Annotated in this window: 47 protein-coding genes, 1 tRNA gene and 1 riboswitch (1 of these 49 cut by a window edge); of the genes, 17 read left to right on the forward strand and 31 right to left on the reverse strand. The window is 53.5% G+C overall.

The annotated features are described in order from the left end of the window. The 7 genes from WKJ03_RS00510 to WKJ03_RS00540 all read right to left on the reverse strand — a co-directional run. Positions 1 to 830: the 5' portion of a dihydrolipoyllysine-residue acetyltransferase gene (locus tag WKJ03_RS00510; RefSeq protein ID WP_337840193.1), read on the reverse strand. Its footprint begins 712 nt before the window's first position; only the first 830 of its 1,542 coding nucleotides appear in the window; its start codon is at positions 828 to 830; the stop codon falls past the left edge of the window. Between the two features lie 11 nt (positions 831 to 841). Next, complete coding sequence (locus WKJ03_RS00515; protein ID WP_337840194.1) at positions 842 to 1,819, reverse strand: transketolase C-terminal domain-containing protein; 978 nt, start codon at positions 1,817 to 1,819, stop codon at positions 842 to 844. Then, positions 1,819 to 3,003 (reverse strand): thiamine pyrophosphate-dependent dehydrogenase E1 component subunit alpha, encoded by a 1,185-nt coding sequence (locus tag WKJ03_RS00520; RefSeq protein WP_337840195.1) that lies wholly within the window; start codon positions 3,001 to 3,003, stop codon positions 1,819 to 1,821. The genes WKJ03_RS00515 and WKJ03_RS00520 overlap by 1 nt, the downstream gene beginning before the upstream one ends. A gap of 253 nt (positions 3,004 to 3,256) precedes the next feature. Continuing rightward, positions 3,257 to 4,333, reverse strand: a complete 1,077-nt coding sequence (gene astE / locus WKJ03_RS00525) for a succinylglutamate desuccinylase (RefSeq protein WP_337840196.1) — start codon at positions 4,331 to 4,333, stop codon at positions 3,257 to 3,259. Between the two features lie 149 nt (positions 4,334 to 4,482). After that, positions 4,483 to 5,355: an EamA family transporter gene (locus WKJ03_RS00530; RefSeq protein WP_337840197.1), complete on the reverse strand. Its 873-nt coding sequence runs from the start codon at positions 5,353 to 5,355 to the stop codon at positions 4,483 to 4,485. Between the two features lie 126 nt (positions 5,356 to 5,481). Further along, positions 5,482 to 6,744 carry an endonuclease gene (locus tag WKJ03_RS00535; protein WP_337840198.1) on the reverse strand — a complete coding sequence of 421 codons (1,263 nt, stop codon included), beginning with the start codon at positions 6,742 to 6,744 and terminating at the stop codon, positions 5,482 to 5,484. A 129-nt stretch (positions 6,745 to 6,873) separates the two neighbouring features. Beyond that, on the reverse strand, positions 6,874 to 7,833 hold the full coding sequence (locus WKJ03_RS00540) for a LysR family transcriptional regulator (RefSeq protein ID WP_337840199.1): 960 nt from the start codon (positions 7,831 to 7,833) through the stop codon (positions 6,874 to 6,876). Between the two features lie 96 nt (positions 7,834 to 7,929). Here WKJ03_RS00540 and WKJ03_RS00545 point away from each other — a divergent pair, with 96 nt between their 5' ends. The 4 genes from WKJ03_RS00545 (at position 7,930) to WKJ03_RS00560 (ending at position 12,636) form a co-directional block, all read left to right on the forward strand. Beyond that, positions 7,930 to 8,868: a sodium-dependent bicarbonate transport family permease gene (locus WKJ03_RS00545; RefSeq protein ID WP_337840200.1), complete on the forward strand. Its 939-nt coding sequence runs from the start codon at positions 7,930 to 7,932 to the stop codon at positions 8,866 to 8,868. 123 nt (positions 8,869 to 8,991) lie between these two features. After that, on the forward strand, positions 8,992 to 9,975 hold the full coding sequence (locus WKJ03_RS00550; RefSeq protein WP_337840201.1) for an LLM class flavin-dependent oxidoreductase: 984 nt from the start codon (positions 8,992 to 8,994) through the stop codon (positions 9,973 to 9,975). A 276-nt stretch (positions 9,976 to 10,251) separates the two neighbouring features. Beyond that, complete coding sequence (locus tag WKJ03_RS00555) at positions 10,252 to 10,971, forward strand: outer membrane protein OmpK (RefSeq protein WP_337840202.1); 720 nt, start codon at positions 10,252 to 10,254, stop codon at positions 10,969 to 10,971. A 12-nt stretch (positions 10,972 to 10,983) separates the two neighbouring features. Continuing rightward, the gene (locus WKJ03_RS00560; protein ID WP_337840203.1) at positions 10,984 to 12,636 is read left to right on the forward strand and encodes a methyl-accepting chemotaxis protein; all 1,653 of its coding nucleotides are present in this window, start codon (positions 10,984 to 10,986) and stop codon (positions 12,634 to 12,636) included. 282 nt (positions 12,637 to 12,918) lie between these two features. Here the strand turns inward: WKJ03_RS00560 and WKJ03_RS00565 are convergent, their stop codons facing one another. From WKJ03_RS00565 to WKJ03_RS00580, 4 genes are all read right to left on the reverse strand, one after another. Next, positions 12,919 to 13,512: a hypothetical protein gene (locus tag WKJ03_RS00565; protein WP_337840204.1), complete on the reverse strand. Its 594-nt coding sequence runs from the start codon at positions 13,510 to 13,512 to the stop codon at positions 12,919 to 12,921. Beyond that, positions 13,513 to 14,409, reverse strand: coding sequence for a DUF4747 family protein (locus WKJ03_RS00570; protein WP_337840205.1), 897 nt, complete (start codon positions 14,407 to 14,409; stop codon positions 13,513 to 13,515). It abuts the gene before it with no gap. A 421-nt stretch (positions 14,410 to 14,830) separates the two neighbouring features. Then, positions 14,831 to 14,907: transfer RNA gene (locus WKJ03_RS00575), tRNA-Pro, on the reverse strand. A 106-nt stretch (positions 14,908 to 15,013) separates the two neighbouring features. Continuing rightward, the gene (locus WKJ03_RS00580) at positions 15,014 to 15,643 is read right to left on the reverse strand and encodes a hypothetical protein (protein WP_337840206.1); all 630 of its coding nucleotides are present in this window, start codon (positions 15,641 to 15,643) and stop codon (positions 15,014 to 15,016) included. A 332-nt stretch (positions 15,644 to 15,975) separates the two neighbouring features. Between WKJ03_RS00580 and WKJ03_RS00585 the strand changes: the two genes are divergently transcribed. Next, entirely contained in the window at positions 15,976 to 17,817 is a 1,842-nt protein-coding gene (locus WKJ03_RS00585; RefSeq protein WP_337840207.1) for an ABC transporter ATP-binding protein, read from the forward strand. Between the two features lie 64 nt (positions 17,818 to 17,881). Here WKJ03_RS00585 and WKJ03_RS00590 read toward each other — a convergent pair whose 3' ends face one another. The 6 genes from WKJ03_RS00590 to apbC form a co-directional block, all read right to left on the reverse strand. After that, on the reverse strand, positions 17,882 to 18,457 hold the full coding sequence (locus WKJ03_RS00590; RefSeq protein WP_337840208.1) for a glutathione S-transferase family protein: 576 nt from the start codon (positions 18,455 to 18,457) through the stop codon (positions 17,882 to 17,884). A 95-nt stretch (positions 18,458 to 18,552) separates the two neighbouring features. After that, on the reverse strand, positions 18,553 to 19,500 hold the full coding sequence (bla, locus tag WKJ03_RS00595; protein ID WP_337840209.1) for a class A beta-lactamase: 948 nt from the start codon (positions 19,498 to 19,500) through the stop codon (positions 18,553 to 18,555). Between the two features lie 65 nt (positions 19,501 to 19,565). Further along, the gene (locus WKJ03_RS00600; RefSeq protein WP_337840210.1) at positions 19,566 to 21,089 is read right to left on the reverse strand and encodes a DUF3300 domain-containing protein; all 1,524 of its coding nucleotides are present in this window, start codon (positions 21,087 to 21,089) and stop codon (positions 19,566 to 19,568) included. Between the two features lie 152 nt (positions 21,090 to 21,241). After that, positions 21,242 to 22,129 carry a DMT family transporter gene (locus tag WKJ03_RS00605; protein WP_337840211.1) on the reverse strand — a complete coding sequence of 296 codons (888 nt, stop codon included), beginning with the start codon at positions 22,127 to 22,129 and terminating at the stop codon, positions 21,242 to 21,244. A 211-nt stretch (positions 22,130 to 22,340) separates the two neighbouring features. Then, entirely contained in the window at positions 22,341 to 22,931 is a 591-nt protein-coding gene (gene dcd / locus WKJ03_RS00610; RefSeq protein WP_337840212.1) for a dCTP deaminase, read from the reverse strand. A gap of 3 nt (positions 22,932 to 22,934) precedes the next feature. Further along, the gene (gene apbC / locus WKJ03_RS00615) at positions 22,935 to 24,002 is read right to left on the reverse strand and encodes an iron-sulfur cluster carrier protein ApbC (RefSeq protein ID WP_337840213.1); all 1,068 of its coding nucleotides are present in this window, start codon (positions 24,000 to 24,002) and stop codon (positions 22,935 to 22,937) included. 96 nt (positions 24,003 to 24,098) lie between these two features. Here apbC and metG point away from each other — a divergent pair, with 96 nt between their 5' ends. From metG to WKJ03_RS00630, 3 genes are all read left to right on the forward strand, one after another. Next, positions 24,099 to 26,156, forward strand: coding sequence for a methionine--tRNA ligase (gene metG, locus WKJ03_RS00620; RefSeq protein WP_337840214.1), 2,058 nt, complete (start codon positions 24,099 to 24,101; stop codon positions 26,154 to 26,156). A 63-nt stretch (positions 26,157 to 26,219) separates the two neighbouring features. Next, positions 26,220 to 27,665, forward strand: a complete 1,446-nt coding sequence (locus WKJ03_RS00625; RefSeq protein WP_337840215.1) for an MFS transporter — start codon at positions 26,220 to 26,222, stop codon at positions 27,663 to 27,665. Positions 27,666 to 27,718: 53 nt separating this feature from the next. Further along, positions 27,719 to 28,354 carry an NAD(P)H-dependent oxidoreductase gene (locus tag WKJ03_RS00630; RefSeq protein WP_337840216.1) on the forward strand — a complete coding sequence of 212 codons (636 nt, stop codon included), beginning with the start codon at positions 27,719 to 27,721 and terminating at the stop codon, positions 28,352 to 28,354. Positions 28,355 to 28,388: 34 nt separating this feature from the next. On the opposite strand, the gene tcdA is transcribed toward WKJ03_RS00630, so the two are convergent. From tcdA to WKJ03_RS00680, 10 genes are all read right to left on the reverse strand, one after another. After that, positions 28,389 to 29,189 carry a tRNA cyclic N6-threonylcarbamoyladenosine(37) synthase TcdA gene (tcdA, locus tag WKJ03_RS00635; RefSeq protein ID WP_337840890.1) on the reverse strand — a complete coding sequence of 267 codons (801 nt, stop codon included), beginning with the start codon at positions 29,187 to 29,189 and terminating at the stop codon, positions 28,389 to 28,391. Next, positions 29,186 to 29,899 (reverse strand): TIGR01621 family pseudouridine synthase, encoded by a 714-nt coding sequence (locus tag WKJ03_RS00640; protein ID WP_337840217.1) that lies wholly within the window; start codon positions 29,897 to 29,899, stop codon positions 29,186 to 29,188. The genes tcdA and WKJ03_RS00640 overlap by 4 nt, the downstream gene beginning before the upstream one ends. After that, positions 29,896 to 30,654, reverse strand: a complete 759-nt coding sequence (gene kdsB, locus WKJ03_RS00645) for a 3-deoxy-manno-octulosonate cytidylyltransferase (RefSeq protein ID WP_337840218.1) — start codon at positions 30,652 to 30,654, stop codon at positions 29,896 to 29,898. Before kdsB ends, WKJ03_RS00640 begins: the two co-directional genes overlap by 4 nt. Continuing rightward, complete coding sequence (locus WKJ03_RS00650) at positions 30,642 to 30,839, reverse strand: Trm112 family protein (protein WP_337840219.1); 198 nt, start codon at positions 30,837 to 30,839, stop codon at positions 30,642 to 30,644. Before WKJ03_RS00650 ends, kdsB begins: the two co-directional genes overlap by 13 nt. 1 nt (position 30,840) lies before the next feature. Next, positions 30,841 to 31,839, reverse strand: coding sequence for a tetraacyldisaccharide 4'-kinase (gene lpxK / locus WKJ03_RS00655; RefSeq protein WP_337840220.1), 999 nt, complete (start codon positions 31,837 to 31,839; stop codon positions 30,841 to 30,843). After that, positions 31,836 to 33,587, reverse strand: a complete 1,752-nt coding sequence (msbA, locus tag WKJ03_RS00660) for a lipid A export permease/ATP-binding protein MsbA (protein WP_337840221.1) — start codon at positions 33,585 to 33,587, stop codon at positions 31,836 to 31,838. The genes lpxK and msbA overlap by 4 nt, the downstream gene beginning before the upstream one ends. Before the next feature lie 42 nt (positions 33,588 to 33,629). Further along, positions 33,630 to 35,831, reverse strand: a complete 2,202-nt coding sequence (locus WKJ03_RS00665; protein WP_337840222.1) for a DNA internalization-related competence protein ComEC/Rec2 — start codon at positions 35,829 to 35,831, stop codon at positions 33,630 to 33,632. 140 nt (positions 35,832 to 35,971) lie between these two features. Beyond that, positions 35,972 to 37,210 carry a lipoprotein-releasing ABC transporter permease subunit gene (locus tag WKJ03_RS00670; RefSeq protein WP_337840223.1) on the reverse strand — a complete coding sequence of 413 codons (1,239 nt, stop codon included), beginning with the start codon at positions 37,208 to 37,210 and terminating at the stop codon, positions 35,972 to 35,974. After that, positions 37,203 to 37,886: a lipoprotein-releasing ABC transporter ATP-binding protein LolD gene (gene lolD / locus WKJ03_RS00675; RefSeq protein WP_337840224.1), complete on the reverse strand. Its 684-nt coding sequence runs from the start codon at positions 37,884 to 37,886 to the stop codon at positions 37,203 to 37,205. Before lolD ends, WKJ03_RS00670 begins: the two co-directional genes overlap by 8 nt. Then, the gene (locus tag WKJ03_RS00680; RefSeq protein WP_337840225.1) at positions 37,879 to 39,102 is read right to left on the reverse strand and encodes a lipoprotein-releasing ABC transporter permease subunit; all 1,224 of its coding nucleotides are present in this window, start codon (positions 39,100 to 39,102) and stop codon (positions 37,879 to 37,881) included. Before WKJ03_RS00680 ends, lolD begins: the two co-directional genes overlap by 8 nt. 103 nt (positions 39,103 to 39,205) lie before the next feature. On the opposite strand from WKJ03_RS00680, the gene WKJ03_RS00685 reads away from it, so the two are divergent. The 6 genes from WKJ03_RS00685 (at position 39,206) to WKJ03_RS00710 (ending at position 47,449) form a co-directional block, all read left to right on the forward strand. Next, the gene (locus WKJ03_RS00685) at positions 39,206 to 39,814 is read left to right on the forward strand and encodes a PilZ domain-containing protein (protein ID WP_337840226.1); all 609 of its coding nucleotides are present in this window, start codon (positions 39,206 to 39,208) and stop codon (positions 39,812 to 39,814) included. Positions 39,815 to 39,851: 37 nt separating this feature from the next. Then, positions 39,852 to 43,343, forward strand: coding sequence for a transcription-repair coupling factor (gene mfd / locus WKJ03_RS00690; protein ID WP_337840227.1), 3,492 nt, complete (start codon positions 39,852 to 39,854; stop codon positions 43,341 to 43,343). Beyond that, complete coding sequence (locus tag WKJ03_RS00695) at positions 43,340 to 44,404, forward strand: CsiV family protein (RefSeq protein ID WP_337840228.1); 1,065 nt, start codon at positions 43,340 to 43,342, stop codon at positions 44,402 to 44,404. Before mfd ends, WKJ03_RS00695 begins: the two co-directional genes overlap by 4 nt. A gap of 23 nt (positions 44,405 to 44,427) precedes the next feature. After that, positions 44,428 to 44,679, forward strand: a complete 252-nt coding sequence (locus WKJ03_RS00700) for a DUF3862 domain-containing protein (RefSeq protein ID WP_337840229.1) — start codon at positions 44,428 to 44,430, stop codon at positions 44,677 to 44,679. Between the two features lie 46 nt (positions 44,680 to 44,725). Continuing rightward, positions 44,726 to 46,483 (forward strand): DEAD/DEAH box helicase, encoded by a 1,758-nt coding sequence (locus WKJ03_RS00705; RefSeq protein ID WP_337840230.1) that lies wholly within the window; start codon positions 44,726 to 44,728, stop codon positions 46,481 to 46,483. A 126-nt stretch (positions 46,484 to 46,609) separates the two neighbouring features. Next, positions 46,610 to 47,449: an HDOD domain-containing protein gene (locus WKJ03_RS00710; RefSeq protein WP_337840231.1), complete on the forward strand. Its 840-nt coding sequence runs from the start codon at positions 46,610 to 46,612 to the stop codon at positions 47,447 to 47,449. Between the two features lie 45 nt (positions 47,450 to 47,494). On the opposite strand, the gene lysC is transcribed toward WKJ03_RS00710, so the two are convergent. Together lysC and nhaD are read right to left on the reverse strand one after the other, a co-directional pair. After that, positions 47,495 to 48,841 (reverse strand): lysine-sensitive aspartokinase 3, encoded by a 1,347-nt coding sequence (gene lysC / locus WKJ03_RS00715; RefSeq protein ID WP_337840232.1) that lies wholly within the window; start codon positions 48,839 to 48,841, stop codon positions 47,495 to 47,497. A gap of 104 nt (positions 48,842 to 48,945) precedes the next feature. After that, a riboswitch (Lysine riboswitch) is annotated at positions 48,946 to 49,118 on the reverse strand. A gap of 72 nt (positions 49,119 to 49,190) precedes the next feature. After that, a complete protein-coding gene (nhaD, locus tag WKJ03_RS00720) occupies positions 49,191 to 50,438 on the reverse strand; it encodes a sodium:proton antiporter NhaD (RefSeq protein WP_337840233.1) in 1,248 nt (415 codons plus the stop codon). A gap of 119 nt (positions 50,439 to 50,557) precedes the next feature. Here nhaD and WKJ03_RS00725 point away from each other — a divergent pair, with 119 nt between their 5' ends. Genes WKJ03_RS00725 through WKJ03_RS00735 form a run of 3 tightly spaced genes read left to right on the forward strand, consistent with a single transcriptional unit; the run spans position 50,558 to position 55,192 of the window. After that, positions 50,558 to 51,799, forward strand: coding sequence for a hypothetical protein (locus WKJ03_RS00725; protein ID WP_337840234.1), 1,242 nt, complete (start codon positions 50,558 to 50,560; stop codon positions 51,797 to 51,799). A 2-nt stretch (positions 51,800 to 51,801) separates the two neighbouring features. After that, the gene (locus tag WKJ03_RS00730; protein WP_337840235.1) at positions 51,802 to 52,353 is read left to right on the forward strand and encodes a hypothetical protein; all 552 of its coding nucleotides are present in this window, start codon (positions 51,802 to 51,804) and stop codon (positions 52,351 to 52,353) included. Further along, positions 52,346 to 55,192, forward strand: coding sequence for an ATPase (locus WKJ03_RS00735; protein ID WP_337840236.1), 2,847 nt, complete (start codon positions 52,346 to 52,348; stop codon positions 55,190 to 55,192). Before WKJ03_RS00730 ends, WKJ03_RS00735 begins: the two co-directional genes overlap by 8 nt. 57 nt (positions 55,193 to 55,249) lie before the next feature. Here WKJ03_RS00735 and WKJ03_RS00740 read toward each other — a convergent pair whose 3' ends face one another. Both WKJ03_RS00740 and WKJ03_RS00745 read right to left on the reverse strand, forming a co-directional pair. Beyond that, positions 55,250 to 56,941 (reverse strand): Zn-dependent hydrolase, encoded by a 1,692-nt coding sequence (locus WKJ03_RS00740; RefSeq protein ID WP_337840237.1) that lies wholly within the window; start codon positions 56,939 to 56,941, stop codon positions 55,250 to 55,252. A gap of 72 nt (positions 56,942 to 57,013) precedes the next feature. Next, positions 57,014 to 57,445, reverse strand: a complete 432-nt coding sequence (locus tag WKJ03_RS00745; RefSeq protein WP_337840238.1) for a hypothetical protein — start codon at positions 57,443 to 57,445, stop codon at positions 57,014 to 57,016. Positions 57,446 to 57,671: the final 226 nt, after the last annotated feature.

The raw sequence follows: 57,671 nt of genomic DNA on the forward strand, positions 1-57,671 counted from the left end.
GTTGCACTGGAGGCCGGTGTGGCAACTGCCACCGGCGCGGCTGCCTGGGCAGGAGCTGCGGCGCCTGAGGCAAAGGCCTGTACATCCTGCTTATAGACCCGGCCTTTGTCGCCCGAGCCTGGCACCTGGGTTAAATCGACACCCAGTTCCCGGGCTAAACGCCGCACGGCCGGGCTTGCCACGGCTTTGCCTGAGGAAACGAAGGCAACAGGCGCTGAAGACTGCTGTTTAGCAGCTAAAGGACAAGCTGCGGTCTGCGCAGCTACTTGCGCTGTAGCAGAGGCGCCAGTTCCGGCAATTTGCTGCTGAAACAAAGGGCTATGTACTTTGGCAATTTCGCCTTTGGCGTAATACAGTTTCACCACTTTGCCAGCATGTTTGGCCGGGATCTGCACCAGGGCTTTGTCCGTCATCACATCACAGACCGGCTGATCTTCCGCCAAAACATCGCCTTCTTTCACCAGCCAGTCAACGATTTCACATTCCACTATGCCCTCGCCGATATCCGGCAGGATAAAGTCTTCCAGCACTGTGCCAGAAACCGCCGCCTGAGCGTGCGGCGCCGCCACAGCGGCAACGGCAGGCGCAGTGCCGGCCAGCTGCATTTCAAACAGCGGTGCATGCACCTTGGCGATATCACCTTTCTGGTAATACAGCTTAGTAACCACACCGTCATACACAGCCGGGATTTGCACCAGCGCTTTGTCGGTCATCACATCACAGACCGGCTGGTCTTCTTTGATGGTATCGCCTTCTTTAATCAGCCATTCCACCACTTCGCATTCAACAATGCCTTCACCAATATCCGGCAGAATAAAATCTTTTTTCATCAGTTCTGCCCTCAGAAATGGTACGAGCGTTTAATGGCTTCGTAGGTTTTCAGGTGGTCGGCCACGTATTCTTTTTCCAGCGCCAGCGGATAAGGCGTATCCAGACCGCACACCCGTTCAATCGGGCTTTCCAGGTGCAGGAAGCAGCGCTTCTGAATGGTCGAGGCAATTTCTGCGGCAAAACCACCAGTCAGCGGCGCTTCATGGTTAATGACCAGACGGCCGGTTTTCAGCACTGAAGCAGCGACGGTGTCGGCGTCCCAGGGCTGAATGCTGCGAAGGTCAATCACTTCACAGCTGATGCCATCGGCTTCAGCCATCTCTACCGCTTTTTGGATAATTTCCATCTGCGCCCCCCAGGCGAGCACAGTGACGTCTTTGCCTTCCTTCACCACTTCGGCCTGGCCAATTGGCAGCTCGTAGTACTCTTCCGGTACTTCACCGACAGAAGCGCGGTAGAGTTTCTTAGGTTCAAAGAAAATCACCGGATCCGGGCAGTTAATAGCCGCCAGCAATAAACCTTTGGCCTGAGCCGGATCACGCGGCACCACAATTTTCAGGCCTGGCGTGTGGGCAAAATAAGCTTCTGGTGACTGGCTGTGGTAATGACCACCGGCAATACCACCGCCGTAGGGGCTACGAATGACCAGACCACCCACGTTAAACTCATTGCCTGAGCGGTAACGGAACTTGGCGGTTTCGTTCACCAGCTGGTCAAAAGCCGGGAAAATGTAATCGGCAAACTGAATTTCAGCGACCGGTTTCATGCCCTGCGCCGCCATGCCATTGGCAAAACCGGCAATGCCCTGTTCAGTCAAAGGCGTGTTAAAGCAGCGGGCTTTGCCGTATTTTTCCTGCAGTTTGCTGGTGGCTCGGAACACCCCACCAAAGTAACCCACGTCTTCACCAAAACAGACCACGGCGTCGTCTTTGGCCATCGCTAAATCCAGCGCGTTGTTAATCGCCTGCAGCATATTCATTTTGGCCATTAGTCTAATCTCCCCGCCGTCACCGGATAGGCATCCGGGTATTTTCTGATATGAGCTTTGAGTTCTTCGAGTTGTTCGTTCAGCAGTGGAATAGGCTCGGCATAAACGTCTGACATCAGGTGTTCAATACCTGGTTTGGCGACTTTTTCCGCCACTTTCAGTGCGTCGAGGATTTCCTGGCGCAATAAGTCCAGTTTGGCTTTGTCGGCTTCTTCATCCAGCCAGCCCTGTTTCACCAGCCACAGACGGAAACGCGAGACCGGATCGTTTTTACGCCACAGTTCTTCTTCTTCTTTCGAACGATAACCGCTTGGATCGTCTGATGAGGAGTGTGCGCCCAGCCGGTACGCCATAGATTCAATCAACACAGGTTCGTTGTGTGCCAGCGCATAATCACGGGCCATTTTGGTCGCCTGGTACACCGCCATAATGTCGGCGCCATCAACCCGAATGGATTTCATGCCATAGCCCACAGCACGGCAGGCAATACCATCGCCTTTAAATTGCTCATTGGCTGGGGTTGAAATGGCGTAACCATTGTTACGGCAGAAGAAAATCACCGGAGCATTGTGTACTGCGGCCATATTCAGACCGGCGTGGAAATCGCCTTCTGAGGCGGCCCCTTCGCCAAAATAACACAAGGTGATGTTGGGCAAACCACGCAGCTTCTGTGCGTAGGCATAACCGGCCGCCTGCGGGATTTGGGTGCCCAGCGGCGACGAAATGGTCATGTAATAAATGTCTTTACTGCCATAATGCACCGGCATCTGGCGCCCTTTGCCCAGGTCTTTTTCATTGGAGAACAGCTGGTTCATAAACTGTTCCAGACTAAAACCCCGGTAACGCAATGCCCCCTGCTCACGGTACTGTGCCATGATCATGTCCTGGTCATGCAAAGCGGCTGCGCTGCCGATGGTGGCCGCTTCTTCGCCCAGACACTGCATATAAAAGCTGATACGGCCCTGACGTTGTGCCGCCAGCATACGTTCGTCCAGCACACGGATAAACTGCATGGTGTCGTACATTTTCAGCGCCTGCTCTTTGCTTAGTTCAGGCAGGGTTGCGCCTTCATAGACAGTGCCATCATCTTTGAGCACTCGCAGGGTGGGAATTTCTAACGCATAGCCGCTGGTAAAGCCAGCACTGTGCACCGTGGATATGGTGGCATTATTCGGGTTCGTCATAGGTGTCTCTTTTGGTTGTTTCCGTCAGACGATGGTCACCCAGAGTACAACACAAAACGCGAACGCTTTGATTGCCCCCGGAGCCCTGACAATTTGAGGCCTGAACCGACCTTCTTTAGTTCTTTCTATTTCGAGTAAACGGCCGCAACTTTACCTTTACGTAAACTGCATTGCAACCAAGAGTGCACAGAAAAGCAGCCCTGAAGGCTGCTTGCTGTATGGCATTTTGTACTGATTGCGTTTTTTTTCGCCGTCAGCCAACTTTGCCGGCCACAGATACCGGCTTCACCAGCAACATGGCCCGCTGCCCCACAGCGACTTTCGGGTTAGGGAAAATCACCGCTTCGCCTTCGACTTCAACCTGGTATTGCACGCCTTCATCTTCAGCCAGCACAGTGCCAACCGGGAAACTGGTAAAATTTTCGATGCTGTCTGCAAAACACAACCTGAAAGCGTCGGTTTGTTTGTTGATGGCGCGGCGTACTTCGTAAAAGTTAAAGTCGGCTTCGGTAAACTCAGGAAACTGCAGCGGCTGACCACTGATAAGAGCCCGCAGCGCGCTATCGGCGGCACTGAAGCGGCTTAAATCGTTCTGCCCAAAAGGCCGCACTTTGCCAAGTTCCAGCGTAAAGCCATGGGCCTGACAGCTTTGCGCCGCAAAATAACTGAAGGTGCTGGCCGGGCTTTGCATCAGCAAGAAGGTGTCAATGCCACAGCTTTTGAGAAATTGCAGTTCAGTTTTGCTCCAGTTTTTGCCATGCAAAAACGGATAGACCGCAAACTTTTCAAAACGCGAGCCACGAATGGCGGTGTGTAAGTCATACAGCTTGCGAACCCGCTCGCCAGCGGGAGCCTGCTGGTAAAACTTCAGCACACTCTCTTCCAGCAGTTTCGCCCGTTCACGCTCTTTACTCTGGCCGCCTTCGCTGCTGGAGATGCCGTCTTGACTGTGGTGGCCGGAAAACAGCCGGTTTAAATTATCTTTAATTTCCCGAACTCCGGCGTTGATGGCCCAGGGGTTGCCGAATAAAAACAACACCCGCTCGGTCAGATGCAGTTTTTGTTGCAACACATCACGCAGTATCGCATTGCACAGTTCGATCGGGGCCGTCTCATTGCCGTGGATACCAGAGGACAATACGATGTCTTGCGCCCCAGGTTCTGCAGGCTCTGCCACTAACACTCCTGTATGCCAGACGGCAATGTGGGTGCCATTGGGCAGCTGAAATTCGAAAGCGGGCAACTGGTCTGGCTGCTCACGGGTCAGGGTAAGAAAATCGGCGGTCGCCTGAAGTTGGGTTGATGCTTGTCCGGCAGAAATTAACGACATGGTACTGAGGCTCCATTCTGGCTGCGCCTTTTTGTAATCTGCTGGGTTGTGCAATGCAGGCGCTTAAATCGGCCCTAGTGTAACGGCAAATACGCTGATCGCAACTGCGCTGACAGCAAAAGGGCTGAGCGTATGGACCTGGATCAGGCTCACATCACCAGCACAGCTGCTGCCACCACCAACAACAAACCGGCCAGATCGCCAGTTTTTAGCCGCTCTTTGAGCACCAGAGTGGAAATCACCAGGCTGAACAGCACTTCCACCTGCCCCAGCGTTTTGACATAAGCCACGCTTTGCAGGCTCATTGCGGTAAACCAGCCCAATGAGCCCAGTGCACTGGTGAGGCTGCTGAAAAAAGTCAGGCGCCGACAACGCCATAAGGTGATGAGGGTGGCGGGCTCTTTCAACAGCACCCAGCTGCCCAGCAACAGGCTTTGGGTCAGGATCACCGCCAGCAATACCCAGGCCGCAGCAGGCAAAAACACCAGGCCCGTCGACAGCGCCGCGTCTCGCACCCAAAGCCCGGCCAGTGCAAACGCAAGGCCAGAGCCTAAACCTAAACCAAGCACAGGCCAGCTGAACGCTTTGGTTTTGCTGGCCCCTGCCAGCAAAAATACCGCTACACTGCCAAGTACCACGCCGCACCAGCCAAGGGCACTCAGTTCAAGTTGCCAACAGGCCACACCAAGCAGTGCGGCCAACACAGCTTCACTTTTGGCCAGCCCCACCCCAATGGCATAGTTTTTCCAGGTGAAGAGTTTGACCATCAGTGCAGTCGCCAGAATTTGCATCACGGCCGCGCCCAGCACATAAGCGACAGTGGCAACCGAGATTTCTGGCCAGTCATAAGGTTGCCATTGATACAATCCCAGCAGGTAGAGCAGCGCCAGCGGGCTGGCAAACAGAAATCGCGCCAGCGTGGCGCCCAGTACCGAGGTTTGTGTCGATAAGGTCTTTTGCAGCGCATTGCGGATAGCCTGCATCAGCGCCGCCAACAAGGTAAAAGGGATCCATAAAGACATATAGAAGTCCAGATGCACAAAAAACCATAATGCCAGCAGAAAGACCCCGTCACAAGTAGCAACAGAATCAAAGCAGAAAAAAGCCCACTCAGTGGGCTTTTTGGGGTCCTCGGCTTTTCACTCTGGTTACAGACCGCAGGCGGCACCATAAATCGATTGAGCCCATTGCGGGTTATCGATAAAGGGGTTGCGGTTTTGCTGGCGTTCGTAAATGCGGTTGTTGCGGCGGATTTCGGTGGCATCCACCGGATCTTGCAGGTGCCACTGCAACAAGACACAGAGTTTGCCCATCTCTGGCGCACTGCTGCCTGTTGGCGCATAGTTGCGCAGCACCAGATCAGCCACCCCGCTGTCGTCGCCGCCTTCATAACGCACATCCATATAGAACATCATGCGGGCCACATCCCCTTTAACAGCATTGCGCGGTTCAAAACTGTCACTGTCAGTTTTATTGCCTGGCGCTTCGCCTATTTCGGTGCCGCCGAGGTCGAAGTCTTTATTGCCGCGGGTTGAATTCACCGATACGTCGGCTGGCCTTAAATGGTGAATATCGGTGTACGCGTATTGGCTTTCATTGGGAAAACCATGGCTTTTCGCCCAGACGTGTTCACGGTTCCAGGCGTCCTGAGACGTGCTGGCCCCCGCACGGAAGCTCTTGGCCTGAGAGCGGCCTGTGTACAGCAGAATCACATTGTTGCTGTTGCTCGGATCTTCGTCTGTGTATTCCAGTGCCGTCCAGACGTCCGCATAACTCAGCCGCAGGTGCCCCCGTAAAATGCCGTTTAACGCCGATTTCAGCTGGCTGCCGCTTTTGCCAGCTGCGGCAGCATAATACTCGGCTTCATTGACAGGGTCACCACCGGGTTCTCCGCCACCACCGCAGTCTGTGCTGAACACACCAGAGCCCGGGTTGCCTGTGCTTGCCGACACGGACCAATCGGCTGGCGAATTGCTGTCGGTGCTGCTGGTTCGGCTGATGGATTTATCGACGGCATTCAGGTTCCAGCCGGACAAACCGCCTTCCCAACCCACTGCATCCACTTCAGTGCTGCCATTTTTAAGCCGTACATAATCGCCACTGTTGCCAAAGGCCAACGTCATGCCGGATTGCTGTGGACTGACGCCAAACAGGGACTGAAATGCACTGGTGTTTTTGGCAACCAAAAAGTAACTGCGTGCTGGAACTGTACCGGATAACGCAAAGCTGCCGCCATTGTCCTGCAGACTGAACCCCTGCAAATTGATGCTGCTACAGCTGGTGTTGTACAGCTCGACAAATTCTTCGGTGTTGTCGTTGGTGGGTGCGTCGTACAGCACTTCGCTGATCAGCAGGTTGGCTGAGCTGGCTGCACTGAAGAGCGCCAGACCCAGTAAAGCAAATTTTTTCATCACTATTCCCATTTTTTGTTGTTATGCCTGTACCTCCCTGGTGATTTTGTTCTGCCTCCCTGGCTGCGGCTTTATACTAGACAACAAAGATGACAATTTACTTACCTTATAAACTTTATTTTTACATTTTCAGGTTAAAACAAAATGCTCAGGCAGCTGCTGTATATCACTGACGACCTGGTTAGGGTCGACACAAGACTGCAGCTGACTGGCGAGAAACTGAATAAACCGCTGGGCCGGCGCCCCAAGGCGTTTGTCTTTACGCGCCACCAGATACCAGTGGCTGTGCAACGGAAAGCCCACAGCGTCAATAAGCGTCAAACCTTGCATAGCGTGTTTTAAGGTGTAATCCGACAACACGGCCAGCCCCAGCCCCGACGCCACCCCAAGCCGGATCGCTTCATTGCTTTCAATCTGCATAGTGCGGGTCAGCTCAATGCCCTGGCCACTGAGCCAGGCTTCAAACTGCATTCGGGTCGCAGAACCAGGTTCACGTATTAAAAACCGCTCATTTTTTAACTGGGAAAACTGCAAAGGCTGTGGCTGCGCTGCTGCCCAATGGTCCAGGGGGGCAATCAGTTGCAAGGGGTTTTTCATAATACGGCCGGCCTGCACCAATTCACCACTGGGCGGCTGGCTGAACAGGTAGAGGTCGTCTTCCTGTGCGGCAAAACGCTGCAGAATATGCGCTCTGTTCCCCACATTCAGTGTCACCTGCAGCTTGGGATAAGCCCGATCAAAGGCGCCGAGAATAGCTGGCATCACGTATTTGGCCGTGGTGACAATGCCAATACTGAGCCTGCCCGCCTGCCCGCCTCTGGCGTCAGCCAGTTCATTGGCCAAGTCATCAAAACGGCTGAACAGATCGCTGGCCGCCTGAAACAGGGCCTGACCGGCAAAGGTAGGTACCAGTTTGCCTTCCTTATGTTCCAATAAGGTTTCGCCAATTTCCTCAGTGAGCTTTTTTAGCTGCAAAGAGACGGTCGGCTGGGTCAGATGCAAGACTCTGGCGGCAGCAGAAACAGAGCCCGTGCGCACGACCTGCTGGTACACCTGTAACAATCTGAAGGTTAAATGCCGGATATTCATATTGATAATTATCTATGCGATACCTCAAAACAATTAATTATCAAATATACCCAAAGGCAGGCAAAATGCCCAGCCAGTTTTGATAAGGGGTGTGATATGCCTGATATTGTGATTGCGTTTTTTGCCTTTGGTCTGCTGGCCGGTCTGTTAAAGTCAGATTTGAAAGTCCCTCAGTCCATTTATGAAACCTTATCCATTCTGCTGATGCTGGTGCTTGGTTTAAAAGGTGGTTTAGCCCTGCATGGGCAGGCCAGCCTGGCCATGCTGCCGGATCTGCTGAGTGTGGCTGCCATGGGGATTGCTATTCCCTTGTTGTGTTACCCCCTACTGCGTTACCTGGTCCGGCTGAACAATGCCGATGCGGTCAGTATTGCCGCCCATTATGGCTCCGTCAGTGCCGGTACTTTTGCTGTGGTTTTGGCTCTGGCGGAGAAATCCGGTTTGGTGCTGCTGCCTGAAACCACACTCTACCTGGTGATGCTGGAACTGCCGGCCATCGTTATTATGCTGGGGCTTTATGGTGCATTGACCCATCAGGGCAAACAAAGCCAAATCTGGCGGGAAGCCCTGACCAGCCGCGGCGTTTTGTTATTGGGTGGTGGGGTGCTGATTGGCTATGTGTATGGGCCTGAAGGCCTGGCGCCAATTGAGCCGGCGCTGATTGGTGGCTTTAAAACCATGCTGGCACTGTTCTTACTGGAAATGGGGCTTTGCACCGCCAAAGTCTGTCATCCGCTCCCCTGGGCACATTGGCGCCTGATGCTGTTTGCCGCTGTTGCACCTTTTGCACTGGCCGCTGTGGGTTTAGGCCTGGGATTGCTTCTGCAGCTGCCCTCAGGTTCACTGCTGGTGTTAACCACTCTGGCTGCAAGCGCCTCTTACATTGCAGCCCCGGCAGCAGTGCGGGCCAGTGTTCCGGACGCCAATATTGGCTTGGCCATGCTGGCCTCCCTGGGCATTACCTTCCCGGTCAATGTGCTGATAGGGGTACATGTTTATCAGGGCTGGGTGGAGGCTTTCAGTACACAGCTATAGCCCTGCTCTGCTGTCAGCGGCCATTAAACGCAGAATTCTTGAAAGGATGGCAGCCGACCCCCATTGCATCAGTAGTTTTATACCAAGCGGTCAAAAATTCACAGGCCGCTTTTTGGAGCTCTGATGATTCCTTTATCCATTCTCGATTTGGCCCCCGTTTCCAGCGGCTACAGCATTGCTGACAGTTTCGCCGCCAGCAAAGCCCTGGCCCAACAGGCTGAGCAACTGGGTTACCACAGGTACTGGCTGGCCGAACACCACAATATGCCCGGTATCGCCAGCGCAGCGACGTCGCTGCTGATCAGCCATCTGGCTGCTGCCACCTCCACCCTGAGGCTGGGCGCCGGTGGCATTATGCTGCCGAATCATTCGCCACTGGTGATAGCTGAACAATTCGGAACCCTGGCCACTCTGTATCCAGGCCGGATTGATTTGGGTCTGGGCCGGGCGCCAGGCAGTGACCATACCACAGCCCAGGCTCTGCGACGGCACAGTCCAAACGCTGATCTGCAGTTTCCGGCCGATGTGCAGGAACTGCAGCGGTATTTTGCCAATGCCTCCGCCGGGCAGGAAGTGCTGGCGGTACCGGGACAGGGTTTGCATGTGCCTTTGTGGATCCTTGGCTCCAGCCTGTTTGGCGCCAGGCTTGCGGCACAGCTGGGCTTGCCTTATGCGTTCGCCTCTCATTTTTCCCCTGCGCTGATGACACAGGCCTCTGCGTTATACCGCCAGGAATTCAGGCCGTCGGCCCAGGTGGACAAACCCTACCTGATGCTGGCACTGAATCTGTACGCAGCAGACAGCACGGCTGAGGCGCAGCTATTATTTACCTCTGCCCAGCAGCAGTTTGTCAACCTGGCGCGGGGTCAGGCCAGTCAGCTACCGCCCCCGGTCGCCAGTATGGACGACATCTGGTTGCCGCATGAAAAAGCCTATGTCAACCAGGCACTGGCCTGCAATGTGGTGGGGGATGCAGCCACAGTCAAACAAGGTATAGAGGATTTTGTCAGCCGGCATCAACCTGACGAGCTGATGCTGACCTGCCTGATGCACGACCCAGACGCACGCCAGCACAGTTACCGGATCGCTGCGGAACTGTTTCTGTAGGGCGCAGCAACAGCTGTCTGTTGGGGCCATCCGGTGCCCCAGCATGTTTTATGCTGATGGGAACGCCTGTTGCGGTGTCATGCCCAAGCAACCAACCAGCTGCTTCCCGCTAAAACCAAAGTAACCTTTTATTAAATTTTTCAAATCAACGCAGCAACAACAACGCAAACCCAACAAAACACAATGATATTTTTTTAATAAAATCCGTCACTTATATTGACCTTTCTTGAATTACTGCCAGTATTAGTTCACCTACTTCTACTCACTCCCCTGCTTATGAAAAAGACGCTTTTGCTTGCTGTGTTGTTGTGCTGTTCCTACGCTCAGGCTGCTGTAATTTGGCAGGATTACAGAGTCAGTTACCTCAGTGGCGATCATTACCGGTTGGGTGACAATAACCGGGATATCTATACCTTTGAGCATGCTGCCGCAACCAGTTGGGGCGACAGCTTTTTCTTTCTTGACCATATCCGGCCGGATCAGGGTGATTTAAGCAATTATGCCGAATGGGCTCCGCGCTGGAGCTTTTCCAAATTGGGGCTGGCAGACACCAAGTGGGGCCTGATCAGTGATGTTGGTGTGGCGACCACAGTGGAAATGTCCAACAGCGCCACTCACCTGCTGTATGGCCTTGGGCTGAATCTGGATGTGCCGTTATTCCGATACCTGCAGGTCAATCTGTACCGCCGCCACAATGACGGGCGCAGTGACAACTGGCAAACCACCATCACCTGGGGTTTACCTTTTACCTTGGGGGAGCAGGAATTTTTGTACGATGGTTTTATCGACTGGGCAAGCGGAAAAGACCATTACAGAGCCAACCTGAATATGACGTCACAGTTTAAATGGCTTTTAAGCAAACCACTGAATATTAAGGACAAAATCTATCTTGGTTTTGAATATGTGCTGTGGCTGAATAAATTCGGTGTCCGGGATCAACCCACAGTGCGAAGCGACGAATACAATCTGAACCTGCTGCTGAAGTGGCACTTTTAAAACGAGGCTGTTATGAATGCTGTTTCATTAAAAACCAAGCTGATTTTATTGGCTTTTTTTCCTGTTTTTATCCTGGCATTGGTGCTGATAGGCAAAGCCTATGTCACGGCGCAGCAGGAAGCCGAAGACCGGGTCACTCACCTGCGCGCCTCTTTGTATGACGAACGTAAGCAGCAGCTCGATACCCTGCTGGAACTGGCCAGCACTGCCGTCAGCTCAGTTTCAGATGAAACGGCTAAAAAGGCCATTCTGCGCAGCCTGAGGTATGAAAATGGCAACAACTACTTCTTTGTCTACGACCAACAGGGCCTGCAGATCGTCAGTGCCGACAAACCTGAGCGGGAAGGCAATAACTTTTTCGACAGTAAGTCGCCAGAAGGCCGCTATTTAGTGCAGGAGTACATAGCCGCCGCGAAAAAAGGCGGGGATTACATCAATTACAACTGGCCCAAACCGGGCAGCACAGTGGCTGCAGCTAAGCTGGCGAAAGCCGTGTTGCTGGACGATTGGGTACTGGCCACAGGTTTTTATATTGACGATCTGGAACAGATGATCGAGCAACAACGTGCAGTGATGGAACAACAGATTTACTCCGGTTTAGTGCAAAATGCCCTGATCACCCTGGTCTTGGTCGCGCTGGTTATTTTTATCGGCACCCTGTTTGCCAAAGCCATCTTAAACCCGCTGTTGAGAGTGGTTCAGGCAATGCAAGACATCGGCTCAGGCGAGGCCGATCTGACCAAACGACTGGATGCATCCGTCGGTCATGAGTTAGGCGCTCTGGCCAATGCCTTTAACCAGTTCTCCGGCAAAGTGGCCGCCCTGGTTGGTCAGGTACAAAGCTCAATGCGCAGCCTGGGCCAGTCCGCTGAGAACCTGGCCGCACTGATGCAAAAAACTGAAGCGGGTGTGGCACAGCAGCACAGCGAAAGCGATCAGGTGGCCACGGCCATTAACGAGATGTCAGCCACCGCAGAAGACGTTGCCAAGAGTGCCAGCCAGGCCGCTCAGGCGGCGAATCATGCCGAAAGCCAGGTGCACGAAGCCAACGCCAAACTGCACAGAGCCATCAGTGTGATCGGTGGTCTGGAGCAGCAGGTACAACTGGGCGTTTCGGTGATCGACAAAGTCGGCGAAGACTCCAGAAATATAGGGGCCGTACTGGATGTGATCCGCTCCATTGCCGATCAGACCAACCTGCTGGCGCTGAACGCCGCTATTGAAGCCGCCCGCGCCGGTGAGCATGGCCGCGGTTTTGCCGTGGTGGCCGATGAAGTGCGGACTCTGGCCGCGCGCACCGCCAAAAGCACCGATGAAATCAACCAGATGATTGTGTCGTTGCAACAGGGTTCAGACCAGGCCGTGCAAGCCATTAATGAAATCAAACAACACAGCCAGAACACAGTGCAGCAGGCTGAACTGGTCGATGCTGCCTTGCAGGAAATTCAGCTGTCGGTGTCGACCATCAACGATATGAATAACCAGATCGCCAGCGCCGCGGAAGAACAAACCACTGTCTCGGAGATGATCAATAAAAATGTGCATCAGATTGTGGTGATTGCTCAGGAAACATCAAGCGACACCTCTGCCTCTGCCGCCATCAGCAAAGAGCTGATGCATTTATCGGTGCAACTCAATGCCGAAGTGTGCCGCTATAAAATATAACAAAGCACAGCACCCAAAGCAGCAGGACTTTCAGCTGCTTTGGGTCTGCATCTTTTATTACATCCCAGATTAAGTGATGTCACAGTTTTCCATTATCATTGTTCTTGGCATATTTACGACTGCTGTTCATACAAGTAGGAAATGAAACGGAAGATATTCTCAATCTTCACGCCAACGAGTATAACGCTGGGAAATGATATTTAGCATCTGTGAAGACACCCCATGACGCGGAATAGGGAACTTATATAGCAGCATAGCCTTCTATTATAATAAAGGTGTCAATTACTTCTTAGCTGCAGGTGGTTGCTCCGATTTTCTCTCTAATTTATTGAGGTAAGCTTCATACATTTTAGTAACTTGAAATAACCCCATGGTAGCAGCAAGAGCACTAAATAGTGCATAAATGAATAAAGAGAATCCAATATAACTTCCAACAAGACAGATTTTATAGAACAGTTCTCCATAATTTTTTATTAGCCAGCAATCTTCAGGTAATGAAAAGTTATAAGCCTTTGCAAAAAGCGCCGCTATGAGCGCTATAATCTGAACAAGGATGAAATGTACAAAAGTTGAATTTATTTCTGAGTATCCTGAAGTTTGTTGTCGTTCAGTTGATGCAAGAATTCTCCGAAAATCATCATCACCAATTGCAAGCCACAGAGCAAATCCGCCGAGTGAAAAGCCCAACATGTTTGGTATGACCGACAGAACTGTATCCCACCAATTTGGTGAACTCCATAAAGGATACAAGAATCCAGATAGCACCAAAGCAGCCCACACATATCTACTGGTGTAAAGCGCTTTAAACCCTCCATAGGCAAGCCAATACCTGGCAAATATACCAAGCTGCTTTAGTTGCTTGTCCTTATCTGGCATTTAAGGTCTACGTCCCTTAATTTTTTCCACCAATTTGACAGCCATTCTAAACAAGAAATCTGCAGCTGTCTCAACCTCAGGTTCATAAAAATAATCCTCAACAAGCGGATGTGAGATCGTTGAAAAATCTACCGCTCTGTTATGGATATCCTTACCTTTCACGTCGACTCGCCCATTGTGCTGAGCTATTTTTGCTTTTTCTTTCGTGTCTTCATCTACAATGATTGTTTGACCTTTAACGGCTTTCTGCTCTTCAGATATCTCCCGCAAATTACGAGCATTCATTTTTTCCAAGAACTTTTTCTCAGCCTCATCAAAGTGATCTGCATTTGGCCGATTTACAATCAACTTCAAGTTGCTGATCACGGGTAACCTTAGAGCAGTCTCAAGCGCATCAACCTCAGGGATGTGAGTGACTTCAACCTCGCCAAACATTTCAGTCAATGACTCGTCATTCAAAATTCTATCGAAAGCTTTTACTGCTGCGCCAGCAGACAGTTTGTCTCCATAAGAATAAGCTTCGTAGAACAAAAGATGACTACTGGGGATAAACACAAATGAGAACCTTGTAGTGTTGGGCTTCAAATGTTCGGGTATGCTGATTGCATCGACCTCGTAGTCATCTGCAATCTTGCTTTCAGTTAAATTGAACCACGCGCCATCTAAATCAATCTCAGAAAAGCGAACTAAATCTCCCACTATTGGTGAATCGTCGTGCCTGTCGCCCATGTTAGCTTTGCTTACAGCCGTTATCAAAGCTGACTGTCGATGCCCAATATTTGCAATCACTTTTTGTTTATTGGCACGTCTGAACAACTTGACGTAAGTTTCTGGGGAATGCGGGTGTAGAGTAATATTAATTGCACCAACGGATAGCTTTGCTTCCTTTTTACCCATTATTAAATCCTTAGTTTGGGTATGTATTTACCCAAATATAATCCAGAAGTCCTGATAAAAACAATACCAAAGTGCACTTTGACACATCAAGTAGAGGCTCAAACATAGCAAAAACAGCCTTCAAAGCTGATCTAGGTTGATGAAAAAACCTTTTCATCCTGAAATTGCAATTTTAGGATATTTCAAAGTGGACCAAAATCAGCGATAAGTAAGGAAATCCACCTGCAAAAGTGGGAGCTTACCATTAGTTAACTTTAAATTTTGATAGTATTGTGGAGATTTTTCTTAAGTAAGGATGATTGCTGACAAAGTCCTAAACTTAGTGACAGGCCATCATTCTAATAGGACCAGCGCCATTTGGCAGCCAAAAGATAAGCAGATATACAAAGAAAAAAACCTGTCAAAAAAACAGGTTATTAAATGGTCGGTACGGCGGGATTTGAACCCACGACCCCTGACACCCCATGACAGTGCGCTACCAAGCTGCGCTACGTACCGACGTGGCACACATCATAATGAATTAAGAGGTAAATGCAACGGGCAAAATGCTGACTGCGTCTTTTTTGCCCAGCTGAGGCCTCTGCCGGGCGAACGCCTGACAACGTCAGGCCCTGTGACCCCAGCCCGGCGCAGCGGAAGAATGCGGATGCGAAGAATGCACAGAGAACCGGCGCAGGTGATCCAGTCGCTGCTGGATCATCAGGTGCAGCTCACTGGCAAGCTCACAGAGGCTGACCAGAAAAAACTCATCGCCATGCAGCATAAAACGTTCAGTAGCCGGCTCATAAAGGCAAAACATGGCATCATTATCCATCCAGGTGATCACTTTGTTTTCACTGGCAACATGATGCATCTGATATCTGGGATCCGTTTGCTCATGCACCACCCGATACAGTTCAGCACCATGCCGCCACAAGGTTTCATTGCGCAGTGGGTGCTGCACGTCAGGTAAATCGAGCTCAGCTCTCAGGACCATGGCTTTATGACATAACTCCAGGCCAGTTTCACCACAACATTTGGCAGGCCAGAACACGCGGGACAACTGATGATGATGCCACAGCAAGCTGTGGATCGACTGATAGAGGCCATCACACAATCTGTGCTGGTCGCTGACGTCTTCGGCATAGTCCTCACATTGCCCCACCTGTTCCTTTACAAGCCGATAGCACATCAGCACGGCATTGGCCTGAATTTGCGCTTCAGTCAATTGCCATTCAATTTCTCTGTCATCCATCACGGGCCACCTCTGCTGCTACAGATCTGTTTTGTGTCGACCTCCTGCAAGTTTAGAAAGCGTGGGCTTAAGCGCAAGCAAGCCAAGCGTCTGTTTTAAGGGTAAATTTTTCACTTTTGAGCCTATACATTCAGAGAAAACCGCTAAACAACTGAGATTTAGCCGAAACTTGGGTTTCATTTCTTTCAAAGAATCGAGTCACGCAAGAAAGGATGCTGGGTTGTTTTTTTCGTTTTACCGCAGAAAAACTCAGTGTTGTCAAATTAGCGGCCCCGGAAGCGGCCGAATATCGTAAAATGGCGCGCTTGCCGCTCAGCACTTTGAGGATCTGTATGCTGAATTTTTTTGAACGCCTGACTCAGGCTTTTCCTGCCAAAGAACCGACTCAACCACCCAAAGGTCTCTATGCATTCTGCCGTCACTACAGCAAAGGCATGGTCATTCCGTTGCTGGTCATGTCGGTGCTCACTGCCCTGCTGGCGGCACTGGAGGTGTCTTTATTTGGTTATATGGGCCAGTTGGTGGACTGGCTGGTGACAAAAAATCCGGACACCTTCTGGCAGGAAGAGCAAAGCACACTGATCAGCATGGGACTGATGTTGGTGGTGGTTTTGCCTGTGCTGGTGTTTTTGCATTCAGCTATGATCCACCAGACCATTCTGGGCAACTACCCAATGTCAATCCGCTGGCTGGCGCACCGTTACCTGCTGAAGCAGAGTTTCGGATTTTATCAGGATGAATTTGCTGGCCGTATCGCCACCAAAGTGATGCAAACCGCTCTGGCCGTGCGGGAAACCGCCGTGAAACTGTTGGACGTGATGGTGTACGTGCTGGTCTATTTCGGGTCCATGCTGTACCTGATTGCTGAGGCGGACTGGCGTCTGGTGCTGCCTATGCTGGTCTGGCTGGTGCTGTATATTGCACTGCAATGTTATTTTGTGCCGCGTCTTAAACAGGTTTCCACCCAACAGGCTGACGCCCGCTCAGAAATGACGGGCCGTATTGTCGACAGCTACACCAATATCAGCACCATCAAACTGTTCTCCCATACCGACCGGGAATCCGCTTATGCCCGGCAGAGTATGGAGTTATTTTTAAAGCCGGTGTATCGCCAGATGCGCCTTGCCACCTGGCTGAATGTCTGGGTGCAAAGCATCAACTACCTGCTGGTGTTTGCCATTGCCGCGCTGGCCATCTGGTTATGGTCCGCGAATGCGATCAGTGTTGGCGCTATTGCTATCGCGGTCAGCCTGTCATTACGGTTAAGCGGCATGTCGCAGTGGATCATGTGGGAAGTCAGCGCTTTGTTTGAAAACATCGGCACTGTGGCCGACGGCATCAGCAGCCTGGCCAAACCACAACAAATTGTTGATAAAGCGGACGCCCCGGCACTGTCGGTCCCCCAGGGACAGATTGAATTTTCAGGTCTGAGCTTTAATTACGGTAAAGCAGTCAACGAACAGGGCCCGGTGATTAATCAGCTGAACTTATCGATCAAGCCAGGTGAAAAAGTCGGACTGGTGGGTCGCTCCGGTGCCGGTAAATCCACCCTGGTCAATCTGCTGCTGCGCTTTTACGACGCTGACAGCGGGGAAATCCGTATTGACGGCCAGAACATCCGTGAGGTGCAACAGGAGAGCCTGCGCGCGCACATCGCCATGGTGACTCAGGACACCTCCTTGTTACACCGCAGTGTGCGGGAGAATATTCTGTATGGCCGTCCGGACGCCACCGAACAGGAAATGCTGGACGCGGCCCGGCTGGCGGAGGCGGATCTGTTTATCAACGAGCTGACCGATCCCAAGGGTAATACAGGTTTTGATGCGCAAGTGGGTGAACGTGGAGTCAAGTTATCCGGAGGCCAGCGCCAGCGTATTGCCATAGCGCGGGTGTTGCTGAAAAACGCACCTATCCTGATCCTGGACGAAGCCACCTCAGCGCTGGATTCCGAAGTGGAAGCCGCCATTCAGCACAGTCTGAATCAGCTGATGGTTGGCAAAACTGTGATTGCTATCGCTCACCGCCTGTCCACCATTGCGGCAATGGACAGGCTGGTGGTGCTGGACAAAGGCAAGATTGTCGAACAGGGCACTCACCAGCAACTGATCGCAGCCGGCGGCATTTATGCTCAGCTCTGGGCTCACCAGACCGGTGGTTTTATCGGTGTCGATTAAAGTGCCGAACTGAGTACAGAAAAAAGGCCGGTGACCCGGCCTTTTTTACAATTCTGAGTCAGATTCAACTTAAACGCGGATCCGTTTCTGCTACAGCGGGTTGTTGCTGATTCTGTTGTACAAACTGACGCAGGGCAGCATAAGGTTTCAGGTCTGCCAGTTTACGAAACTCCAGCCAGTCCACCAGTGCAAACAAACTCATCGCCAGATAATCCCAGCGGGCAAAACCGCCCTGCTTCACCTGCTCATTTAATGCATCCAGACAAGCTTCAATCCGCTCATGCTGCAGGTTAAAAAACAGTTTGTCTTCGCTGGTATCCAGGCCGGAGCGCTGACACAACAACAGCTCCACCAATGAATCATTAACGGCATTAATCAGGGTCAGGGTATTTTCTTCCGTCCAGCTTAAGGCTGGCAATGTCAGCTTTTGCGCCAGATAACGATAAATCACATTGGAGTCGAACACATGTTGCCCGCCATCCACCAGCACCGGCACTTTACGCGCCGGGTTATGCGCCACCAGAGTTGCCCGTCCTGTCGCTTCAAAAATATTCAGGGCGACAAATTCATAAGGCCGACCGGCCAGCAATAAACGCAAACGTCGTACATAAGGGGATGCGACAGAACCAAATAACTGCATACCAAACTCCTGAATTACAGCTGATGTGACCGCAGTGTATACCCAAGCAACGGCAAGAAGCGAGTCTCACAGAGGCTGAATTCTGAAGCTCCGGCTTAGTTGGGTACGTCAGCATCCACCAAGTCGGTCAACCCCTGATAGCGGGGCGGCTGCAGGTAAAAATCCCAAACCGCGCGACCTATGGCAGCCATCAGCGCCTCGTCTTTATCCAGGCTTTCACGCGACGCCGTAATAAACACCGTAACCAGCACAGCCCGGCCATCCGGCAGCAGTATGACCCCCGTATCATTGACGGCGGCACGGATTTGCGCCTGAATGCCAGAGGTGCCGGTTTTATGCGCCACAACAGCAGTTTTTGGCAACTGGCCGCGCAGCCTGTTTTGCCCGGTGCTGCTATGGCTCATCCACAGCCAGAGCTGAGGCTGCAATTGGGCATTCAACAGCTGGCCAGACAGAAAACGCTGCAATATGCGGCTGGCGGCCCCGACACTGCTCCAGTTTTCAAATTGCACCGACCAGCCACTGTGCATTTGCCGCTCTGTGGCACGAATCTGTAATTCCTGAATCCCCAACTGGCGCAAATAAAGTTCCAGTTGCGCTGGCCCGCCAGTTAAATCAAACAATAAATCACAGGCATTGTTATCGCTGTCACGCACGGCATAACGCAGCAACTCGGCCAGTGTCAGGCTGAAGTTGTCCTCTTTATGCTGTTTCAGCATCGGACTCCAGCTGTTTTGCAGCAGGCTCTTGCGTTCAATCCGGATCGGCTGTTGCAAGGAAAGTTGGTTTTGCTGCACCAGATGCAGCACATACAGTGCCTGATAAAACTTAAACACACTTTGCAGTGGAAACTGGGTAGAGCCGTTAAGCTCCACCACCGGATAACCCCAGGGGTCCACCACAGAGACGCCCACTGTCGCTTTGTGCGATCGCGTCAGTTGCTCAATCCGTTGTTGTAAGGTGTCTGCCGCAGCCGGCCAGATCACCAACAACCAGACAACAGTTCCCCAAAACGGCTTACATACTCTGTTCAGCACTGACATCTGCACTCCTTGTTACAAAAAAATCCCGGTGTGTTCACCGGGATTGACGGACTGAGCATTGCGGTCTAGTTCAGGTCCCGTGGCTGCTGATCCCGCCCTTGTTCCCGCGCAGTATGCGGACGCTCACGTTGCATGTTCTGCATTTTAGGGGCCTCGAAACGTGGTGTAGCCTGACGTTCAAAACTGCGGTTTTGTTGGGGTTCGGGCCTGCTGCGCAGTTCTGGCTGATAACGGGGCACAGACTGCTCCCGCTGAACCGAAGGCTGCGGCTGATACACTCTGTCCTGCCGCTCAGTCAACGCACGTGGCTGCTCCAGGGTTCGCTGAGGCTGTGACCAGTTCCGCTCCCTGTTGCCATCCTGCTGCAGTTGTTCCCGCACCCGCGTCTGATCCGGAGCCATTCTCTGCGGCGCGTACTCAGGGTTCTGCAAAGGATTGCTGTCCAGTTGTGGCCTGTCCCGCCTCAAGGCTTCACGCCGCTGGGCTTCGTTATCAATTCGTCGTCCCATAGGTTCAACCCGCTGCCGATCAGGTTCAGTTTTGCTGCGCTGCACCAGCGCATCCCCGGTTTTGTTCCGTTCAAACTGACGTTCTTTCTCCGCAAAACGCTGCTCTTTCTGCTGCACAGAGTGATGTTTCTGTTCTATGCCCCGCTCTTCCCGGGTGCGGTTTGCCCAGTCCCGTTGTTGCTGCTGATCACGGTAACTGCGATTGGCGCTGAACTCACGGGTCGGCTGGTAGCCTGCCTGGTAACTGACGCCCCTGCGATGGTGCGGGTCGTGGCGCCAATGCTGAGATTTTTTGTGATGCACTATCTGGTGGCTGGCGTAATAGCGCGGGCTGTTCCAATGGTAATGGTGATCGATCACCACTATCTGCCGGCGCGGCCAGTGAAAGGTGCTGAAATAAAAACGTGGTGCCAGGCGGATGCCCACTCCCCAATAAAAACCGCTGCTGACGACGTAACCCCGTGGCCGTTCAAAACAGAAGGGATCGTAGCTACGCCACCACCAGGGGCCATAAACCACCAGTGGGTCGTAATAAGGCACATACACCACTTTGGGAGACGCCGGCTCAATAATAATGGTCTTCTCTTCGCGGATCACTTTGACCTGCTCTTGTCTGGCCAGGTGGCCTGACTCATAGGCTTTGCTGCGCAACGTCTGAATGCTTGCCATGACCTGCGCTTCCTGGGTCAGAAAAGCGTCACCGAGGCGCTGTGTCCAGTCAATGTCATCACTCATCCGAGCCAGCAATTCGGGAAAAGCGACCAGCGCCTTCACGCTGGGATCCCAGTCTTGCGCCTCCACGGCATTCACGGCATCTTCGCCGGTCAGATTGGGATGCTCTTGCGCCCAGCGATGCGCTTTGATCACTTCCAGCGGATAGGTAGAGGCAATTAACACATGAGACAGAACTGTGTCGGGGTACAACGCAATGGGCGCCAGCATCGCATCCAGTTGTCCCTGATTAAATTGCTGTACTATGCTGCCGGCACTTGCCGTCTGCTGGGCCAGCGCCGGGCTGATCAGTACCACCGGACTACATAACAGCACACCAACAGAAAGGTAAGGGATCAGGGGTTTCATGGCGTTTGTACTCCTGCTGCGACTGCAGCATCAATCGGCAAATACAGTGGTCTGCCGGGCCACACTGTTCAGTTTCTACATCAATGACCAGTCTGATTCAGGTATAGCAAATCCCGTGTGAACGGTTTCTGAACAAAAGTCTGCATACACCTTTAGTTGAGCATTTTGACTCGTTGAAACACTGAAGGTTTAAAACCTGTCACTAAGGCGGTGCCGAAAATCACCGTCAGTACACCCAAAATGGTGTGCCAGCCCACCTGTTCCGCCAGAAACAGATGCCCCCAAAACACCCCAAAGACAGGTATTAAAAAAGTCACTGTCAGCGCGGATGTCGCGCCTTCATCTTCGACCAGCCGGAAAAACAGCAGATAGGCCACACCGCTGCACAGCACCCCAAGCGCCAATACGGCAGCGGCGACCCCCAGACTCAATTCGCCCTGAACGGGATAGGCCCAAATCACCGGGGCCAGCATCAGACTGGATGCCCACATGGATCCATGGGCATTGGCAAAAGCCGGTACTTTTTTCGCATTTTTGGTGTAATGGGTAGCAATACCGTAACAAAAAGCCGCCGCTGCAGCTGCCACAACCGCCAGCAGTGCACCAGGTTTCAACAATACAGGGTCAAAACCGACCAGAATGGCCACCCCACTGATCCCAAGCACCAACCCCAGCAATACAGTCCAGCTGACTTTTTGCCGGAACCAGAGGATGCCAATCAAAGCGCCCCAAATCGGCGCTGTGGCATTGAGCACCGACAACACCGAGGCCGTCAGGGTTTGCGCGGCGATTGCAAAGAGCAAAAACGGTAAGGCGGAATTAAAGAACCCCAACACAAAATAATGTTTCCAGTGCTCCCGCCAATGCAGTGCCTGTTTCAGCAGTACCCCCATCAGTGCCAGAAAGAGTGCGGCAAACAGCACCCGTCCCGTCATTAAAGCCGCGGGCCCCAGCGACTCCACTGCGATACGCATAAATAAAAAAGAAGAGCCCCAAATGGCGGCCAGACTGAATAAACGAAGCAAACTACTGAGTTGCATAAAGTTCCTGCGCTTTGCCAAAACCAGTGCACAGACCTGGTTCTGCTTTGGTTACCTTTAAATAACTATGCAAGAAAACTGAAAAATTTACAGAAGCCGACTTGATGTTCTATGCAGCCCTGTTGCATAATTACCCCGCTTCATTTTTGCTTTATTGCTTCAGCCCGGACCACTTTGGTTCGGGCTTTTTCATTTTAAGCGCGGAATACACTCAGCCTTTTTCGTCCTGGCCTATGCGGCTCGCGACGGCATTGGTCTGTTGCTGGTATTTGGCGTCCACACGTTTGTTATAGGGCCGTGCGGCTTCGCCTGTCATCAGCTCAAAATTCAGCGCGCCAATTTTCATGTTAGGCCGCAGCGCCAGCGGCAAACGGCCGCTGTTATAAAACTCCAGCACTATATTGCCGGACCAGCCCGGATCAATACGATGCGCCGTCACGTGCACCATGAGCCCCAACCGCGCCAGTGAAGAACGGCCATCCAGCCAGCCGACTATATTGGCAGGCAAAGTCACAGATTCCAGCGTCACCGCCAGCGCCAGCTCTCCTGGATGCAGAAAAAAAGCCTCATCGTCCGACAGCAGAATTTCGTCACTCATTACCGAATTCAGTGCCTGCTCCACTTCTTCCCGAGGGCCACTTAAATCAATAAAAGGAGCTGCGTAAGGCCGGAACGTCCTGAACGAATGGCCAAGGCGAATATCCACACTGACGCCGCTAATCATGTCGGGTGTCGGTTTTGGCGTAATCTGAATTTTGCCTTCGTTTAAATAGGCTTCAATATCGCGGTCACAAAGTCTCATCAGTTAATCATCCGTAAAAATAATTTCGGGCGCAGCACCTTGTTGCAGCGAGCGCCAATATAAAGCAAAAATCAGTTGTCTCGCTATCTGCTTGTACTGTTCAGTGCCGGAACCTGCCTGATGCACCAGCGGGACACCGGCATCACCGGACTGGCGGATTTGCGTATCGAGCGGCAGTTGGCCAAGCACAGGCAACTGATACCGCTGCGCCAGCTCAAGCCCGCCCTGACTGCCAAATATATCATCGACAGCACCACAGCTTTTGCACTGGTAGTAACTCATATTTTCCACCAGCCCCAGCACGGGCACCCGCACCGAATTAAACATCGCCACCGCTTTTTGTGCATCGGCCAGCGCCACATCCTGCGGCGTGGTGACAATCACAGCCCCCGACAGTGGTATTTTTTGTGACAGCGTCAGCTGAATATCCCCCGTACCCGGCGGCATATCGACCACCAGGTAATCCAGCTCGCCCCAGTCAGTTTCATTCAGGAGCTGCAACAGTGCCTGACTGGCCATAGGGCCGCGCCACACAGTGGCGGAATCCGGGTCCACCAAAAAGCCGATGGACTGCACTGTGATTCCGGCGGCCTGTTTCGGCAACAGCTGTTTTTCGTCGGCTGATTCGGCTTTTTGCCCTTGCAATCCCAACATCAACGGAATGGAGGGGCCGTAAATATCCGCATCGAGCAAACCAACTTTGGCCCCCTCCTGCGCCATGGCCACAGCGACATTCACAGCTGTAGTGGATTTGCCCACACCACCTTTGCCGGAGGCCACCAGAATTACCTGTTTAATGCCTTTAAATAGCGGTGGCAACGAGTTTTGGTAGCGCAGTTCCAGCTGAAGCTTCGGGTCTAACTGCAACAGCCTTGGTAACAACTCGGTGCTGAGGCTTTGCCAGGCAAAAGGCAAGGTCAGAGTCAGCCGTTGCTCTTTGTCCTGCCAGTCGAGCTGCTGCACCACCTGGGTCAGTGGCAACGGCATTTCAGCGGGCTGAAAATCGGCGATGCATTGTGCAATGGCAGCGGGAACTTGGTTCTTGCTGCGGGATAACCAGTCAAACCACATAGACTGTCCTTGATGCAGGGGGAAACGGATGCGCTTTCATGCTGGCTATTGTATCATTAGCGCACTATTTTTTTCTGTTCTCTCTATGGGTTATCGATGACAGCACGCAAAATTCTGATCACCAGCGCTCTTCCTTATGCCAACGGCCCCATTCACTTAGGCCATATGCTGGAATACATTCAGACCGACATCTGGTCCCGTTTTCAGAAAGCCCGTGGTCACCAATGTTATTACGTCTGTGCCGACGATGCCCACGGCACCCCTATTATGCTGAAAGCTCAGCAACTGGGCATGACGCCAGAGCAAATGATTGCGCAGACCGCTATTGAGCACAAAGCGGATTTTGCCGAGTTTTTAATTGGTTTTGATAACTACCACAGCACCCACAGCGACGAAAACCGCGCTTTTGCCAACGAAATTTATCAGAAACTGGACGCTGGCGGTTATATCAAACGCCATACCATCAGCCAGCTGTTCGACCCGGAAAAACAGATGTTCCTGCCGGACCGTTTTGTCAAAGGCGATTGCCCGAAGTGTGGCGCTTTGGACCAAAACGGCGACAGCTGTGATGTGTGTGGTGCGACCTACAGTCCGACCGAGCTGAAAAACGCCCACTCTGTGGTGTCAGGCGCCACGCCGGTGCTGAAAGATTCAGAGCATTACTTCTTCGACCTGCCGGCTTTTGAGCAGATGTTGCAGGACTGGACTCGCAGTGGTTCCTTGCAGGATGAAATGGCCAACAAACTGCAGGAGTGGTTTAAAGAAGGCCTGCAGCAGTGGGACATCAGCCGTGATGCGCCTTATTTTGGTTTTGAAATTCCGGGCGCACCGGGCAAGTTTTTTTATGTCTGGCTGGACGCCCCTATTGGCTATCTGGCCAGCTTTAAGAATTACTGCGACAAAACCGGTGTCGACTTCAGCCAGTTCTGGGCCCAAGACTCTGAGGCTGAGGTGTACCACTTTATCGGCAAAGACATTATCTATTTCCACAGCCTGTTCTGGCCCGCCATGCTGCACGGTGCCGGTTACCGCAAACCAAGCAGCGTATTTGCCCATGGTTTTGTCACCGTCAATGGCGCCAAAATGTCCAAGTCACGCGGCACTTTTATTAAGGCCCGCACCTACCTGGAGCATTTAAACCCGGAATACCTGCGTTATTACTTCGCGTCCAAACTGACCAGCGGCATTACCGACCTGGACCTGAATCTGGAAGATTTCGCCCAGAAGGTAAACTCAGACTTAGTCGGTAAAGTGGTGAATATCGCCAGCCGCTGCGCCAGCTTTATCAGCAAGAAGTTTGATGGTCAGTTAAGTGCCGTTGTCGCTGAGCCAGCATTGTATGCAGAGTTTGCCGCTGCCGGTGACAGCATTGCGGAAAGCTTTGAAAAGCGTGAGTTTGCCCGAGCCATCCGCGACATTATGGCGCTGGCCGACAAAGCCAACCAGTACATTGATGCCAAAGCGCCCTGGGTGCTGGCGAAAAACGACGCCACGCTGGAAGAAGCGCACCTGGTGTGCTCTATGGGTATTAACCTGTTCCGCGTGCTGATGCATTACTTAAAACCTGTGTTGCCGGCTATGGCCGCAGAAGTGGAAGCCTTCTTAAACAGCCCGCTCTGCTGGGACAGTTACCAGCAGCCACTGAGGGCCCATGCAGTGAATCCATTTAAAGCGCTGATGCAGCGGGTGGACATGAGCAAAGTGGAAGCCATGGTCGACGCCAGCAAAGAAAACCTGCAGCCTGCAGCCCCTACTCCGGCGCCAGCCGCCAAAGTGGAAAAAGCAGCTGCTGCGCCAGCCGCCAGTGGCGAGATTGAGCCTATTGGCGACACCATCGGCATTGAAGACTTTGCCAAGCTCGACCTGCGGGTGGCCCTTATTGTCAGCGCCGAACATGTCGAAGGTGCCGATAAACTGGTGAAACTGCAACTGGATTTAGGCAATGAACAACGCCAGGTATTTGCCGGTATTAAATCGGCCTACCAGCCAGAGCAACTGGTCGGTCGCCTGACAGTGATGGTGGCCAATCTGGCGCCTCGTAAAATGCGGTTTGGCCTGTCCGAAGGCATGGTGATGGCCGCAGGCCCTGGTGGTTCAGAGATTTTCCTGCTGACACCGGATTCAGGCGCGACACCAGGCATGCGGGTAAAATAACGCAAATTAAAGAAATGGGCGGTTTACCGCCCCTTTTTTCAGGTCGTTGCAACAGGACTTGTTATGTCGACATCGTTACGGTCATTTTCATCGCTTTATTCCGCTACGTTACTGGCCTTACTGGCCAGCGGTGTGCTAACGACCTATCTCGGTCTGCGGCTGGCGGCCGATCAGGTGGCTCAAATCTGGATAGGTGGCATGATGTCAGCCTATTACCTGGGCCTGGTCGGCGGTTCCAAAGTGGGTCACCGCTTAATTGCTCAGGTGGGCCATATCCGCACCTTTGTGGCCAGCGCCGGGGTGACCAGCGCCTCGGCCTTAGGCCATGCACTGATTGATGATTTAACCGTCTGGCTGGTGCTGCGTTTAGTGGTCGGCACCGGCATGATGTGTATGTATATGGTGCTGGAAAGCTGGCTGAATGAACAGGCGGACAGCAAGAACCGCGGTACAGTATTTGCCAGCTATATGATTGTGTCTTACCTGGGTTTAATGCTCGGTCAGGCAGCCATCAGTATCAGCCCGGAACTGGATTTAAAACCGCTGCTGATTGTCGGCATGTGCTTCGCACTTTGTCTGGTGCCACTGGCACTGACCCGCCGTATTCACCCGGCGCCACTGCAACCGGCGCCGCTGAAAATCCGGGTGTTCTGGCAACAGGTGCCACAAAGCCTGACCACTGTCGCCATGGCCGGGGTGATTGCCGGCAGTTTTTATGGTCTGGCGCCGGCTTATGTGGCCAGTCAGGGCGGCGACACCCATCAGGTTGCGCTTTATATGAGCTGCACCATAGTGGCGGGTTTGCTGGCGCAGTGGCCTATGGGAAAACTGTCTGACCGGGTGCGCCGCAGCCGCCTGATCCGCACCAACACAGTGATCCTCGGCTCCATTGCACTTTGTATTGCGCTGCTGCCTTTATCCGGCTGGTTGCAGCTGGTATTTACTTTTGCCTATGGCATTTTCGCCTTCACCTTGTACCCGCTCGGCACCGCACTGGCCAATCAGAATGTGGAGCAGGACCAGCGGGTTGCGTTGTCGGCCACTATTTTGCTGACCTTCGGTTTAGGTGCCAGTATCGGGCCTCTGCTGGCCTCTGGTCTGGTGCAGTTGCTGGGCTACCGCATGCTCTATGGTTTTATTGCCCTTTGCACTTTGCTGCTGTTTTTGCGCTTATCCCAGGTGAACTACCAGCAAAAGCAGCAGGATAAACAAAAAACCCAGGATTATGTCATGGCCTCAGGTGATTTGGTGTCTTCGCCACTGGCGGCAGCGCTGGACCCCAGGGTCGACGAAGAAACGGTACAACAACAAATGTTGAACCCCGCACCTGTGGATGCGCCTTTGCCAAATGCCGATCAGGAGCTGTCCAGTCAATCCGCTGAGGAGGTGTCAGTCCTGAGCACAGCCTGCACAGAACAGTTAAGTACCCAACCAGCAGACGACAGGCGCGATAGCGACACAACGCAACAAACAGACCTGTCGTCGCCCCCTCATTCGAAAAGCCCTTGAAATACAGGGCGTGAGCCTTATATCGGGGGGAGTCTTGCAAAGGAGTATCCGCAATGTCGACCCTTGATTTATTGAACTGGCGTTATGCCACCAAAAAGATGCAGGCCAGCAACGCCGTACCTGCCGAACGTCTGGATTATATTCTTGAAGCCATCCGCCTGAGCGCCAGCTCCAGCGGTTTACAACCTTATCAGGTGCTGGTGGTGACGAATCCTGAATTAAAAGCAAAAATCCGCGCTGTCGCCTGGGATCAATCGCAGGTCACCGACAGCTCCCACCTGCTGGTATTTGCTGCCTGGGACAATTACACCGCTGAACGTATCCATATGATGTTCGATTTGGTGAATGAACAACGCGGCTTTAAAAACGAAGGCTGGGAAGCGTACCGGCAAAAACTGCTGAACTTCTACCCGCAGCGCCCGGCACAGCAGAACTTTGAACATGCGGCCCGTCAGGCTTATATAGGCCTGGGCTCTGCCTTAATTGCCGCTGCCGAGCAGCAAGTGGATGCCACACCAATGGAAGGTTTTGAACCTGAGAAAGTGGATGAGATTCTGAACCTGGCAGAATTAGGTCTTAAATCCGTGTTGTTGCTGCCGCTCGGCTACCGCGAAGCCGAAGGCGACTGGCTGGTGAATTTGAAAAAAGTACGCCGCGCGACGGAAGACTTTGTGATCCGCCGCGATTGATCCGCGTGGGGAGGAGGAGTTCACTCCTCCCCTGTCACTGCGCTTTGTCCGCCAGTTTACGCAGCACCCGGGACACAGCCACAAAAGCAAAACTGCCGGTCACCACAGTGACAGCACCAAAACCACCAGAGCAGTCCAGCCGCATACTACCTGACTGAGCGCCGTCCAGTTCAGGTTTGGTCTGACAGACTGTGCCATCCCCGGCCGGATACACCAATTGCTCGGTGGAATACACCGCATCAATACCAAAACGGCGTTTTGGGTTGCGGCTGTAGTTGTAGTCGCGCCGCAGCGTATTGCGTACTTTAGCCAGCAGCGGGTCGTACGTGGTCTGGCTTAAATCAGCCAGCTGAATTTGCGTCGGGTCGGTCTGCCCGCCTGCGCCTCCCACTGTCACCAGCGGGATTTTATTGCGTTTGCAGTAGGCTATCAGCGCCACTTTGGCTTTGATGGAATCAATGCAGTCCACCACATAGTCAAAACCAGCGGCCATCAGGCTGGCGATATTGTCGGTGGCGACAAAATCTTCGACACAATGCACCTGACACTCCGGGTTAATAGCCCGGATACGCTCGGCCATTACCGCTACTTTGTCCTGGCCTATAGTGCCGCTCAGCGCATGCAACTGGCGGTTGGTATTGCTGATGCAGATATCGTCGAGATCAATCAGGGTGATCTGACCAATGCCAGAACGTGCCAACGCCTCAGCAGCCCAGCTACCGACCCCACCAATACCTACCACACAGACATGGCTGTGCTGAAACTTTTCCAGCGCTTTCACGCCGTATAACCGGCCTATGCCGGCAAAACGTAATACATAATCAGACATAGTCAGTCCGTCTGTGCTGCATCAGCAGCAGCCTGTCGATGAAAAAACGGAAACCCCAGGTCCCAGGGCTTTGCCCAGGCCTGGTCCAGCAGTTGCTGCAGGGCGGGGCTGGTAAAAAAATCGCCTTGGTCAGGCTTGAGGAGCAGCTCCATGCGTTGACCCTGCCAGTCAAAACCCAGCGCATAGGCATGTAAATACAAACGATCGGCCTGCCCGCCTTTGTACAGCTCATCCCCAAGCAAAGCGGCACCAACACTTTTTAGCGCCACCCGCACCTGATGGGTTTTGCCCGTGTAAGGTTTGACCAGATAAGCCCGGCGGCCAGCGTCTGCTAAACCGGCTGAAATAAAATAACTGATGGCCGGATTGGACTGCGCTGTGGTCAGCATCCAGGCGGAGCGACGCGCCTGCACCATATCGCCTTTGACCCAACCTTGTTTTTTCTTTGGTTTACCGCCCGAGAGCGCCAGGTACCATTTATCGATAGCCCCATTGGCAAACAGAGCTGACAACTGCGCCGCCGCTTCGCTGCTGCGGGCCAGCAAAATCAAGCCACTGGTGCCTTTGTCCAGCCGGTGCACCGCATAGAGTTTCTCGCCAAGCTGCGCTTCGGCCAGCGCCACCAGGCCAGGTTCGAATTCGCTGTGAAAACTCAAGCCGGCCGGTTTATTCAGTACCCAAAAATCCTTGTGTTGCAGCACTGGCTGAAGGCTCATACGAGGTCAAATTCCACAGCAAAAGCACGAGCCTTTTCCAAATCGGCTGGGGTATCGACCCCCATGGCCGGTGGTTCCACTGCGGTCGCCACATGAATGGCTTCGCCCTGCCATAACACCCGTAACTGTTCCAGGCATTCGATCTGCTCCAGCTGCGACGCTGGCCAGTTGACATACTGCTGAATAAAACCGGCGCGGTAAGCATAAATGCCAATATGGCGGCGATAAATCGCGGCCAGTTGCGATTCAAAGGCCTGATCACGATCAAAAGGGATCACAGAGCGACTGAAATACAGTGCATAACCGTCTTTATCGGTCTGCACTTTCACCACATTGGGATTGGCAATTTCGTCGGCGTCTGCCAGCGCCACCGCCAGTGTGGCCATCCGTGCTTTTTGCTGACCCGCCAGATTGTCCGCCACCTGACGAATAATAGCGGGTGGAATAAAGGGTTCATCGCCCTGCACATTGACCACTACAGTGGCATCCGCCAGGCCCAGCTGTTGCACTACTTCGGCCAGGCGTTCAGTCCCCGAATTGTGCTCCGCTTTGGTCATACAGACCTGAGCACCAAAAGCCCGGCAATGGCTGGCCACTTGCTCATGGTCTGTCGCTATCACCACCTGAGCGGCCCCGCTTTGTATGGCCTGACGCCAGACCCGCTCAATCATGCTGCGCCCTGCAATATCGGCCAGAGGTTTACCCGGCAGCCGGCTGGAGGCAAAACGCGCCGGGATCACCACTACGAACGCCATGCATCCGCCTCATCCAGCGTCAATGGCCGGGCTTCGTTGACCAGCAAGACCGGAATATGCTGGCGAATGGGGTATGCCAGCCGGTCTGCGACACAGATCAGCTCCTGTTTGTCTTTATCCAGCTTCAGTTTGCCTTTGCACAACGGGCAGGCAATGATGTCGAGCAGCGCTACATTTAACGCCATATCAGCTCCTTGGTTGAAGGTGTTGCAGCAACCAGGGCATGAACGCCGGGCTGCCGCTCTGAGGTTCAAGTTCCGCCTGCACCGGCAGGTAAAACCAGTCGGCTTTGGCAAAAGTGCGGCATTTTACCGCGTCTTTTTCGGTCATCAGCACAGGGCCGCTGACAGCAGCCAGACTGTCGGGGGTAAAGGCAAAATGATCGGGGAAAAAAGTTTTGGCTTTCACCGCAATGCCCATGGCCTGCACTGTCATGGCAAAGCGTTCCGGGTTGCCGATAGCGGCCACTAAAGTCACCGCCTGTTCCGTCCAGACGCCTGACGCGGTCAAAGGCACAGGGGCTGTCGGCTGCAGGCGCATCGCATAACAAGGCAAGTCAGCTGGCAGGCTGAGCTGAGATGGCCCGGTGGCGCTATTGATCACCACGGCATCAACAGTTTTCAGCCGTGCTACAGCTTCACGCAAAGGCCCGGCTGGCAACAGCAGGCCATTGCCCACGCCGCGCTGGCCATCCACCAGCACCAGCTCGATGTCGCGCTGCAGCCGGTAATGCTGCAGGCCATCATCGGAAATAATCAGGTCAAGCGGCTGTTGCGCCAATAAAAATTCAGCGGCAGCCACCCGGTCCGGGCAGACCACCACAGGGCAGCCGCTGCGCCTTGCCAGCAGATAAGGTTCATCGCCCACATCAGCAGGCGAATGCTCTGGCAGAACCCGCACAGGCGAGCTGATTTTTGCACCATAACCGCGGCTGACAATGCCGACCTTCAGGCCGGCCTGTTGCAACTGTTGGCATAAATACAAAGTCATCGGCGTTTTACCTGTGCCACCCACACTGATATTGCCCACCACCAGTACAGGCACGGCCACCTGATGGCTTTTCAGCCAGCCCTGCTGATAGGCGACACGGCGCAGACAGCTGATCAGGCGGTATAACAGGCTGAGTGGCCACAACCACAGAGTGCCCTGATGTTCACCATACCAGCCGCGCTCAAACCAGTTCATCCGGCCTCACTGAACTGCATTTTGTACAGCTGGGCGTAATAGCCATTTTGTGCCAGCAATTGCTGATGACTGCCACGTTCGACAATTTTGCCCTGGTCCATCACCAGAATTAAATCAGCCTGTTCGATGGTGGATAAACGGTGGGCAATCACCAGGCTGGTGCGCCCTTTGAGCAGCTCATCCAGCGCCGCCTGAATTTTGCGCTCCGACTCCGTGTCCAGTGCAGAGGTCGCTTCATCCAAAATCAGCAACGGTGCTTCGCGCAGCAGCGCGCGCGCTATCGCAATACGCTGACGCTGGCCGCCAGATAAGGTCACGCCATTTTCGCCAATGATGGTGTCCAGGCCATCCGGCAACTGGCTGGCAAATTCCAGGACATGGGCTTTTTCCGCCACCTGCTCCAGCTTTTCCCGGCTGAGATCCCCCTGGTAGGCGTAAGCAATATTATTGGCAATACTGTCGTTAAACAGCACCACCTGTTGCGATACAGACGCCATCTGCGAGCGTAACGAATTCAGTGTGCAGTGTTGAATATTGACACCGTCGAGCAGAATTTCGCCCTGTTCAATTTCATAGAAGCGCGGCAACAAACTGGAAATGGTGGTTTTGCCACTGCCAGAGCGGCCAACCAAAGCAATAGTCTGGCCCGGCTCTGCGGTAAAACTGATGTCACTCAGTACCTGACGGCTGTGGCCCGGGTAGCTGAAGCTGACATGACTGACCTGCAATAAGCCTCTGGCCTGCTGCAGCTCGACCTTGCCATTGTCCTGCTCAGAGGGCTGGTCCAGCACCAAAAACACATTGGCCGCTGCCGCCATACCACGCTGAAACTCGCTGTTAACCGTGGTCAGTTGCTTCAGCGGTTTGAGCAATAACATCATGGCCGCCAGAATTTCGGCAAAAATACCAGGCGTCAGGCTGTCCAGCATCTGCGGAAAACTGGCGAGATAAATCACAAATGCCAGAGCAAAGGAAGCAATCAGTTGGATCAGCGACACACTGATCGAACGCGCCGCTTCCATTTTCACGTCCAGCTGGCGGTTGCGGTTATTCACTTGAGCAAACTTCTGGTTCTCCAGCGCGACAGCACCAAAGGAGCGAATCACTTTATGGCCGTTGAGCATTTGCTCTGACGCACTGGTGACATCGCCCATTGAGTTCTGAATACGGGAGCTGATCAGCCGGAATCGCTTAGACACCTGCGACACCACCACGGCGATCAGCGGGGCGATGATCAGAAAAATCAGCGACAACTGCCAGCTGTTCCAGAACATCAGCCCCAGACAGCCCAGTACAAAAACCCCTTCGTGGATCAGCACCACCAGCGCTTTGCTGGAGGTTTGTTTGATTTGCTCAGCATCGTAGGTAATTTTGGAGATCAGCTCGCCTGTGCTGTGTTTGTCATGGTAGCTAACCGGTAAGGTCATCATTTTGCCAAACAACTGCTGGCGCAAGTCTTTGACTATGTGAGTACCGGCCCAGGTCAGGCAATAGCTGGAAACAAAGTTAAACAGGCCCCGCAGCAAAAACATCAACACCACAAATACCGGTGCCCAGGCCAGATAATTGACGTCTTTCTGGGTAATGCCGCGGTCAATAAAATCACCAAACTGCGACATAAACAAAATATCCACACCGGCATAACCGGCCATGCCCACAATAGCCACCGCAAAAGCCGGACGGTAAGGCTTCAGGTAACTGAATAAACGTCGGGCGGTCGCACGCACATCAATCTGATTTTCTGACAAAATACGTTCCTTGCACAGAGTTCTGCGGCCATTCTACATGGTTCATTCAGCAGTTTCAGCAGTTATCCCCATTGAGGCTTTGGTTGCTGGAGAATTGCGCAACCACAGCGGCCAAAGGCGCTGCCGGTATGGCCAGATGTCGATCTTGCCTGCACTGTATCTGAGCTCAATAGCCCCCAGCTGTCCGGTATCCACCAAAGGAATTTGCAGCAACGCCAGCCGCGCGCGAACCGCCGGGTGAGGATGGCCGTAATGATTCAAAGCACCGGCACTGTTCAGCGCCAGCAGCGGCGACAGCTGTGTTAAAAACTCAAGGCCAGACGAACTGTTACTGCCATGGTGCCCGAGCAGCAGCACATGGACTCTGCCTGGCTGCTGCGCCAGGTACTGCAGCTCCACGGCCTGGCCGCTGTCGCCTGTAGCCAGGAAACTCCAGCCATGCCAGTCCAGCCGCAACCAGCAGGACCCGTCATTGCTGGCCGGGTCACGCTCTGCCCTGAAACTGTTCAGCCTGGCTTCGCCCCAGCGGACAGGCAGCTGAAGGCAGGAGTCTTGCACTGGACCGGCCGGAAAATCGGCCATCAATGCGGCTTGTGGGTACGCCTTCAGCACTTGCTGATAATTCCCTGTATGGTCGGCATCCGCATGGCTCAGCACCAGATAGTCCAGCTGCGCAATGCCCTGGTAATGCAGGTAAGGCAGTACATAAGCTTCGGTGGCACTGAAGTCCCCATAACGGGGGCCGACGTCATACAGCAGGCCACGCCGTCCCTGTTGCACTAACAATGCCGTGCCTTGCCCCACATCCAGCAGGTGCAGGGCGGTCTGAGGCTGGGCAAATCGCCCGGCCGACCAAGCGGGCACCAGCAGCACCAGAGCAAACGCCAGAGCCCGGCGACGCTGCCAGCCGAAACACAGCAGCACCATCAGGATCAGCAGTGCCAACACAGAACTAACGGTCTGAGCCGGTAACAACCACCAATGTTCGGTACTGGCGGTAAAAAGTAACCAGTGCAATAACGGCTGCGTCAGCAGGTCGGCAAGCTGCCAGTGCCATAACCAGTGCACTGGCCCCAGCAGGTCAATCAGCACCGCCAGAAATAACCAGGGGATCAGCAGCAACGAGCACCAGGGCACAAACAGCAGATTCGACAGTAACGCCAAAGGAGCCACCCCATGAAAAAACAGCAGGGTGGGCACCGCCATCAACAACGTCATCCAGCATTGAAAACGCACCGCCCACCAGAGTTTGTCCGCTAAGTTGCCGCAGGGCAGCGGATAACGCCAGACCAGCAGCAGTAATAACGCGACTGCGATCAGGGTCAGCCAAAAACTCAGACTCAGCACCCACAGCGGCTGCAGCAACAGTAACAAGGCACAAAGTCGCAGCCAGGCCTGGCTGGGGCTGAGCCGCCAGCGCAGGGCCCACAGCAACACCCCCAGCGCCAGAGCGAGCACCGCCCTTAAGGTGGGGATCGCCAGGCCCGCCAGCAAGCTGTAATAGCAGGCCGCAGCCAACGCCAGCCAGGGGCCAAAGCGGCGCAGGCCCTGCAACCCCGGAACCAGTGCAAGCCAGTGACTCAGCAACACCAGCCAGCCAAATAACAGGCCGATATGAAAACCAGAGATGGAAATCAGATGGCCCAGTGCACTGGCCTGCAGCCCCAGCCAGAGTTCAGAGCTGAAGGGCCGTTCGCCCAGCGTCAGCGCCGTGATCAGCGCAAAACCCGGCCAGTCACCAAAACGCTGTTGCCAGCTGTCGTACAGCAACTGGCGCTGAGCCATGCCGGATTCGAGCAACAGTGCCTGCCTGACCTGACAACTGGCCAGAATGCCCAGCACATAGGCATTGGCTTCTACCGGAGCCGAACCGGGATTGGCCGGCGGCCGTACCCTTTTGCAACGCAGCTGCAGCTGCCAGCGTTGCCCCTGCCCCAACAGTTCTGGCGCCTGGCTCCAGCCAAGGCGTACTGAATAGCCCTGATAAGGCGGTGTTTCCAGCTGAAACTGCAGCCGGCTGTAGTCCCGGCCCGGTTGCACCATACTGCTGATATGACCGCTCAGCCACAGAGGCGCTGCCTGCAGCAGGTGCCGGCTGAGGTATTGATGCTGTTGCACAGCACCGAGGGCACAGACTGTACTCAGCAACAATCCGGCGAAAAACCAGTAACGCAGGCAACACAACAATGGCAGGCACAGCAATAACCAGAACCCGTTGAACGGCGGGATCTGCGGCCAGAACAACAGGCTGAGGCAGCCTGCGATCAGGCCGCAGCAAAAGGCATTCATGTGAATAAAAGGTAAACAGACAGATCCAGAGTATGGCGTTTGAAGCCGGTTTTGCAACCGGCTTCAAGCCGCTCAGCGACAACAACACAGAATGGTTAACTGCGGCCAAGCACCACGGCAGGCTGCACTTTGCTGGCCTGAAAAGCCGGATACAAAGTGGCCAGCAGGCTCAGCACTAAAGCCACGCCCACCGTCAGCAGCACCTGCGCCGGTTCAATTTGTGAGGGCACATAATCAACAAAATAAATGCTGGGGTCGAGCAACTGAAACCCCGTCAGTGCAGTGACAGCACGGAACAAAGCCTCAATTTGCCAGGCCAGCAACAAACCTGCGGCGGCCCCCACCAGAGTACCGACCAGGCCATTCAGCCAGCCCAACCACATAAAGGCTTTGACCACGGCCCGGCGTGGCATGCCCATGGTCAGCAGGATAGCAATATCACTTTGTTTTTCCCGCACCGCCATCACCAGGGTGGCGACAATATTAAAGCAGGCCACCGCCAGCACCAGCACCAGCACCAGGTACAAAATACTGCGCACCATCTGGATGTCGTTGTACAAATGCCCCTGGCTGATCACCCAATCGCGGATATAGACGTAATCTTTCAGCTGACTGCCAAGCTGCCGGGCCAGCCGGGGCGCAGCAAACACGTCCTGCACTTTAAAGGCCAGGCCCTGCACTGTACCCTGAGGGTAGCTCAGCCAGCCGGCCAGCGCGTCCAGCTGTACCCAACTTTGCTGGTAGTCCATCTGCCCCCCCATGCCGATAATGGCCGACACCGTCAGGCTGACATGTTTATGGCTGGCAAGCTGCCCATCACGACTTAACTGCGGCAACATCAGCTGCACTTCATCCCCGACCACCACACCCAGCTCTGCTGCTACGCCTTGCCCCAGCACGATGTGCTGCGCATCCAAAGTCTGCAACGAGCCGGCTTTGACAAAGCGTTTCAGTTCGCTGACCCTTTGTTCCTGCTCCAGTTCAATGCCCCGCAGACTGGCCGCTTTGACCTTGGCACCGCTGCGCAACAAGGTATTGGTTTTAATATAAGGAGCCCCCGCTTCTACACCGGGTTGTGCTGCCAACAGCGGTAATTTGTCCTGCCAGCGCTGAATTGGTTGATCCACCGCATGCAGTTCGATATGAGGGATCACCGCCAGCAGTTGAGTACGCAGCGCCTGCTCAAAGCCATTCATCACCGACAAGGCCAGGATCAGAATCGCTACCCCCAGGCCAATACCTAAGGTGGACGAGGCGGCAATAAAACGGATAAACGCATTGCTGTTACGGCTTTTGCGGTAACGCTGCGCCAGTTGCCAGGACAAACTAGCCATGGCTTGCCCCTAAACGGCCATCCTGCATCCAGTACTGTTTATCCAGCCGTGCGGCCAGGCTGCGGTCATGGGTCACCACAATAAAACTGGTGGACAGTTCCTGGTTCAGCTGGCGCAGCAGCTGATAAATCTGCTCCGCAGTCTGATGATCCAGGTTGCCGGTCGGTTCATCGGCCAGCACCAGGGCCGGCTCACCAACTAAGGCCCGGGCAATAGCCACCCGCTGCCGTTCACCGCCACTGAGTTCAGCCGGCCTGTGCTCCACCCGGTGCGCCAACCCCACTTTCTCCAGCAAACGCATGGCGCGTCGGCGGGCCTCAGAGGCAGCCACTTTGCCAATCAGCAACGGCATCATCACGTTTTCCAGAGCGGTAAAGTCCATCAGCAGGTGGTGGAACTGGTAAATAAAACCCAGATGCTGGTTACGCAGCCGGGCTTTGGCGTCTGCGCTCAGTCTGGCGACAGGCTTGCCAAGCAAACTCAGTTCGCCCTGATCCGGCAAATCCAGCGTGCCCAGAATATGCAACAAGGTACTTTTGCCCGACCCGGAGCTGCCGACTATCGCCAGCATTTCACCGGCAGACACCGTCAAATCAATGCCATGCAGCACTTGGGTTTCCTGCTGGCCGTCCCGGTAACTTTTACTGAGGCCACGGGCCACTAACACTTTATTCATCTCGTAATACTTCCGCAGGTTGCACCCGTACCGCACGCCAGGCCGGGTAAATCACCGCCAGCGCTGTTAAGCCTAAAGCCGCCAGTACTATGGTCAAAATTTGCAGTGGCTGAATATCTGTAGGTAACACCACGCCGGCTATCACCTGCACTCCGAGCACTGACAATATCGGGTTCAGTTGCCAGGTCAACAGCACACCGGCCACAGCCCCGGTCAAGGTACCAAGCACACCATTGTTCAGGCCCTGCACAGCAAAGACTAAAAACAACTGCCGGTCTGTCATGCCCTGAGTTTTGAGGATCGCCACTTCGCGTTGTTTTTCGGTCACCATCATCACCAGCGCCGACACAATATTAAAAGCCGCCACGGCAACGATCAGCAGCAACATCAGCCACATCATGGATTTTTCCATCGCCACTGCGGCAAAGAGTTTACCGTGGCTGTCGCGCCAGTCGGTCACGGCACTGACGCCCGGCAATGCCGCTATCCTGGGCTCCAGCGCCGGAGCGTCAAAAGGCTCCTGCAAACTGAGCCGCCACTGGCTGCTTTGTATCTGTCCTGCACTGAGCTTCTTTAAATCAGGCAAATGCACCAGGGCCAGACTGTTATCCAGCTCTGAGCCTGTACTGAGCAGGCCTACCACAGTAAACAAACGCTGGCGTGGCATCCAGCCCATAGGGGTAAAACTGCCGCCCTGCGCCAGGATCAGCCGAATTTGCTGGCCAGGCCCCACTTTAAGCTGGTCGGCCAGCCCTACTCCCAGCATCACCGAATAAGGCCGGTCCGCCAGCTGTTGCCAGTCACCGGTGAGCAAAGAGCCGGCTAAAAATTCCGGAATGGCGGCAGGTTCAATGCCTTGCAGCAGCAGCGGCGTCAGCTCACCCGGGCTCTGCGCTAAGGCTTCCAGCTGCAAATGTGGGGTTACTTGCGTAATCTGGTGAAATTGTTCAGGCAGTCTGGCGGCCAGATCCGGCTGCTCAGTGCTGACCAACAAATGCGGGATCACGCCGAGAATACGTTTTTTCAGGTCGGCTTCAAAGCCATTCATCACCGAACTGACCACAGTCAGCGCCAATACGCCCAGAAAAATACCGGTCACAGAAAATAAGGTGATAAAAGATAAGAAGCCCCGGCCACGCCGGCTTTGGCTGTAACGCAGGCCGATGCGGGCAAACAGCGGTAACGACAGGTTTTTCACAGCACCCCACTTTTTCACTGAGCCCCAGGTTCTGACAGAAGCTGCGGTGGGCCGGGCAAGAAATTGCTGCGATAATAGTGAGAATCCGTTAAGGTTACAAGCTTGCAACTTGAGGATCCCTATGCTGCAGCCAAGTTCTACTCAACGTCTTGAAGAATTTAACGATTATTTCCAGGTCGAGCAGACCGTTTCGGTCAATTTACAGCCTTTTCATGCCGACTTGCCGGATGAGGACGGCTTTTATCAGTTGCTGCCAGATGCCTTTAAAATGACCAGTGAATTGTCGGCGCTGAACAGTTCCAGCAGCAGAGCCTTAACGGCGATCAAAGACCTGCAACCCGAACTGCTCAGTTACCTGCAACTACAAACCCGCAAAATTGACGCACTGATGCACTATGTGCTGCGCAATCAGGACGACGCCAGTCTGCGTTTTCGCACCTTCAGTTTTGGCGGTTCTGGCGTGCGGTTACACCTGGACCAACCCGCAGAGGTCGGTCAGTTGTATGAACTGAAACTTTTTCTCGATCATAACGAGGGGGCCGTGTTTGCCCTGGCCGAACTGATTGACTGCGAAGTCGCTGAGCATGGGTATTTAGCACGTCTGTTATTCCGCCGTATCCGAGAGGATGACCGCGACCTGGTGGTGCGGGCCAGCCTGCACGAACAAAGCCGGCAGCTCAAGCGTAAAGCCGAAGCGCGTCAGGCACAGCAGTCTCAGCCAGACAGCTAATCCACCTTTTTTGTGTTGTTAACGAACCTGAATGACCATGACTTATTTTCACTCTCTGCCTTTGCCTGCCGGCGCCAAGGATCTGAAACAATGGGGCCAGCTGCAAGGTGCCGCTTTGCCTTTTGCGCTGGCCGATCTAGTGCAACGCCAGCCTGGGCTGTACCTGGTGCTGGTGCCCGATACGCCGACTGCACTGCGGCTGGAACAGGAACTGCAGGTGTTTTTGCAGGACGAACTGCAGCAAAACCCGGCCTTGCTGCAGGTATTTCCGGATTGGGAAACCTTGCCTTACGATGTGTTTTCGCCGCATCAGGACATTATTTCGCAGCGTATTCAAACCCTGTACCGTTTGCCACAACTGAAAACCGGTCTGGTGCTGGTGCCGGTCAGTACCGCCATGTTGCGGCTGAACCAGCCGGACTGGCTGCAGCAGCACAGCCTGTGGCTGGAAAAAGGCCAGCGGCTGGATTTAACTTCGTTGCGCGCCCAACTGGCCGCCGTCGGCTACCGTGCTGTCGATCAGGTGATGGAGCATGGTGAATTCTCGGTGCGTGGCTCTTTGCTGGATTTATTTCCGATGGGCAGTTCGCAGCCTTACCGCATCGACTTTTTTGACGATGAAATCGACGGCATCCGCTTATTCGACCCGGACAATCAGCGCACAGTGCAGCAAGTGGACAAAGTGGCCTTGTTGCCAGCCCACGAATTCCCGCAGGATAAAGCCGCCATTGAGCGGTTTCGCATCCGGTACCGCGAACGTTTTCCGGCCCGCAGCGAAAAAGAATCGCTTTATATGCAGGTCAGCCAGGGCCTGATGCCGGCCGGTATTGAGTATTACCTGCCGCTCTTTGCCGAGCAGTGCAGCAGTCTGTTCGACTACCTGCCGGCCCATGCTGAGCTGGTGCAGGTCGGCGATCTGGACGCCGCCACCGAACGTTTCAGTCAGGATTTGCAGCGCCGTTACGAGGACAAAGCCATCGATTTGCTGAAACCTCTGCTCAAACCGCTGGAGCTGTACCTGGCCAAAGATGAATTTTTTGGCCGGATGAAAACTTATCCGCGGCTGCGGCTGTCACGCGCCGAACTGCCTCAGCGTCCCGGCCAGGCCAATGCGGCCGTGCTGACGCTGCCGGATCTGGCGGTGGACCATCAGCTGAAAAACCCGCTGGAAAAACTGCAACAGTTTGTACTGAAGCTGAAACAGCAACAAGGCCGCGCCCTGTTTTTGGTGGAGTCTGACGGCCGTCGCGAAAGCCTGTTGCAGCTGTTCGGCAAACAACAAATCCGTTTACAGCCATGCCAGAGTCTGACCGACTTTTTAACCGGAGACAGCGATCTCGCCATTGTGGTCGGCGCTTTGGAGCAAGGCTGCCTGTTCAGTGGTAAAGCCCCTTTGGCGCTGATCAGTGAAAACGAACTCTTTGGCCAGAAAGTGGCGCAAAAACGCCGCCGCAAACGCAGCCAGCAGATCTCCAGCGACACCATTATCCGGAACCTGGCCGAACTGTCTGTGGGTCAGCCCGTGGTGCATCTGCAACATGGGGTGGGCCGTTATCAGGGCCTGCAGGTGCTGGACGCTGGCGGTATCAGTGCCGAATTTGTCACCATCGACTACGCCGGTGGCAGCAAACTCTATGTGCCGGTGTCGTCTTTGCACCTGATCAGCCGCTACACAGGCGCCGATCAGGAGCAGGCGCCACTGAATAAACTGGGCACCGATCAGTGGGAAAAAGCCCGCCGAAAAGCGGCCGAAAAAGTACGGGACGTGGCGGCCGAATTGCTGGATGTGTACGCCAAACGTGCAGCCCAGACAGGTTATGGTTTCCGGTTGGATGCCAGCCAATACGAGGTGTTTGCCGACGGTTTCCCTTATGAAGAAACTGTCGATCAGCTGGACGCCATCAGCCAGGTGCTGGCCGATATGCAAGCCGCACGCGCCATGGACCGGCTGGTCTGCGGCGATGTGGGTTTTGGGAAAACCGAAGTGGCGATGCGCGCCGCTTTTGTCGCCGTCAACGACAATAAACAAGTGGCAGTTTTAGTGCCTACCACCCTGCTGGCGCAACAGCATTATGAAAATTTCCGCGACCGTTTTGCCAACTGGCCGGTGCGGGTGGAAGTGCTGTCACGTTTTGTCAGTACCAAAGAGCAAAATGCCATTCTGGCCGATCTGGCAGCTGGCAAAGTGGATATTCTGATTGGCACCCATAAATTGTTGCAGGACGATATCCGTTTCAGCGATTTGGGTCTGCTGATTGTCGACGAAGAACACCGCTTTGGGGTGCGGCAAAAGGACAAAATCAAAGCGCTGCGCGCCAATATTGACATTCTGACACTGACGGCCACCCCTATTCCGCGCACGCTGAATATGTCGCTGTCCGGCATGCGCGATTTGTCCATTATCGCCACCCCACCAGCCAAACGGCTGGCGGTGAAAACCTTTGTCCGCGAGTTTGAAACCGGCCTGGTGCGCGAAGCCGTGCTGCGGGAAATCAGCCGGGGTGGTCAGGTGTATTTCCTGCATAATGACGTGGCCAGCATTGAAAAAATGGCGGCCGATTTAACCCAACTCTTGCCTGAGGCGCTGATTGGTATTGCGCACGGGCAAATGCGCGAACGGGAACTGGAACAGGTGATGGCCGAATTTTACCATCAGCGTTTTAACCTGCTGCTCTGCTCCACCATTATCGAAACCGGGATCGACGTGCCCACCGCTAACACCATTATTATCAACAGGGCCGACAATTTTGGCCTGGCGCAGCTGCACCAGTTGCGTGGCCGGGTGGGTCGTTCGCACCACCAGGCTTATGCCTATTTGCTGACGCCGCCCCCAAAACGTCTGAGCAAAGATGCGGAAAAACGGCTGGACGCCATATCAGCACTGGAAGACTTAGGGGCAGGTTTTGCCTTGGCCACCCACGACCTGGAAATTCGTGGTGCCGGTGAATTGTTGGGGGATGAACAAAGTGGTCAGATTGAATCTGTTGGGTTCAGCCTCTATATGGAGATGCTGGAACAGGCGGTCGAAGCGTTAAAACAAGGCAAAGAGCCCAGCCTGGACGCGCTGTTGCAGCAGCAGACCGAACTGGATCTGAAGTTACCGGCGCTGTTGCCGGATGACTATATTCCAGATGTGAACCTGCGTTTGTCCTTTTACAAACGTCTGGCCAGCTGCAAAGACAACCTGGAACTGGACGACGTGCAGGTGGAACTAATTGACCGCTTTGGCTTATTGCCGGACGCAGCGAAAAATTTGGTGAAAATCACCGAGTTAAAACTGCAGGCCGCAGCTATAGGCATCAAACGACTGGAAGCCAACCCCAAAGGGGGTGTGCTAGAATTCGGCGAACGCACCAGCGTAAACCCGTCTTTTATTATTCAGCTTATTCAGACTCAATCCAGAGTCTTTAAGCTGGAAGGCGGCAACAAGCTGAAATTTATCAAAGAATTAACTAATGCCGACAGCAGATTTGCTTTTGTCAGTCAACTGCTGTCCGAGCTGCATGCGCATCAAACAGGAGTGTCATGAAAGGTCGGTTATTGCTGGTTCTGGCCAGCCTGGTCAGTGCCCCCTCAGCCCTGGCCAACTGGTATGAAATTGAGATGCTGGTGTTCAGCCGCCAGCCGGACGCAGGCCTGAAGGAACAGTTTAAAGCGCCAGAGCGGCCTTTGGTGCCGGGCAAAGCGTTGGACTTAATAGCCCCTTTGTACCAGCCCAGAGTGGCGGATCTGATCCAGGCTATCCCGGCCTGTGTCGCGGCAACATCCAGCAATGCCGCCAGCACCCAGGTGGCTCAGGCCAGCCTGCCGCCCATTTCTGCAGAACAGCTGCAGGCACTGCAACAGCTGTTATCACCAGCGCCAGCCCAGCCTGCGGTACCAGAACCCGCAGTGGATAGCCTGGCGCCGCAGATGCCGTCGGCAGAAACCGTTGTGTCGGCTGAGCAGTTTAACCCACAAAATTGCCAGATGGAGCAATGGACAGATGAAGGTCAGTTGCTAAGCCGGCCACTGAACAGCAGCGAGCTTGGCTTGCAATTGCCAGCCCCGGCGCAAATCCCGGCGGAAATTGCCGGCAGCGGCAGCCATCAGGACAGCCCTTATCTGCTGAGCCAGGAGCAATTCAGCTTAAAGAATATTGCCTGGCAGCTGAAACAGGACGCCAGCAAACAACTGCTGCTGCATACCGCCTGGCGCCAGCCTCTGAGCAGCAGCCGTCAACGCAGTCACTGGTATGCCGGTCAGTTTTACGCCCCGGCCTCTGCAGAAACCAGCACCACTGAAGCGCCACAACTGATGCAGCAGGTGCAACAGCAGTTACAGGCGCTGGAGCAGGGCCAAAGCGCCATGCAGCAATGGCATAGCCCCTGGCAGCTGGACAGTCTGATCAGTTTCAGGGCTGGCCGTTTTATTCTGTTTGACGGCAGCTTTTACTTGCGCCAAGCTAGTGACGCACTGCCGGCTCAGGTCGAAATTAAACAACAGGCGCGGTTAACCTTAGGTCAGCTGAATTACCTGGATCACCCACGTTTGGGGGTAATTATTCAGGTGAAACGTTATGATCCAGCCACTGCAGTGGCAACAAACTGACGCAATAACACAAGGAATCTGTTATGAAAAATCTACTTCTGGCGCTGGCTGTTATGTTGGCAGCCACAGCCTGCAGTAAGTTAACTCAGGACAATTACAACAAAGTCAAAGCCGGTATGAGTTACGACGAAGTGTCGGCCATTCTGGGTAAAGCTGACCATTGTGAAGAAGCCATTGGCACCAAAAACTGCCGTTGGGGTGACGAGAAGAAAAACATCAAAATCGCCTTTATTGCTGACCGCGCCACCATCTTCGCGAACGAAGGTATCCAATAACAGAGTGCTGGCGGGCCAGTCCCGCCAGAGCCACTGTGTGTAGTTCATGAGTCCCCCACTACTGAGAGATTACCAGCAACAGGCTGTGCAGGCTGTTTTGGTGCATTTTCGCCGTAACGCAGAGCCGGCCCTGTTGGTTTTGCCCACCGGGGCCGGTAAAAGTCTGGTGATTGCCGAGCTGGCCCGGCTTGCGAAGGGTCGTGTGCTGGTGTTGGCCCATGTCAAAGAATTGGTCGAGCAAAACCATGCCAAATTCTGTCATTATGGGCTGGAGGCCGCGGTGTACTCCGCCAGCCTGAACCGCAAAGAAACAGCCAGCAAAGTGGTGTTTGCATCCATTCAGTCGGTCAGCCGCAATTTGCAGGACTTCACAGAGCAATACAGTCTGCTGGTCATCGATGAGTGCCACCGCGTCAGTGACGATGACAACAGCAGCTACCTCAAAGTTATAAGGGCACTGCAGCAACACAACCCACAACTGCGGGTGCTGGGTTTAACTGCAACCCCCTACCGGCTTGGCAGTGGCTGGATTTATCAGTACCACACCAGAGGCATGGTGCGCACCACGGACCCACGTTTTTTTAAGTATTGTATTTTTGATTTACCCATTCGCCATTTACTGACAGAAGGTTATCTGACGCCGGCGGTGCTGCTGGATGCTCCGGTGCTTTGTTACGACTTTCAGGGACTGACCCCAGGCAGCTCAGGTTATTTTAAAGAACAGGAGCTGGATTTGCGTATTTCGCAACAACAGCGTGCGACACCACAAATTATCGCGCAGGTTATGCAACAGGCACAAAAACGTCGCGGTGTGATGGTGTTTGCGGCAACCACCCGTCATGCCCAGGAAATTCAGTCCTATTTGCCTGCCGGGCAAAGTGCACTCATTCTGGGGTCTACCCCACAGGCTGAGCGCGATCTGCTGCTGCAGCAATTTAAACAACAACAACTGAAGTATCTGGTCAATGTGGCGGTGCTGACCACAGGTTTTGATGCCCCTCATGTTGAACTGATCGCGATTTTGCGCCCGACCGAATCCGTCACCTTGTATCAGCAAATCGTGGGCAGGGGTCTGAGGTTAAGCCCGGGGAAACAAGACTGTCTGGTGCTGGATTACGCTGGCAACCGCTTTGATCTTGAGCAACCGGATATAGGCGAACTCAGACCCGATCCTGCCGCAGAGCTGGTGACAGTGCCCTGCCCGCTTTGTGGCTTTTTTAACAGCTTCTGGGGCAAAACCGATGAACGCGGCATCGTACTGGAACATTATGGCCGTCGCTGTCAGGGCTATCAGCCCGGAGAACAGGGTGAACCTGAAGTCTGTGGGTATCGTTTTAAATGCAAATTCTGCCCCGACTGTGGCGGCGAAAATGATATTGCCGCCCGCCAGTGCGCTGACTGTGGCCTGGTGTTGGTGGACCCGGACAAAAAACTCAAAGAGGCCCTGGCGCTAAAAGACGCTCTGGTCCTCTATGTGGATCGGATGCAGCTCAGCAGTCACCAAAAAGATAACAAAACCAGCCTGAAAGTCAGCTACTTGTCCGCTGATGGCACTGAACTGGCTGAATTCTGGCCCTTGCAGACAAAAACACAAAAACACAAATTTCTGCAACAGTTCGTCCCCGCTCATCTGACCGACAGACACAGGCCCTTTAACGCCAGCACAGTGACCGCAGTACTGAAAGAGCAACACCGGCTGGCGCCGCCTGCGGCCCTGATTGCGCGCAAAGAAGGCCGTTTCTGGCGTATTCGCGACAAACTATTCCAACTGAGCCAACCAGCACCTGAAATTGATAGAAACTGAAAAAAATTTAACCTGCCCTCTGGGCAAAGCCCCCGGATTTCGCCCATAATCAGCCAGTACACTAAAAAATAAAGCTATTGCAAGATATTCAAATCACACCAGTTTTTGCTTATAGGGTTGCAGGTTATGTCAAACGAAAACGCCTTACTCAGTTTACTCATTGAAAAAATACAAAATGACACGCTGGTTTTGCCCAGCCTGCCGGAAATTGCTTTACGTATTCGCAAAATGGCCGAAGATCCTCAGGTGAATCTGAACCAGATGGCCGATATTATTTCGCATGACCCGGCCATGTCAGCCCGTATGATGAAAATCGCCAACAGTGCCTTTTTAGGCCGCTCTGTGCATGTAAATTCCTTGCACCAGGCTGTGACCCGTATTGGCCTGCGGTATATCAAAAACATTGTCACTGCCATGGCGGTTGAACAGCTGTTTGTGTCCCATTCCAGTCTGATCAAGGGACTGATGGGCAAAGTCTGGCATGACACCCTGGAAGTGGCAGCCACCGCCCTGGCCGCCATGCAGTTGTACAACAGCAACCTGAAAAGCAGCCCGGTGAATTTCGATACCATGACACTGGCGGGTTTAATTCACAATATTGGCGCTTTGCCTATTCTGACCGAAGCCGAAAAACACCTGGACCAGTTTGGTGACAAAGCCTTTATTGAGCACTGCATTGAGGATCTGGCCAGCAATATTGGCGGCAGTATTTTGCGCAAATGGGAATTTCCGGAAGAGCTGGTGGCCGTTGCTGAAAAATGGAATAACCAACAGCCCAGTGACAAAGTCTGTTACATCGACTTTATTCGTATCGCTACCATTCAGAAAGGCTACTGCAAAGACAAAACCGAGCCGCGGATTGCATTAAAACCTTATGTTGAACGTGGCCTGATCACAGGTGTCGACTTCCACCGCTCTCCTGAGTTTGTCGCCTCTTACCATGATATGAAGCAGCTGTTTGTCTGAAGCTGACTGCCCATGAAAAAGGCGCCTTGCGGCGCCTTTTTACTGTCAGTTAAACAGCCGTTGGTGCAGGTCTTTCACTACTTTGGCGGCCTGCTCTTCCTGCACTAAGAAACACAGGTTATGACGAGACGCACCATGGCAAATCAGCCGCATGTTAATTTTTTCCAGCGCGCTGAATAAATCGCCTGTCACGCCTTTGCTGCTGTGCAGTTGATTGCCAATTACCGCCACCAGACTCAGACCCTGCTCGACCGTGACTTCACAGAAACTACGCAGTTCAGTCAGTGCCGGCTCCATATTCTGATTAAAGGCGCTGCCTGGCGTTTCATCCAGTGTCAGTGCCACCGAAATTTCGGAGGTGGTCACTAAATCCACCGAGATCTGATGACGGCTTAAAATATCAAAGACCCGGGCCAGGAAACCTGCCGCATGCAGCATTTCGGGGCTTTTTACCGTGATCAGCGTCTGGGACTTGCGCAGCGCAATGGCGCGGTACGCCGGTTTGTGTTCGACCTGCCTGGCAATCCAGGTGCCACCGGCTTCAGGTTCCCGGCTGGAGCCAACAAAAACCCGGATATTGCGGCGCATGGCCGGAATTAAGGTCGCCGGATGCAACACCTTGGCACCAAAGGTCGCCATTTCTGCGGCTTCATCAAAGCTGATTTCCGGAATACAACGGGCTTCGCTGGTCAGGCGTGGATCGGTCGTGAATATCCCCACCACATCGGTCCAGATTTGCACAATATCGGCCTGCAGCGCTTCGCCAAGCAAAGCCGCGCTGTAATCCGAGCCTCCGCGTCCCAGGGTGGTCGTCTGACCTGTGACATCAGCACCGATAAAGCCTTGGGTCACAATCAGCTGGTCGGCCAGCAGCGGTTTTAAATGCACCTCTGCCAACGCGGCAATTTCTTTGATTTGTGGTTCGCCTTTGCCAAACCGGCTGTCGGTACGCAGTACCCGGCGCACATCAAAAGCAGAGGCTTTGGCGCCGCGTTCACGCAGCACCTGAGCGAATAACACCGAACTTAAACGCTCACCAAAGGACTGGATCAGATCTTTATGCGCGCCGCTGTACACAGCACCACCAGTTTCAATCAGGTTACGTAGATCGGCCAGCAGGGTTTCAATTTCAGCGGCAACGGCATGCGGCTGCTGCAATTTCTCCAGCACAGCCAGGGTAATTTTTTCGATGCCTGCATAAGCGTCAAAACGGGCCACCACCTCGGTCTGGCGGGTAATATCCACCAGCAGGTTGGTCACACCTGAGCTGGCGCTGACCACAACCAAACGAATAGCCGGGTTCGCCAGCACAATATCGGCACAACGCGACATGGCAGGAAAATCAGCCACAGAAGTTCCGCCAAATTTGGCAACAATCAGTGAATTGGACATTGAGTCTCTCCTTATTCAAATTCATAAGGCAGAGCAATGGCATTTGCATGGAGAACAACGCGCAGCAACAGGCAGAAAGCTGTGGCGGCCGGAATACACCAACAAAGGCCAGAAGCTCTCCACCCTAACTACAGGTGACAGTCGTAAGGATTCAGCCTTAACAACCGGAAACACTGGTGCTACCCCGGTGCCCCCTCGGCGTTAATCCCCCTCAGTGACCCTGCGGCTTGTAGCAGCCTGAGATCACCTACCTGGTTAACGCTCCTCTTCTGGTCTATCAGATTCGATGGACGGCCGAGACTTTAACCCAACTGACTGGGAAAAAGCAACAGCCGTATAGCCGTCTTTTTTAACCAAGCACTGTGGTGCCGACCAGGTAGACCCCCATATAACCCAGGCTGTAACAGGCCAATAAATAGCCGGCCATGCGGAAATAGGTGATAAAAGTCAGCTCTTTCACCTTACTCATTGCAATAATACCTGCGGCCGAACCGATAATCAGAATGGAGCCACCTACACCTGTGGCGTAGGTTAACATCAGCCACTGGGCTGGTGACATTTCGACACCGGATTTCAGCAACGCCGCCGTTAGCGGGACGTTGTCAATCAAGGCAGACGTCATGCCCATCAGGTAATTGGCCTGGGTTGGGTCCAGGTACTGGTACAACTGCGGAATGGCGTTGAGCACACCAATTTCTTTCAGGATGCCGACTAATAACAGTACCCCTAAGAAAAACAGCAAGGTGTCAAACTCCACTTCACGGATGTAATTCAGAATACTGACGCCTGGTTTTTTGCGCAGCAGGTACTGCGCGGCCAGGAACATAATGCCCAGGCCAAACAGAAAGGTCAGCACAGGCGGGATCTGGAACAGAATGTTAAACACCAGCGTAAATGCGATAGTGGCGGCAAAAATGCAGGCAATCACAATGTCCGGTTTTTCCAGCTTCTTCGGGGACTTCTCCAGCACGATGCGGCCTTTCATCTTGCGCGAGAGCAGGATCGCCAGCACGGCGACTGCAAAAAGTGACGGCAACACCAGCAGCAATAAATGCGGGATCGTGACTTTACCGGCCAGAAAAATCATCAGGGTGGTCACGTCACCGGTGATCAGCGACACGCCGCCACTGTTCACGGCAAAAATAATCAGGGTGGCGTATTGAATACGCTTTTTCATTTCCAGTTTGATGGAACTGATGACCGCAATAGACACCAGGGTCGCCGTGACGTTGTCGGCAAACGAAGAAAATACGAAGGCAAAAATGGCAATCAGAAACATCAGCCGGCGTTCGGACAGTTCGGCCGGTAAAATGCGCTGAACCAGCTGGGAAATAAAACCCTTGCTGTTCAGATAAGCGACAAAAGTCATAGTTGACATCAAAAAAAGCCACAAGGTGGCTATTTCTAATAAGTTATGGTTCAGCTGCTCAGATATTTCGGCACTTGTGCTGTCGTGCATGGGAAAAATAAAGGCGAGGATCCAACAGAGAGTACCGAAAAAAAGTGTCGTTTTTGCCTTGTTTACGTGGATAATATCCTCTATAACGATCAGGATAAAGGCGATGGCCACCAAACCTAAAATTACAGCGCTTAACATGATAAGTACCAGCTTTGTTTCTGAAGGGAAGGAATTTGCGCGCGCATTTTCTAACAGCCCGCTTACAAAGTCACTACCACTTAAGTCGCAAAACGAACTTTTTATGAAAGAAAGGACCCATGATAGCGCCGCGTAAACTGATCCGCTGTCTGGATGAGCACTGGACCCTGATTGAATGGCTGGTCGAACGCAGCCAGCACAGCAGTTTCAGTGTGCAGGATGTGCAGCATCTGATCCAAAGAGCCAACCCCAACTTCAGCAGCGAACAAGTATTTAAAGAAACCCAACGGCTGCTGCAACTGGAAATTCTGATCCCGCTGGCGAAATCCAGCCAGCTTGAGCTGAGCAGCACCATACTGGAGTTTGCCCAGCATTTATTGCATGAAGAGCAATTGGGCCTGGCCACCGACATTGAAAGCCGGGTACTGGAACTGAACCGCTTATCGGCACGGATGGCGCAAGCGGCCAGTCAGCGCGACAGCCGCGAATTACGCCGTTTTATTCGGGCTATGGACGACAGGGTGCGGGAAGTACTGAAGCAGTTTTCCCAGAATGAGCAGGCCATTTTGTCCCTGGTCGAGCGGGCCAAAGCGGACGAGAGCAAACTCAGCCTGGCGCGCCGTTATGCCGCGGTGATGGACGCTTTTGATGATTACATTGAGCCTGTGTTGGTGCTGGTCGATATTAACGGCCCTTTCCAGCAGAGTATCAGTGCCATTGAGCTGCAACTGACCGAACAAATCCAACAGATTGAAATCACCGGGGTGATGCAGCAGGACAAAGAAAGCCTGTTGCAGCTGCGTACCCGTTTGCTGGAAATGAATCAGGTGGGCCGGGAAAGTTTGAGCCGCTGTGCGGACCTGCTGATGCCGCTGCGGGATGAACTGCGCCGCAATACCCTGCTCTCACGCAACGCCAGCTTTTTATTGGGCCAGATGCGCAAAAAAGGCATTGAGCACACACTGGACCCGCTGGTACCGGGTTTACGTTCAGACGCACAAAAATTCTCTTTGGGGTCTGCCAACCAAATCACCAGTTATATGGCCGAGCTCTGTCAGTACCAGCATGACGCCTATGAAGTGCCAGACGCCATTGACTCGGCCCCTGCTGGCCTGATGCAGGTGCCGGAAGTGAAAGAGGTGCTGCGCAAAGCCCGCACTATTAAGCAACTACCGGATTTAAGCCGTTGGCTGGCCGACAGTTACCCTGAATTACCGGTCGACGAATTACTCTTTTTGTATCAGGAACTGTCCCGCGCCGACAGCCTGAAGCTGGAACATCAGCAGGATGCCAGCCAACTGGAGGTGCAGGGTTACCGACTGACCCTGCACCCCTTTCGCAGCAGCCCTGAAGGACATTAACGATGCAACTGGATTTAGAATTGCTCAGCCAGCTGGCTGAGGTGCATAAAAAATTAGGCTCCGGCTACCATATCAGCGAGCAGGATTTTGCACTGTGGCAGGAGCTGGATCAGCAGGAAGACGCCTACACAGCATTATTTGCAGCTTTGGGCCACAGCCTGAAACGGGATGGTCGCGGCTTTTTCTACTTTGAAGTGGACGATGCCACGGCCAGTATGGGCAAAATTTCCCGGCTTTTTGCACTGGCTTTGTATGCGCTGGTGGAGTTTTACGCCGACAAAGGCCAGGACCCGCTGCGCGCCCTGTTCGAACAGGAAGTCAGCTCCGAAGTCTGGGGTCAGTTGCTGCAACAGCATTACCATTTATTCGAGCAGCTGGAAATTTTTTCGGTGACTGATATCAAACGTGAAATTGCCAACCGGATGCTGCGTTATGGGCTGGCGCGCGCCAGTGGCGACAACATCAGGCTGTTGCCCCCTGTTTACCGTTATTTAGATGCCTTAATGGATGTGGAACACAGCGCTGTGGCCACTGAGGAGCACGCTGATGTCTGACATCAAATCAGAGCTGTATGGTTTAACCAAACTGGCGCTGCTGAACACTGCAGGCTACGCCAAATGTGTGATCCCGCTGGACGATTCGTCCTCTATCTGCGCGCCGAACAATACGGGTAAAAGTTCGGTGATAAACGCACTGCAGTTCCCGTTAATCAACGACCTGCGGTTAACCGAGTGGGACGGCCATGATCTGGACGAAACCCGCAAATTCTATTTTGGCACGGACCAGAGTTACATTCTGCTGGAAGCCAACCTGCCCGACGGCCCTGTGGTCATTGGTGTGGCGGGCCGCGGCAAAATTGCCGGTTACGCCTTTCAGTACTTTTGCTACAAAGGCAAGCTGGACCTGGCGCATTACCTCGACGGCAAAAGTTATGTGCGCTACAGCAAGCTGGACCACCATTTACGCGCTTTGGGTTTTGATCCTATTGAACTGAAGCAGTCTGAGCTAAACGCCATGCTGACCGGTGGCGCCACGCCGTACGACAGCCGGATTAACCTGCGCATGATCCCACTGGCCAACGTCAGTGACGCGCCGGTCTACAAGGATATTTTCCGCCGTATTCTGAACCTGCACCGTTTAACAGCGCAGGACGTGAAACGTTTGCTGTTGCCGGTCTTTGCCCGCCATTTGGGCGACCCTAAAGTGGATTTCTATCAGGTCTGGCACAACGCTTTTGAAAAGGTGAACAAAGACAGGCGTGAACTGAAGGCGCTGGAAAACCAACAAGAAGCTGTCACAGCACTGGAAAGTTTGCTGGATAACCGCTCTGTGCTCAAAGGCCGCCTTGCGACTTATGCGCCAAAACTGGATGTCGCGCTGACCGAATTTCACGGTTATGCCGAAGACCAACAGCTGCAACTGAATGAACAGCTGCAATTGCTGCATGGCGAAAAGACGCAGCTGGAAGAACGCCAGCGGCTTTATGTCGGCCAAATCAAAGACTTGTCTGGCCGCCGTTTACAACTGAGCCAGTGGTATCAGGATTACGATCAGTTACATCAGCGCTTTGGCTTAACCAATCAGGCTACGCTCGACAGCAACCTGAAAAACATTCGCCAAAGTTACGAGCAGCTGAGCCACAGCCTGCAAGGTGCGTCACAGGTCAATGCCACCACGCTTGCGCATCAGAAGAGCCAGAGCCAAAAGCAGCTGCAAAGCCTGAAACTGCAACTGAAAAACCTGGAATACAACCTGTATTCCAGGCTGCGTGAAGATTTGAGCCTGCCCGAGGTGCAACAGCTGAGCCGGGTGCTGAATCCGGATCTGTTGTCGCTGTCGACCGCAGCAGGTGGGGATATTGAAATCACCGACGAAGATGCCTTTTCGTCGCAACTTGAGGCGCTGGCCGATTGCTTTAAACAAGGCAAACTGCATCTGGCCGGTGCTGTGATTGACCTGTCGCACCTGCAGCCGGTGGAGCAGAACAGCCTGGAAAATAAAATCCAGCTCAAAGAACAGATTGAAGCGCTGCAGCAGACCCTGCAGACGCTGGAACAGCAACTGGCTGTGGCCGGCGATTTAGCCGGCAAAACCCGCGAAAAAGACCGGCTGTACCAGGACATGTTGCAAGCCGAAGAAGACATCAAAAAATTCGCCCGCTATCAGCAAATGCAGCAAATTGCCGACGAGCAGCAGGCCATGCTGGACCAGCTGGAGCAGGAAGAAGAGCTGCTGCAAACCCAATTGGCTGAAGTGCAGCACAAAGCCTCGACCCTGTCCGACCGCCGCAACCTGGTTTCGAACAAACAAGAACAGTTGAAGCGTCAGCTGGAACGCATTGAACAGGAGAAAAAAGAGCGGATTGATTTCCAGCTGGATTTTTACTCCGGAAAAATCACGCCTTACCCTATTGAAGTGGTGCTGGATTTTGACAATCTGGCCGATGTGCTGCGCGACTTTAACCGCCAGTGCCACGAGCTGAAGCTGATTGACGTCAATATTAAAAACACTTACCTCTTTATCTTTAACGCCGGTATCACCAAGTTTGAAGTCGAGAGCGATGAAGAACTGAAATACCAGCGGTTGATCAGTGCGTATCACCATCTGGATAAAGAGCGTGAAGCCATTGAACGCCGTGCCCGGGTCGCCCTGACCGAAGTCGCGGCCACCTTAAAAGGCCTGCGGGATGACTTAAACCGGTTGCACCGCGAGATGAACAGCTTTAACCGCGGCATCTGGCGCCATCAGATCTCCAACCTGCAGGATTTCAAAATTGAAATTGTTGACCGCAGTGTGCTGGTTGGCCATATCGATACCATTCTGACCACCTCGGAGACCTATCAGCAAGGCGATACGCTGGATTTATTGGCACCGGGTGCAACGAGCTCCGAGCGCGATATTCAGTCGGCCAAGGATTACCTGATCCAGGCCGCCAGCGAAAAAGGTGGCCTGACGCTGTCAGACCTGTTTGATATCCGCTTTAAAGTGATTAACCGCGCTGGCGACGTGGAATTTTTCGACAAAATCGACTCGGCCGGCTCGAACGGCACCCGCATCACCATCAAATTGCTGTGTGGTATGTTGTTTATCCGCCAGTTGCTGGCCGAACGGGAACGTGGCAAATACCGCATTCCAATTTATATCGACGAAGCGGCCGACATCGACCCACACAACCAGCAGGCGCTGATTGAAACGGCGCTGAACTTTGGTTTTGTGCCTATTTTTGCATCGGTGAAACCGCAAACTTCCTGCCGCTACATAGTGCCTATCCGCACTGTGGCCGGTGGTGCGCAAAACTGGGTGGATGAAAAAGACTGGATTTTATGTGAAAAGATAGCCACGACCACAGTAGCTGCAGACTCCGGTGTCGCAGAAGTTCCTGAGCCTGTGTAACCGGGCAGCAGCATAAAAAAATGGCGGTCCCTGACCGCCATTTTTACAACAATAACCTCACAAACCCAGCACTTGTTTGCCTTGCTCAAACACCAGATCCACCGGAATATTGGCGCCACTGAGGCGTTGTAAATCGGCCGCCAGTTCAGGCCGGATCACCCCTTTATCATTCAGTAAGGCGCTGACCCCTTCATAATTGCCGTCGCCCTGCAGCGTCAGGATCAAGGTCGATAACGACGTCATCGCCTGGCGCATGCTGGCAAAATCCACCTGATAAGTGCCATCGGCATTGCGGATAAAAGCGCCCTGCTCGGCGAAGTAGTTAAAGCAGATCATATTGGCTTTGCCATGGGCACTGGACGCGCCAAAACGCACGGAGCGGAAAATGCCGGCCATAAAAGTGGTGTAGAACTCTTCGAGCCGGGCATCGGTCAGCAAGCCCTGCTCCACCAGTTGGGTGATCATATACAACCCGAGAATATCAGCTTTGCCTTCCTCCAAAGCCGAAGCATGTTCCTTCAGGCTCTGCCGCACTGTGCCTTTGCCATTGATGGTATTTTTTATGCCAAGGCCATGCGCCACTTCATGGAACATCACATTGTTAAAAAATGCATCAAAAGTCACCAGGTTGCGCTGTGACGGCGTGATCAGCAAATCCGCCACAGGCGCCATAATATGGTCAAACTTGGCTTTCATTGCATTTTTCAGCTGCAGACGCCGGGTGCCTTTTGCCAGCTGCACCTGTTCGTCGTTGGGCAGGTTGATGGCAATGGTTTTGCCACCGGAATTTGAATGGCCAGCGTAATAAATCACGTCATAGGCATTGAGGTCTGCGTCGGAGCCCGGTGTTTCCTGTTTATACGGATCCGGCACAGGCAAGCCCTGTTGCAATGCAGGCAGAGTCGCTGCGTATTTGCTTAAACGCTCACTCCAGGCCAAATCTTTCACCAGCACATAAGCTTCAAAGGCGGCGCGATAACCAAAGAGTTGATCTTCATAAGTTTCAATGGGGCCTATCACCAGATCGACAGGGTTCGTCTTCATCTCCATCCAGGCCAAATCAGATTTCTGGTACTGATCGGACAGCAGAGCTTCTGCACGCAGCTTCAGATAAACCGCAAAACCGGCATCTTCTGACAAAGCAGCGGCTTTCACTAATAAATCGGCGGCTTTTTCCAGCTCTGCTTTGTAGGCCACAGAATAAGGCACGGCCGTCAGTTTGCCGTCTTTATCGCGCCGGACCAGCGAATACAAACCGGTTTTATCGGCAAAATCAGCAGCTTCAAACTCAGCTTTACTCATATCTGCAGGGTAAAACTCCGCCCCCAGGGGTTTAGCCGCATAACCAGTTAAGAAGGCTTCATCCCCCTGCAATCTGTCCCAGGGACCGTAGTTAATTTCGGCAAAGCGCCGTACCTGCGGATCCTGAATGGCGGCCAAAAAGCCGGCCTTTGGTTCACCCAGCGCCTGACGCCAGTATAAATCGTCCATCACTGCCGCCGCGTCTATCAGCAGCGCCAGCATCTGTTTATGTGCCGCTGACAGCGTGCTCAAATCCGAGGTCAGTCGCACGGGCTGGTAAATACCCAGTCTGGATTCAAAACCCGGGTTGAGCTCGGGCTTTGCCTGCGCCACACTGGTGTCAGTCGGCGCCTGAATGGAGCTGTCGGTCTGAGGAGCGGGTTTACAGGCCGCTAACCCCAAAAGGCCAGCGCCAACCAGGCCAAGATAAAGGGGATGAACACGCATAGTCTGATCCTTGGAAATAGTAGGTTCCAGAGCCCTGCACCGCCGGGGCGGCCCAGTCTCTGGTGTTCTGGCTTAAAGTGAATGTTCGGCACCACAAGGCTGCAACCGCTTGCGCTGCGCTTCTGTGGCGCTGTCATTGCATTCGGCGACAATACGGGCAAAGCCAGCCTCAAACTGGCTGTCCAGTTCAAAGTAGCCGTCACTGCAGAACTGGTTTTTCTCCAGCACCAACGCCAGTTCATCATACAAAGGCCCGGTTCCTGCTTTGCGCTCCCCCTGCGTCATGATTTGCTTTTCCACCATCATGGCGGCACGGCGATCATTGTCCAGTCGAATGGCTATTTCGCGTTGCGTCAGGTTTTTCACCCGGCCTTTGCGGTAGCTGAACTGCTTGCTGCCGTCAGGCCAGACACAACTTTCAAACACACCGGCGCTGCGGGGTAACTCTGGCCCGGAGCTGCAACCGGCAACCAGGAACAACACAACAAATAACCAGTAACGCATTGATAAATTGCCTCTGTTTGCAACAGTCTGCACTTAGCATACCCTGTTCTGCCGGCAGAGCCCAGCCCACAATAGGGTCTGATTTTGCAGTGGAATTTTTTTGTTTTTTACTGAACCAAAGCTGAACCAGAGACTCTTAGCAAACGAATGAGAACTCCTCCCGGACTGAGTGACGATGTACAGCAGGGACAGAATAATGCGCTAATCAGGAGCTCGTGATGACAAT

The sequence above is a fragment of the Rheinheimera sp. genome (assembly GCF_037442525.1).
In the GTDB taxonomy this organism is placed as follows: domain Bacteria; phylum Pseudomonadota; class Gammaproteobacteria; order Enterobacterales; family Alteromonadaceae; genus Pararheinheimera.

Bases quoted from the DNA above. Each gene is read 5' to 3' on its own strand.
- WKJ03_RS00515 (WP_337840194.1), bottom strand. From the start codon at position 1,819: ATGGCCAAAATGAATATGCTGCAGGCGATTAACAACGCGCTGGATTTA.
- WKJ03_RS00520 (WP_337840195.1), bottom strand. From the start codon at position 3,003: ATGACGAACCCGAATAATGCCACCATATCCACGGTGCACAGTGCTGGC.
- astE (WP_337840196.1), bottom strand. From the start codon at position 4,333: ATGTCGTTAATTTCTGCCGGACAAGCATCAACCCAACTTCAGGCGACC.
- WKJ03_RS00530 (WP_337840197.1), bottom strand. From the start codon at position 5,355: ATGTCTTTATGGATCCCTTTTACCTTGTTGGCGGCGCTGATGCAGGCT.
- WKJ03_RS00535 (WP_337840198.1), bottom strand. From the start codon at position 6,744: ATGAAAAAATTTGCTTTACTGGGTCTGGCGCTCTTCAGTGCAGCCAGC.
- WKJ03_RS00540 (WP_337840199.1), bottom strand. From the start codon at position 7,833: ATGAATATCCGGCATTTAACCTTCAGATTGTTACAGGTGTACCAGCAG.
- WKJ03_RS00545 (WP_337840200.1), top strand. From the start codon at position 7,930: ATGCCTGATATTGTGATTGCGTTTTTTGCCTTTGGTCTGCTGGCCGGT.
- WKJ03_RS00550 (WP_337840201.1), top strand. From the start codon at position 8,992: ATGATTCCTTTATCCATTCTCGATTTGGCCCCCGTTTCCAGCGGCTAC.
- WKJ03_RS00555 (WP_337840202.1), top strand. From the start codon at position 10,252: ATGAAAAAGACGCTTTTGCTTGCTGTGTTGTTGTGCTGTTCCTACGCT.
- WKJ03_RS00560 (WP_337840203.1), top strand. From the start codon at position 10,984: ATGAATGCTGTTTCATTAAAAACCAAGCTGATTTTATTGGCTTTTTTT.
- WKJ03_RS00565 (WP_337840204.1), bottom strand. From the start codon at position 13,512: ATGCCAGATAAGGACAAGCAACTAAAGCAGCTTGGTATATTTGCCAGG.
- WKJ03_RS00570 (WP_337840205.1), bottom strand. From the start codon at position 14,409: ATGGGTAAAAAGGAAGCAAAGCTATCCGTTGGTGCAATTAATATTACT.
- WKJ03_RS00580 (WP_337840206.1), bottom strand. From the start codon at position 15,643: ATGGATGACAGAGAAATTGAATGGCAATTGACTGAAGCGCAAATTCAG.
- WKJ03_RS00585 (WP_337840207.1), top strand. From the start codon at position 15,976: ATGCTGAATTTTTTTGAACGCCTGACTCAGGCTTTTCCTGCCAAAGAA.
- WKJ03_RS00590 (WP_337840208.1), bottom strand. From the start codon at position 18,457: ATGCAGTTATTTGGTTCTGTCGCATCCCCTTATGTACGACGTTTGCGT.
- bla (WP_337840209.1), bottom strand. From the start codon at position 19,500: ATGTCAGTGCTGAACAGAGTATGTAAGCCGTTTTGGGGAACTGTTGTC.
- WKJ03_RS00600 (WP_337840210.1), bottom strand. From the start codon at position 21,089: ATGAAACCCCTGATCCCTTACCTTTCTGTTGGTGTGCTGTTATGTAGT.
- WKJ03_RS00605 (WP_337840211.1), bottom strand. From the start codon at position 22,129: ATGCAACTCAGTAGTTTGCTTCGTTTATTCAGTCTGGCCGCCATTTGG.
- dcd (WP_337840212.1), bottom strand. From the start codon at position 22,931: ATGAGACTTTGTGACCGCGATATTGAAGCCTATTTAAACGAAGGCAAA.
- apbC (WP_337840213.1), bottom strand. From the start codon at position 24,002: ATGTGGTTTGACTGGTTATCCCGCAGCAAGAACCAAGTTCCCGCTGCC.
- metG (WP_337840214.1), top strand. From the start codon at position 24,099: ATGACAGCACGCAAAATTCTGATCACCAGCGCTCTTCCTTATGCCAAC.
- WKJ03_RS00625 (WP_337840215.1), top strand. From the start codon at position 26,220: ATGTCGACATCGTTACGGTCATTTTCATCGCTTTATTCCGCTACGTTA.
- WKJ03_RS00630 (WP_337840216.1), top strand. From the start codon at position 27,719: ATGTCGACCCTTGATTTATTGAACTGGCGTTATGCCACCAAAAAGATG.
- WKJ03_RS00640 (WP_337840217.1), bottom strand. From the start codon at position 29,899: ATGAGCCTTCAGCCAGTGCTGCAACACAAGGATTTTTGGGTACTGAAT.
- kdsB (WP_337840218.1), bottom strand. From the start codon at position 30,654: ATGGCGTTCGTAGTGGTGATCCCGGCGCGTTTTGCCTCCAGCCGGCTG.
- WKJ03_RS00650 (WP_337840219.1), bottom strand. From the start codon at position 30,839: ATGGCGTTAAATGTAGCGCTGCTCGACATCATTGCCTGCCCGTTGTGC.
- lpxK (WP_337840220.1), bottom strand. From the start codon at position 31,839: ATGAACTGGTTTGAGCGCGGCTGGTATGGTGAACATCAGGGCACTCTG.
- WKJ03_RS00670 (WP_337840223.1), bottom strand. From the start codon at position 37,210: ATGGCTAGTTTGTCCTGGCAACTGGCGCAGCGTTACCGCAAAAGCCGT.
- lolD (WP_337840224.1), bottom strand. From the start codon at position 37,886: ATGAATAAAGTGTTAGTGGCCCGTGGCCTCAGTAAAAGTTACCGGGAC.
- WKJ03_RS00685 (WP_337840226.1), top strand. From the start codon at position 39,206: ATGCTGCAGCCAAGTTCTACTCAACGTCTTGAAGAATTTAACGATTAT.
- mfd (WP_337840227.1), top strand. From the start codon at position 39,852: ATGACTTATTTTCACTCTCTGCCTTTGCCTGCCGGCGCCAAGGATCTG.
- WKJ03_RS00695 (WP_337840228.1), top strand. From the start codon at position 43,340: ATGAAAGGTCGGTTATTGCTGGTTCTGGCCAGCCTGGTCAGTGCCCCC.
- WKJ03_RS00700 (WP_337840229.1), top strand. From the start codon at position 44,428: ATGAAAAATCTACTTCTGGCGCTGGCTGTTATGTTGGCAGCCACAGCC.
- WKJ03_RS00705 (WP_337840230.1), top strand. From the start codon at position 44,726: ATGAGTCCCCCACTACTGAGAGATTACCAGCAACAGGCTGTGCAGGCT.
- WKJ03_RS00710 (WP_337840231.1), top strand. From the start codon at position 46,610: ATGTCAAACGAAAACGCCTTACTCAGTTTACTCATTGAAAAAATACAA.
- lysC (WP_337840232.1), bottom strand. From the start codon at position 48,841: ATGTCCAATTCACTGATTGTTGCCAAATTTGGCGGAACTTCTGTGGCT.
- nhaD (WP_337840233.1), bottom strand. From the start codon at position 50,438: ATGTTAAGCGCTGTAATTTTAGGTTTGGTGGCCATCGCCTTTATCCTG.
- WKJ03_RS00725 (WP_337840234.1), top strand. From the start codon at position 50,558: ATGATAGCGCCGCGTAAACTGATCCGCTGTCTGGATGAGCACTGGACC.
- WKJ03_RS00730 (WP_337840235.1), top strand. From the start codon at position 51,802: ATGCAACTGGATTTAGAATTGCTCAGCCAGCTGGCTGAGGTGCATAAA.
- WKJ03_RS00735 (WP_337840236.1), top strand. From the start codon at position 52,346: ATGTCTGACATCAAATCAGAGCTGTATGGTTTAACCAAACTGGCGCTG.
- WKJ03_RS00740 (WP_337840237.1), bottom strand. From the start codon at position 56,941: ATGCGTGTTCATCCCCTTTATCTTGGCCTGGTTGGCGCTGGCCTTTTG.
- WKJ03_RS00745 (WP_337840238.1), bottom strand. From the start codon at position 57,445: ATGCGTTACTGGTTATTTGTTGTGTTGTTCCTGGTTGCCGGTTGCAGC.